The sequence below is a fragment of the Geoglobus acetivorans genome, from assembly GCF_000789255.1.
GTDB classification, from domain to species: domain Archaea; phylum Halobacteriota; class Archaeoglobi; order Archaeoglobales; family Archaeoglobaceae; genus Geoglobus; species Geoglobus acetivorans_B.
Genome location: NZ_CP009552.1, coordinates 720,142 through 769,014 on the forward strand (window position 1 = coordinate 720,142; position 48,873 = coordinate 769,014).

Annotated in this window: 91 protein-coding genes and 1 tRNA gene (2 of these 92 cut by a window edge); 25 read left to right on the top strand and 67 right to left on the bottom strand. The window is 48.0% G+C overall.

Annotated elements, in window-relative coordinates:
• The 4 genes in view from GACE_RS04125 to GACE_RS04140 are tightly spaced (at most 36 nt apart) and all read right to left on the bottom strand, a layout consistent with a single transcriptional unit that may run on beyond the window.
• Positions 1-188: the beginning of a hypothetical protein gene (locus GACE_RS04125; RefSeq protein ID WP_048091422.1), read on the bottom strand. 679 nt of this gene lie to the left of the window's left edge; the window shows 188 of its 867 coding nt (coding positions 1-188); its start codon is at positions 186-188; the stop codon falls past the left edge of the window.
• Complete coding sequence (locus GACE_RS04130) at positions 181-468, bottom strand: hypothetical protein (protein WP_148305916.1); 288 nt, start codon at positions 466-468, stop codon at positions 181-183. Before GACE_RS04130 ends, GACE_RS04125 begins: the two co-directional genes overlap by 8 nt.
• A gap of 1 nt (position 469) precedes the next feature.
• Positions 470-988 (bottom strand): phage baseplate protein, encoded by a 519-nt coding sequence (locus GACE_RS04135; RefSeq protein ID WP_048091425.1) that lies wholly within the window; start codon positions 986-988, stop codon positions 470-472.
• Between the two features lie 36 nt (positions 989-1,024).
• Positions 1,025-2,569 carry a phage tail tape measure protein gene (locus tag GACE_RS04140; protein WP_048091426.1) on the bottom strand — a complete coding sequence of 515 codons (1,545 nt, stop codon included), beginning with the start codon at positions 2,567-2,569 and terminating at the stop codon, positions 1,025-1,027.
• Between the two features lie 218 nt (positions 2,570-2,787).
• On the opposite strand from GACE_RS04140, the gene GACE_RS04145 reads away from it, so the two are divergent.
• Positions 2,788-3,708: a hypothetical protein gene (locus GACE_RS04145; RefSeq protein WP_048091428.1), complete on the top strand. Its 921-nt coding sequence runs from the start codon at positions 2,788-2,790 to the stop codon at positions 3,706-3,708.
• 164 nt (positions 3,709-3,872) lie between these two features.
• Here the strand turns inward: GACE_RS04145 and GACE_RS11635 are convergent, their stop codons facing one another.
• The 3 genes from GACE_RS11635 to GACE_RS11400 all read right to left on the bottom strand — a co-directional run bounded on the left by GACE_RS11635 (position 3,873) and on the right by GACE_RS11400 (position 4,780).
• Positions 3,873-4,076, bottom strand: coding sequence for a hypothetical protein (locus tag GACE_RS11635; RefSeq protein WP_048091430.1), 204 nt, complete (start codon positions 4,074-4,076; stop codon positions 3,873-3,875).
• An 89-nt stretch (positions 4,077-4,165) separates the two neighbouring features.
• On the bottom strand, positions 4,166-4,567 hold the full coding sequence (locus GACE_RS04155; protein WP_048091431.1) for a hypothetical protein: 402 nt from the start codon (positions 4,565-4,567) through the stop codon (positions 4,166-4,168).
• 39 nt (positions 4,568-4,606) lie between these two features.
• A complete protein-coding gene (locus tag GACE_RS11400; protein WP_084063663.1) occupies positions 4,607-4,780 on the bottom strand; it encodes a DUF2080 family transposase-associated protein in 174 nt (57 codons plus the stop codon).
• Here GACE_RS11400 and GACE_RS04160 point away from each other — a divergent pair.
• Positions 4,771-5,160, top strand: a complete 390-nt coding sequence (locus GACE_RS04160; protein ID WP_048091432.1) for a hypothetical protein — start codon at positions 4,771-4,773, stop codon at positions 5,158-5,160. The genes GACE_RS11400 and GACE_RS04160 overlap by 10 nt on opposite strands.
• 78 nt (positions 5,161-5,238) lie before the next feature.
• Here GACE_RS04160 and GACE_RS04165 read toward each other — a convergent pair whose 3' ends face one another.
• The 18 genes from GACE_RS04165 to GACE_RS04240 form a co-directional block, all read right to left on the bottom strand.
• Entirely contained in the window at positions 5,239-6,315 is a 1,077-nt protein-coding gene (locus tag GACE_RS04165) for a DUF3383 family protein (protein ID WP_048091433.1), read from the bottom strand.
• Between the two features lie 64 nt (positions 6,316-6,379).
• Positions 6,380-6,453, bottom strand: a tRNA-Gln gene (locus GACE_RS04170).
• Positions 6,452-6,973 (bottom strand): hypothetical protein, encoded by a 522-nt coding sequence (locus GACE_RS04175; protein WP_048091434.1) that lies wholly within the window; start codon positions 6,971-6,973, stop codon positions 6,452-6,454. The genes GACE_RS04170 and GACE_RS04175 overlap by 2 nt, the downstream gene beginning before the upstream one ends.
• Positions 6,966-7,394: a phage virion morphogenesis protein gene (locus GACE_RS11195; protein ID WP_052400219.1), complete on the bottom strand. Its 429-nt coding sequence runs from the start codon at positions 7,392-7,394 to the stop codon at positions 6,966-6,968. The genes GACE_RS04175 and GACE_RS11195 overlap by 8 nt, the downstream gene beginning before the upstream one ends.
• The gene (locus GACE_RS04185; RefSeq protein ID WP_048091435.1) at positions 7,391-7,702 is read right to left on the bottom strand and encodes a hypothetical protein; all 312 of its coding nucleotides are present in this window, start codon (positions 7,700-7,702) and stop codon (positions 7,391-7,393) included. The genes GACE_RS11195 and GACE_RS04185 overlap by 4 nt, the downstream gene beginning before the upstream one ends.
• On the bottom strand, positions 7,674-7,991 hold the full coding sequence (locus GACE_RS04190; protein WP_048091437.1) for a hypothetical protein: 318 nt from the start codon (positions 7,989-7,991) through the stop codon (positions 7,674-7,676). Before GACE_RS04190 ends, GACE_RS04185 begins: the two co-directional genes overlap by 29 nt.
• Positions 7,988-8,161, bottom strand: a complete 174-nt coding sequence (locus GACE_RS11640; RefSeq protein ID WP_158413801.1) for a hypothetical protein — start codon at positions 8,159-8,161, stop codon at positions 7,988-7,990. The genes GACE_RS04190 and GACE_RS11640 overlap by 4 nt, the downstream gene beginning before the upstream one ends.
• A 213-nt stretch (positions 8,162-8,374) precedes the next feature.
• Positions 8,375-8,866: a MarR family transcriptional regulator gene (locus GACE_RS04195; protein ID WP_148305917.1), complete on the bottom strand. Its 492-nt coding sequence runs from the start codon at positions 8,864-8,866 to the stop codon at positions 8,375-8,377.
• Positions 8,829-8,975 (bottom strand): hypothetical protein, encoded by a 147-nt coding sequence (locus GACE_RS11645; protein ID WP_158413802.1) that lies wholly within the window; start codon positions 8,973-8,975, stop codon positions 8,829-8,831. The genes GACE_RS04195 and GACE_RS11645 overlap by 38 nt, the downstream gene beginning before the upstream one ends.
• A gap of 34 nt (positions 8,976-9,009) precedes the next feature.
• A complete protein-coding gene (locus GACE_RS04200; protein WP_048091441.1) occupies positions 9,010-9,390 on the bottom strand; it encodes a hypothetical protein in 381 nt (126 codons plus the stop codon).
• Positions 9,387-9,593, bottom strand: coding sequence for a DUF7444 family protein (locus tag GACE_RS04205; protein ID WP_048091443.1), 207 nt, complete (start codon positions 9,591-9,593; stop codon positions 9,387-9,389). Before GACE_RS04205 ends, GACE_RS04200 begins: the two co-directional genes overlap by 4 nt.
• Before the next feature lie 30 nt (positions 9,594-9,623).
• On the bottom strand, positions 9,624-9,857 hold the full coding sequence (locus GACE_RS04210) for a hypothetical protein (protein WP_048091445.1): 234 nt from the start codon (positions 9,855-9,857) through the stop codon (positions 9,624-9,626).
• 30 nt (positions 9,858-9,887) lie between these two features.
• Positions 9,888-10,685, bottom strand: a complete 798-nt coding sequence (locus tag GACE_RS04215; protein WP_048091447.1) for an encapsulin — start codon at positions 10,683-10,685, stop codon at positions 9,888-9,890.
• 4 nt (positions 10,686-10,689) lie between these two features.
• The gene (locus GACE_RS04220; protein WP_048091449.1) at positions 10,690-11,091 is read right to left on the bottom strand and encodes a DUF2190 family protein; all 402 of its coding nucleotides are present in this window, start codon (positions 11,089-11,091) and stop codon (positions 10,690-10,692) included.
• Positions 11,092-11,095: 4 nt separating this feature from the next.
• Positions 11,096-12,412, bottom strand: coding sequence for an HK97 family phage prohead protease (locus tag GACE_RS04225; protein WP_048091451.1), 1,317 nt, complete (start codon positions 12,410-12,412; stop codon positions 11,096-11,098).
• Positions 12,413-12,442: 30 nt separating this feature from the next.
• Entirely contained in the window at positions 12,443-12,766 is a 324-nt protein-coding gene (locus GACE_RS04230; RefSeq protein ID WP_148305918.1) for a hypothetical protein, read from the bottom strand.
• Positions 12,767-12,791: 25 nt separating this feature from the next.
• Complete coding sequence (locus tag GACE_RS04235) at positions 12,792-14,330, bottom strand: phage head morphogenesis protein (protein ID WP_048091455.1); 1,539 nt, start codon at positions 14,328-14,330, stop codon at positions 12,792-12,794.
• The gene (locus GACE_RS04240) at positions 14,327-15,475 is read right to left on the bottom strand and encodes a phage portal protein (RefSeq protein ID WP_048091457.1); all 1,149 of its coding nucleotides are present in this window, start codon (positions 15,473-15,475) and stop codon (positions 14,327-14,329) included. The genes GACE_RS04235 and GACE_RS04240 overlap by 4 nt, the downstream gene beginning before the upstream one ends.
• A gap of 51 nt (positions 15,476-15,526) precedes the next feature.
• Between GACE_RS04240 and GACE_RS04245 the strand changes: the two genes are divergently transcribed.
• Entirely contained in the window at positions 15,527-15,919 is a 393-nt protein-coding gene (locus tag GACE_RS04245) for a hypothetical protein (protein ID WP_048091459.1), read from the top strand.
• On the opposite strand, the gene GACE_RS04250 is transcribed toward GACE_RS04245, so the two are convergent.
• The 5 genes from GACE_RS04250 to GACE_RS04270 form a co-directional block, all read right to left on the bottom strand.
• Positions 15,904-17,223: a terminase large subunit domain-containing protein gene (locus tag GACE_RS04250; protein ID WP_048091461.1), complete on the bottom strand. Its 1,320-nt coding sequence runs from the start codon at positions 17,221-17,223 to the stop codon at positions 15,904-15,906. The genes GACE_RS04245 and GACE_RS04250 overlap by 16 nt on opposite strands.
• Positions 17,216-17,665, bottom strand: coding sequence for a hypothetical protein (locus tag GACE_RS04255; protein ID WP_048091464.1), 450 nt, complete (start codon positions 17,663-17,665; stop codon positions 17,216-17,218). Before GACE_RS04255 ends, GACE_RS04250 begins: the two co-directional genes overlap by 8 nt.
• 76 nt (positions 17,666-17,741) lie before the next feature.
• Complete coding sequence (locus GACE_RS04260) at positions 17,742-18,155, bottom strand: hypothetical protein (protein WP_048091466.1); 414 nt, start codon at positions 18,153-18,155, stop codon at positions 17,742-17,744.
• Between the two features lie 18 nt (positions 18,156-18,173).
• On the bottom strand, positions 18,174-18,425 hold the full coding sequence (locus GACE_RS04265) for a hypothetical protein (protein ID WP_048091469.1): 252 nt from the start codon (positions 18,423-18,425) through the stop codon (positions 18,174-18,176).
• A 20-nt stretch (positions 18,426-18,445) separates the two neighbouring features.
• The gene (locus GACE_RS04270; protein ID WP_048091471.1) at positions 18,446-18,634 is read right to left on the bottom strand and encodes a hypothetical protein; all 189 of its coding nucleotides are present in this window, start codon (positions 18,632-18,634) and stop codon (positions 18,446-18,448) included.
• 88 nt (positions 18,635-18,722) lie between these two features.
• Between GACE_RS04270 and GACE_RS04275 the strand changes: the two genes are divergently transcribed.
• From GACE_RS04275 to GACE_RS04285, 3 genes are read left to right on the top strand one after another with little or no spacing between them, the layout of a single operon-like run.
• Positions 18,723-18,878 carry an AbrB/MazE/SpoVT family DNA-binding domain-containing protein gene (locus GACE_RS04275; protein ID WP_048091472.1) on the top strand — a complete coding sequence of 52 codons (156 nt, stop codon included), beginning with the start codon at positions 18,723-18,725 and terminating at the stop codon, positions 18,876-18,878.
• A 12-nt stretch (positions 18,879-18,890) separates the two neighbouring features.
• Positions 18,891-19,157 carry a DUF4258 domain-containing protein gene (locus GACE_RS04280; protein ID WP_048091473.1) on the top strand — a complete coding sequence of 89 codons (267 nt, stop codon included), beginning with the start codon at positions 18,891-18,893 and terminating at the stop codon, positions 19,155-19,157.
• Complete coding sequence (locus GACE_RS04285; RefSeq protein ID WP_048091475.1) at positions 19,154-19,363, top strand: DUF2283 domain-containing protein; 210 nt, start codon at positions 19,154-19,156, stop codon at positions 19,361-19,363. Before GACE_RS04280 ends, GACE_RS04285 begins: the two co-directional genes overlap by 4 nt.
• A gap of 2 nt (positions 19,364-19,365) precedes the next feature.
• On the opposite strand, the gene GACE_RS04290 is transcribed toward GACE_RS04285, so the two are convergent.
• From GACE_RS04290 to GACE_RS04365, 18 genes are all read right to left on the bottom strand, one after another.
• Positions 19,366-19,902, bottom strand: coding sequence for a Clp protease/crotonase-like domain-containing protein (locus GACE_RS04290; RefSeq protein ID WP_048091477.1), 537 nt, complete (start codon positions 19,900-19,902; stop codon positions 19,366-19,368).
• A gap of 226 nt (positions 19,903-20,128) precedes the next feature.
• The gene (locus GACE_RS04295; RefSeq protein WP_048091479.1) at positions 20,129-20,371 is read right to left on the bottom strand and encodes a hypothetical protein; all 243 of its coding nucleotides are present in this window, start codon (positions 20,369-20,371) and stop codon (positions 20,129-20,131) included.
• The gene (locus GACE_RS11200; RefSeq protein WP_052400220.1) at positions 20,364-20,675 is read right to left on the bottom strand and encodes a nucleotide modification associated domain-containing protein; all 312 of its coding nucleotides are present in this window, start codon (positions 20,673-20,675) and stop codon (positions 20,364-20,366) included. The genes GACE_RS04295 and GACE_RS11200 overlap by 8 nt, the downstream gene beginning before the upstream one ends.
• On the bottom strand, positions 20,675-20,851 hold the full coding sequence (locus GACE_RS11650) for a hypothetical protein (RefSeq protein ID WP_158413803.1): 177 nt from the start codon (positions 20,849-20,851) through the stop codon (positions 20,675-20,677). The genes GACE_RS11200 and GACE_RS11650 overlap by 1 nt, the downstream gene beginning before the upstream one ends.
• A gap of 140 nt (positions 20,852-20,991) precedes the next feature.
• Positions 20,992-21,207, bottom strand: coding sequence for a hypothetical protein (locus GACE_RS04305; RefSeq protein WP_048091481.1), 216 nt, complete (start codon positions 21,205-21,207; stop codon positions 20,992-20,994).
• Positions 21,207-21,467 carry a hypothetical protein gene (locus GACE_RS04310; RefSeq protein ID WP_048091482.1) on the bottom strand — a complete coding sequence of 87 codons (261 nt, stop codon included), beginning with the start codon at positions 21,465-21,467 and terminating at the stop codon, positions 21,207-21,209. Before GACE_RS04310 ends, GACE_RS04305 begins: the two co-directional genes overlap by 1 nt.
• Positions 21,467-22,060: a hypothetical protein gene (locus tag GACE_RS04315; RefSeq protein ID WP_048091485.1), complete on the bottom strand. Its 594-nt coding sequence runs from the start codon at positions 22,058-22,060 to the stop codon at positions 21,467-21,469. The genes GACE_RS04310 and GACE_RS04315 overlap by 1 nt, the downstream gene beginning before the upstream one ends.
• Positions 22,057-22,317 (bottom strand): hypothetical protein, encoded by a 261-nt coding sequence (locus tag GACE_RS04320; RefSeq protein WP_048091487.1) that lies wholly within the window; start codon positions 22,315-22,317, stop codon positions 22,057-22,059. The genes GACE_RS04315 and GACE_RS04320 overlap by 4 nt, the downstream gene beginning before the upstream one ends.
• The gene (locus GACE_RS04325) at positions 22,317-23,057 is read right to left on the bottom strand and encodes a DNA polymerase sliding clamp (RefSeq protein ID WP_318249295.1); all 741 of its coding nucleotides are present in this window, start codon (positions 23,055-23,057) and stop codon (positions 22,317-22,319) included. The genes GACE_RS04320 and GACE_RS04325 overlap by 1 nt, the downstream gene beginning before the upstream one ends.
• Position 23,058: 1 nt before the next feature.
• Entirely contained in the window at positions 23,059-23,265 is a 207-nt protein-coding gene (locus tag GACE_RS04330) for a hypothetical protein (RefSeq protein ID WP_048091488.1), read from the bottom strand.
• 4 nt (positions 23,266-23,269) lie between these two features.
• Positions 23,270-23,839, bottom strand: a complete 570-nt coding sequence (locus tag GACE_RS04335) for a hypothetical protein (RefSeq protein ID WP_048091489.1) — start codon at positions 23,837-23,839, stop codon at positions 23,270-23,272.
• On the bottom strand, positions 23,836-24,081 hold the full coding sequence (locus GACE_RS04340) for a hypothetical protein (protein WP_048091490.1): 246 nt from the start codon (positions 24,079-24,081) through the stop codon (positions 23,836-23,838). The genes GACE_RS04335 and GACE_RS04340 overlap by 4 nt, the downstream gene beginning before the upstream one ends.
• Entirely contained in the window at positions 24,068-24,190 is a 123-nt protein-coding gene (locus GACE_RS11890) for a hypothetical protein (RefSeq protein WP_318249297.1), read from the bottom strand. Before GACE_RS11890 ends, GACE_RS04340 begins: the two co-directional genes overlap by 14 nt.
• Positions 24,171-24,365, bottom strand: coding sequence for a hypothetical protein (locus tag GACE_RS04345; protein ID WP_048091492.1), 195 nt, complete (start codon positions 24,363-24,365; stop codon positions 24,171-24,173). The genes GACE_RS11890 and GACE_RS04345 overlap by 20 nt, the downstream gene beginning before the upstream one ends.
• Positions 24,365-24,664, bottom strand: coding sequence for a hypothetical protein (locus GACE_RS04350; protein ID WP_048091495.1), 300 nt, complete (start codon positions 24,662-24,664; stop codon positions 24,365-24,367). The genes GACE_RS04345 and GACE_RS04350 overlap by 1 nt, the downstream gene beginning before the upstream one ends.
• Positions 24,664-24,861, bottom strand: a complete 198-nt coding sequence (locus GACE_RS04355) for a hypothetical protein (protein WP_048091497.1) — start codon at positions 24,859-24,861, stop codon at positions 24,664-24,666. The genes GACE_RS04350 and GACE_RS04355 overlap by 1 nt, the downstream gene beginning before the upstream one ends.
• A complete protein-coding gene (locus GACE_RS04360; protein ID WP_048091499.1) occupies positions 24,854-25,069 on the bottom strand; it encodes a ribbon-helix-helix domain-containing protein in 216 nt (71 codons plus the stop codon). The genes GACE_RS04355 and GACE_RS04360 overlap by 8 nt, the downstream gene beginning before the upstream one ends.
• A complete protein-coding gene (locus tag GACE_RS04365) occupies positions 25,053-25,256 on the bottom strand; it encodes a ribbon-helix-helix domain-containing protein (protein ID WP_148305919.1) in 204 nt (67 codons plus the stop codon). The genes GACE_RS04360 and GACE_RS04365 overlap by 17 nt, the downstream gene beginning before the upstream one ends.
• Positions 25,257-25,520: 264 nt before the next feature.
• Between GACE_RS04365 and GACE_RS04370 the strand changes: the two genes are divergently transcribed.
• Positions 25,521-25,730, top strand: coding sequence for a ribbon-helix-helix domain-containing protein (locus tag GACE_RS04370; RefSeq protein WP_148305920.1), 210 nt, complete (start codon positions 25,521-25,523; stop codon positions 25,728-25,730).
• A 2-nt stretch (positions 25,731-25,732) separates the two neighbouring features.
• On the opposite strand, the gene GACE_RS04375 is transcribed toward GACE_RS04370, so the two are convergent.
• Positions 25,733-25,927 (bottom strand): hypothetical protein, encoded by a 195-nt coding sequence (locus GACE_RS04375; RefSeq protein WP_048091506.1) that lies wholly within the window; start codon positions 25,925-25,927, stop codon positions 25,733-25,735.
• 47 nt (positions 25,928-25,974) lie between these two features.
• Here GACE_RS04375 and GACE_RS04380 point away from each other — a divergent pair, with 47 nt between their 5' ends.
• The 5 genes from GACE_RS04380 to GACE_RS04395 all read left to right on the top strand — a co-directional run bounded on the left by GACE_RS04380 (position 25,975) and on the right by GACE_RS04395 (position 27,493).
• Positions 25,975-26,283 carry a hypothetical protein gene (locus GACE_RS04380; RefSeq protein ID WP_048091508.1) on the top strand — a complete coding sequence of 103 codons (309 nt, stop codon included), beginning with the start codon at positions 25,975-25,977 and terminating at the stop codon, positions 26,281-26,283.
• 160 nt (positions 26,284-26,443) lie between these two features.
• A complete protein-coding gene (locus tag GACE_RS04385) occupies positions 26,444-26,797 on the top strand; it encodes a hypothetical protein (protein ID WP_148305921.1) in 354 nt (117 codons plus the stop codon).
• Complete coding sequence (locus GACE_RS04390) at positions 26,798-27,079, top strand: MarR family transcriptional regulator (protein WP_048091512.1); 282 nt, start codon at positions 26,798-26,800, stop codon at positions 27,077-27,079.
• Positions 27,060-27,230 carry a hypothetical protein gene (locus GACE_RS11655; RefSeq protein WP_158413804.1) on the top strand — a complete coding sequence of 57 codons (171 nt, stop codon included), beginning with the start codon at positions 27,060-27,062 and terminating at the stop codon, positions 27,228-27,230. Before GACE_RS04390 ends, GACE_RS11655 begins: the two co-directional genes overlap by 20 nt.
• Before the next feature lie 56 nt (positions 27,231-27,286).
• Positions 27,287-27,493: a hypothetical protein gene (locus GACE_RS04395; protein WP_148305922.1), complete on the top strand. Its 207-nt coding sequence runs from the start codon at positions 27,287-27,289 to the stop codon at positions 27,491-27,493.
• Here the strand turns inward: GACE_RS04395 and GACE_RS11660 are convergent.
• Positions 27,490-27,648, bottom strand: a complete 159-nt coding sequence (locus GACE_RS11660) for a hypothetical protein (protein WP_158413805.1) — start codon at positions 27,646-27,648, stop codon at positions 27,490-27,492. The two genes, GACE_RS04395 and GACE_RS11660, sit on opposite strands and share 4 nt — an antisense overlap.
• A gap of 44 nt (positions 27,649-27,692) precedes the next feature.
• On the opposite strand from GACE_RS11660, the gene GACE_RS04400 reads away from it, so the two are divergent.
• A complete protein-coding gene (locus GACE_RS04400; protein ID WP_048091516.1) occupies positions 27,693-27,947 on the top strand; it encodes a hypothetical protein in 255 nt (84 codons plus the stop codon).
• Positions 27,948-28,014: 67 nt separating this feature from the next.
• Here GACE_RS04400 and GACE_RS04405 read toward each other — a convergent pair whose 3' ends face one another.
• Positions 28,015-28,434: a hypothetical protein gene (locus GACE_RS04405; protein WP_048091518.1), complete on the bottom strand. Its 420-nt coding sequence runs from the start codon at positions 28,432-28,434 to the stop codon at positions 28,015-28,017.
• A gap of 265 nt (positions 28,435-28,699) precedes the next feature.
• On the opposite strand from GACE_RS04405, the gene GACE_RS11525 reads away from it, so the two are divergent.
• Both GACE_RS11525 and GACE_RS04415 read left to right on the top strand, forming a co-directional pair.
• Positions 28,700-28,879, top strand: a complete 180-nt coding sequence (locus GACE_RS11525) for a hypothetical protein (RefSeq protein WP_148305923.1) — start codon at positions 28,700-28,702, stop codon at positions 28,877-28,879.
• A 10-nt stretch (positions 28,880-28,889) separates the two neighbouring features.
• Complete coding sequence (locus tag GACE_RS04415; protein WP_148305924.1) at positions 28,890-29,120, top strand: hypothetical protein; 231 nt, start codon at positions 28,890-28,892, stop codon at positions 29,118-29,120.
• 79 nt (positions 29,121-29,199) lie between these two features.
• Here the strand turns inward: GACE_RS04415 and GACE_RS04420 are convergent, their stop codons facing one another.
• The gene (locus GACE_RS04420) at positions 29,200-29,649 is read right to left on the bottom strand and encodes a hypothetical protein (RefSeq protein ID WP_048091524.1); all 450 of its coding nucleotides are present in this window, start codon (positions 29,647-29,649) and stop codon (positions 29,200-29,202) included.
• 36 nt (positions 29,650-29,685) lie between these two features.
• Between GACE_RS04420 and GACE_RS04425 the strand changes: the two genes are divergently transcribed.
• Together GACE_RS04425 and GACE_RS04430 are read left to right on the top strand one after the other, a co-directional pair.
• Entirely contained in the window at positions 29,686-30,210 is a 525-nt protein-coding gene (locus GACE_RS04425; RefSeq protein WP_048091527.1) for a hypothetical protein, read from the top strand.
• A 96-nt stretch (positions 30,211-30,306) separates the two neighbouring features.
• Positions 30,307-30,570: a type II toxin-antitoxin system CcdA family antitoxin gene (locus tag GACE_RS04430; RefSeq protein ID WP_048091529.1), complete on the top strand. Its 264-nt coding sequence runs from the start codon at positions 30,307-30,309 to the stop codon at positions 30,568-30,570.
• Here the strand turns inward: GACE_RS04430 and GACE_RS04435 are convergent.
• Complete coding sequence (locus GACE_RS04435) at positions 30,556-31,173, bottom strand: class I SAM-dependent methyltransferase (protein ID WP_048093641.1); 618 nt, start codon at positions 31,171-31,173, stop codon at positions 30,556-30,558. The genes GACE_RS04430 and GACE_RS04435 overlap by 15 nt on opposite strands.
• Positions 31,174-31,485: 312 nt before the next feature.
• Here GACE_RS04435 and GACE_RS11530 point away from each other — a divergent pair, with 312 nt between their 5' ends.
• Positions 31,486-31,665, top strand: a complete 180-nt coding sequence (locus tag GACE_RS11530; protein ID WP_148305925.1) for a hypothetical protein — start codon at positions 31,486-31,488, stop codon at positions 31,663-31,665.
• Here GACE_RS11530 and GACE_RS04445 read toward each other — a convergent pair whose 3' ends face one another.
• Entirely contained in the window at positions 31,666-33,270 is a 1,605-nt protein-coding gene (locus tag GACE_RS04445; RefSeq protein ID WP_048093644.1) for an amino acid permease, read from the bottom strand.
• Between the two features lie 82 nt (positions 33,271-33,352).
• Between GACE_RS04445 and GACE_RS04450 the strand changes: the two genes are divergently transcribed.
• Positions 33,353-33,904 (top strand): TATA-box-binding protein, encoded by a 552-nt coding sequence (locus tag GACE_RS04450; protein ID WP_048091533.1) that lies wholly within the window; start codon positions 33,353-33,355, stop codon positions 33,902-33,904.
• Here GACE_RS04450 and GACE_RS04455 read toward each other — a convergent pair.
• The 9 genes from GACE_RS04455 to GACE_RS04495 form a co-directional block, all read right to left on the bottom strand.
• Positions 33,890-35,260, bottom strand: a complete 1,371-nt coding sequence (locus tag GACE_RS04455; protein ID WP_048091535.1) for a flippase activity-associated protein Agl23 — start codon at positions 35,258-35,260, stop codon at positions 33,890-33,892. The two genes, GACE_RS04450 and GACE_RS04455, sit on opposite strands and share 15 nt — an antisense overlap.
• A 30-nt stretch (positions 35,261-35,290) precedes the next feature.
• Complete coding sequence (locus GACE_RS04460) at positions 35,291-35,878, bottom strand: Kae1-associated kinase Bud32 (RefSeq protein ID WP_048093646.1); 588 nt, start codon at positions 35,876-35,878, stop codon at positions 35,291-35,293.
• Entirely contained in the window at positions 35,875-36,843 is a 969-nt protein-coding gene (locus GACE_RS04465; protein WP_048091537.1) for a bifunctional N(6)-L-threonylcarbamoyladenine synthase/serine/threonine protein kinase, read from the bottom strand. The genes GACE_RS04460 and GACE_RS04465 overlap by 4 nt, the downstream gene beginning before the upstream one ends.
• Positions 36,840-37,019, bottom strand: a complete 180-nt coding sequence (locus GACE_RS04470; protein WP_048093648.1) for a 30S ribosomal protein S27ae — start codon at positions 37,017-37,019, stop codon at positions 36,840-36,842. The genes GACE_RS04465 and GACE_RS04470 overlap by 4 nt, the downstream gene beginning before the upstream one ends.
• Before the next feature lie 2 nt (positions 37,020-37,021).
• A complete protein-coding gene (locus GACE_RS04475; RefSeq protein WP_048091538.1) occupies positions 37,022-37,321 on the bottom strand; it encodes a 30S ribosomal protein S24e in 300 nt (99 codons plus the stop codon).
• Complete coding sequence (locus GACE_RS04480; protein WP_048091539.1) at positions 37,322-37,888, bottom strand: GTP-dependent dephospho-CoA kinase family protein; 567 nt, start codon at positions 37,886-37,888, stop codon at positions 37,322-37,324.
• A 1-nt stretch (position 37,889) separates the two neighbouring features.
• Positions 37,890-38,078 (bottom strand): transcription elongation factor subunit Spt4, encoded by a 189-nt coding sequence (gene spt4, locus GACE_RS04485; protein WP_048091540.1) that lies wholly within the window; start codon positions 38,076-38,078, stop codon positions 37,890-37,892.
• On the bottom strand, positions 38,078-38,644 hold the full coding sequence (gene rpoE / locus GACE_RS04490; RefSeq protein ID WP_048093650.1) for a DNA-directed RNA polymerase: 567 nt from the start codon (positions 38,642-38,644) through the stop codon (positions 38,078-38,080). Before rpoE ends, spt4 begins: the two co-directional genes overlap by 1 nt.
• Positions 38,645-38,710: 66 nt before the next feature.
• Positions 38,711-40,087, bottom strand: a complete 1,377-nt coding sequence (locus GACE_RS04495; RefSeq protein ID WP_048093652.1) for a B12-binding domain-containing radical SAM protein — start codon at positions 40,085-40,087, stop codon at positions 38,711-38,713.
• Between the two features lie 311 nt (positions 40,088-40,398).
• Between GACE_RS04495 and GACE_RS04500 the strand changes: the two genes are divergently transcribed.
• Together GACE_RS04500 and GACE_RS04505 are read left to right on the top strand one after the other, a co-directional pair.
• Positions 40,399-41,790 carry an aspartate kinase gene (locus GACE_RS04500; protein WP_048091541.1) on the top strand — a complete coding sequence of 464 codons (1,392 nt, stop codon included), beginning with the start codon at positions 40,399-40,401 and terminating at the stop codon, positions 41,788-41,790.
• A 50-nt stretch (positions 41,791-41,840) separates the two neighbouring features.
• Positions 41,841-42,347, top strand: a complete 507-nt coding sequence (locus tag GACE_RS04505; protein WP_048091543.1) for a PD-(D/E)XK nuclease family protein — start codon at positions 41,841-41,843, stop codon at positions 42,345-42,347.
• On the opposite strand, the gene GACE_RS04510 is transcribed toward GACE_RS04505, so the two are convergent.
• Together GACE_RS04510 and GACE_RS04515 are read right to left on the bottom strand one after the other, a co-directional pair.
• On the bottom strand, positions 42,318-42,671 hold the full coding sequence (locus GACE_RS04510) for a ferredoxin-thioredoxin reductase catalytic domain-containing protein (RefSeq protein ID WP_048091545.1): 354 nt from the start codon (positions 42,669-42,671) through the stop codon (positions 42,318-42,320). The two genes, GACE_RS04505 and GACE_RS04510, sit on opposite strands and share 30 nt — an antisense overlap.
• Entirely contained in the window at positions 42,661-42,918 is a 258-nt protein-coding gene (locus tag GACE_RS04515) for a glutaredoxin domain-containing protein (RefSeq protein ID WP_048093653.1), read from the bottom strand. The genes GACE_RS04510 and GACE_RS04515 overlap by 11 nt, the downstream gene beginning before the upstream one ends.
• A 173-nt stretch (positions 42,919-43,091) precedes the next feature.
• Here GACE_RS04515 and acs point away from each other — a divergent pair, with 173 nt between their 5' ends.
• From acs to GACE_RS04530, 3 genes are all read left to right on the top strand, one after another.
• Positions 43,092-44,987, top strand: a complete 1,896-nt coding sequence (acs, locus tag GACE_RS04520) for an acetate--CoA ligase (RefSeq protein ID WP_048093655.1) — start codon at positions 43,092-43,094, stop codon at positions 44,985-44,987.
• Positions 44,988-45,019: 32 nt separating this feature from the next.
• Positions 45,020-46,279, top strand: coding sequence for a 3-isopropylmalate dehydratase large subunit (locus GACE_RS04525; protein WP_048091547.1), 1,260 nt, complete (start codon positions 45,020-45,022; stop codon positions 46,277-46,279).
• Positions 46,280-46,352: 73 nt separating this feature from the next.
• Positions 46,353-47,417, top strand: a complete 1,065-nt coding sequence (locus GACE_RS04530) for an OBG GTPase family GTP-binding protein (RefSeq protein WP_048091549.1) — start codon at positions 46,353-46,355, stop codon at positions 47,415-47,417.
• Positions 47,418-47,425: 8 nt separating this feature from the next.
• On the opposite strand, the gene GACE_RS04535 is transcribed toward GACE_RS04530, so the two are convergent.
• Both GACE_RS04535 and GACE_RS04540 read right to left on the bottom strand, forming a co-directional pair.
• Positions 47,426-47,857: an Hsp20/alpha crystallin family protein gene (locus GACE_RS04535; RefSeq protein ID WP_048091551.1), complete on the bottom strand. Its 432-nt coding sequence runs from the start codon at positions 47,855-47,857 to the stop codon at positions 47,426-47,428.
• 169 nt (positions 47,858-48,026) lie between these two features.
• Complete coding sequence (locus GACE_RS04540) at positions 48,027-48,506, bottom strand: gamma carbonic anhydrase family protein (RefSeq protein ID WP_048091553.1); 480 nt, start codon at positions 48,504-48,506, stop codon at positions 48,027-48,029.
• A 71-nt stretch (positions 48,507-48,577) separates the two neighbouring features.
• Between GACE_RS04540 and GACE_RS04545 the strand changes: the two genes are divergently transcribed.
• Positions 48,578-48,873, top strand: partial view of a DUF1152 domain-containing protein gene (locus tag GACE_RS04545; RefSeq protein WP_318249300.1) — the 5' end (the start) only. The gene runs 637 nt beyond the window's last position; 296 of the gene's 933 nt are visible here — the first part of the coding sequence; it begins with the start codon at positions 48,578-48,580; its stop codon lies beyond the right edge, outside the window.

Sequence of the window (48,873 nt, forward strand, 5' to 3'; positions counted from 1 at the left end):
TTGAGCTGGACGACCTCATCTTTCTTGAATGCCTGCTTTGACTTGCCGAGGTTGTAAACCGTTATTTCAGCCTGTCCCGCCGTCGCCTCGGTGTCGTTCTCAATGCTGAATTCGATGTCGAACTCGTCAAGAGTCATGACTGTTGAGCCGACCTGGAGCTCGACGTAGCGGTCGAAGACCTCAGGCAAACACCCACACCTCCGCAACGGACTCGTCAACCTTCCACGGCAGGATCGTGAACAGCGTATCGTAAGTCGTCGGATCCTTGACCTCCATCGGGTTCTTCATCGTGAGCTTTCCTTCAAAAACAGCCGTGTCGTCCTCAACCCTGCGGATCCTCAGCACCGCGAAATTGCCCTCGTAATTCCAGCGGTAAAAAAGCATGTACGCCTTGCCGTTGACGTTCACGAGTTGTTTCTGTGGGTATCCGAGCTTTTCGTCAAACGGGAGCACGTTCACAGCTGGCAACTCAACCACCCCACAATCCGCCGAACCAGTCGAAAATCGAATCCAGCCAGCTCTTGTTTTCCTGCTTTGTCGGAGCGTCCGGCACGTCTTTCTCTAATGGGGACGTTGCTGTCGCACCTCCTGATGCCTCGCTTTCGTCAGCGGTCAGTCCGAGGTCTGAGAGCGGAACCTCGGCGGTCTTTGCCCTTGCCTTGAGTATTTGCCTGACCCTGATAACTGCCCTGAACGTGTTCCTGCTTCCGCCCTGCGTCATATTCAGCTCCTGAATCACCACATCCTCGAAGACCCCGAACCTGCAGATTAATGTCGTCGGCTGCTTGGACTCGTAAAGTTGCTTCAGCGTCTCAACTTCTTCCTCAAGCAGGGTGATCGTGAGCTGGAACTCCGCAGGCTGAAAGAAAATGTTGTCTGCTATCGGATAGCCATCTTCGACCCTGTGCTCTGGGATAACTACGGATTCCGATAGATCGACAATCTCTATGGCAGTAAATCTGACATCCCCGAGTAGAATGTCTTCCATAATTGAGGGGTAAGTGGAGACTTAAAAAAGAGACATTTATACCCCTATCGCGTTAAACCTTCTTTCAAGCCTTCGTTCTACAAGCTCCGCAACTTTTTCCGGATCTTTCACACCTTCAATCTTGATCGAGATTGGAGCGTTGATTTGCTTGTGCTCAACCTTGCTCTGAACAGTCGAGATCATCTGAGCTGGTTTGGGCACGATCTCGCTCAGCGAAGGTAAGCGATGTTCGGTTATCATCGTGGTCGTCGCTTTTAATCCAATTCCAGCAGGAGTCAGGTTAAGCAAACCTTGAACGGCTTTGAAGACAGGACTTTCTGTGAGAGTTTTCCAAGCGTTCTGGATCCAAGTTATGAGGTTCTTGATTGAACTTGTAACCCAGTTGAAGACCCGTTTTAACAAGTTGAAGGCATTCCCTACTGCCTCGGCAACTGACTTTAGGAATGGTAGCTTCTCGAGGAGCCAGCCGACGAATTTTCCAAGGTAGCTTTTGTCCCATCCCTTGACGAGGACATCTTGGAGGAGCAGAATTGCTGCTACAACTGCGCCGATCATGGCCACTATAGGTAAGAGCGGGACGATTGCAGCCCACACTGAACTGGCAAATCCGAGCATCATCACCCTTAAACCAGCAAGAAGACTCGTCGTTCCAGTAAGTTGGATTATCTGGACTTTTAGAAGAGCCAATGCAGCAGCCTGCATCAGTAATGGCCCTACAACCGCAGAAACACCAGTTGCAAGGACCCCAAATGTTCCTATAACTGCTTTAACTGGTTTGGGTAAATCTCTGAGCCATGCAGTCAGTCCCTCTAAACCTTCCGTGAACGCTTTAATTGTCGGTAATGCGCCTTCAGCCAATGCTTTCTTAAATTCCTGCCATGCAACTCTTGATTTCATTAGCTGTTCGTTAAGTGTCTCTTGGGAAAGATCCACTTTCCTCACAAGTTTCTCTCCGGCTTCCATCACTGCGTTGAGAAAAGCCTGCCGTTTTTCAGCTTCCGTAAGCTGATCGGCAGTTTTACCGAGTTGTTTAGCGTATTTCTCGTATGCTGCTTCAGCATCCACGATAATCCCCAAGTTGTCCAGTATTAGCTTAGATTGACGAGCTGAACCAACTGCTATCGACTCGAACATGTACTGCACATCTGTTCCCATCGCTCTCGCTGCAGCTCTGGCTATTCTCATCATCCTCGGCAAGTATTCCGGATCGATGCCCATGACGATTGCTCTGTTAGCATTTAAGATCATTTGAGTGCTGTCGATAGTTCCTTCAGCCGCTTCTTCCATCGCTTTCAGAATTGCATCTGCATTTTCCCCAGCATAGGCCCTGAACACCCTCATTGCATCCTGAAAATTGGCGAGTTCCTTGGTTGCGTCGCTGAAGAACCTGAAACCACCATACGCAAAAGCAGACAGTGCGGCTCCAGCCCCCACAACGGCCCATTTGTATTGCTCAATAGTCTCCGTCAGATTTTTGACACCCGATTTTACGCTATCAACTGCATGATTAACTCGTCTGAGCTGATCGGTTATCTGATCTTTGAGCTGAATGACGACATAGAGACTTCTGAGAGCTTCCATCGGTAGAGTTAAATTTTGCAGACTTTAAAAGAGAGAATATGCTCGGTGGTAAATGGGGTAAAGATAAATTTGAATGCCCATTTATAGGTGTCACTGCACCTTGTCGTCAAGAAAAATGCATGTTATGGAATAGTGAAGAGCAAGACTGCAACTTTAATGTTCTTGTAAAAGAGCTGAAGAAGATAAATTAATATCAACAATTTGGCTTTAGGTAGAGTATGGCTCAAAGTGAGTATAATGTCATAGTGGAAGCAGTGACAAGCATTTTAGTGGAGTCAAATCTTGGAAATACTATAGTGGTTTCGTTTCTCACGATATTGATTCTACTATTCAGTCATTATATCGGTAATTGGTTTGAAAAACGGAAAGAAAACGAGCGGAGAAAAATATGGCTTAGATTTCTGAAGTCATATAATAACCCCATAGATGCATGCCTCAAAGACTTTGTGAGTTATCGATCACCGGATTTCTGGCCAGGACTTGTAGGTGGTATATCAGGCATATTTCTTTCTGTTGTTCTCTGGGTTATTCTATTGTATGCTTTGGGGGATGTCACATCCGCTTTAGTTTATTCTACATTCATTAACGCCATCCCATTCTTAATGTCATCCTTGATAAGAAGGTACATTTCCAAATCTAAACTACATACTGAAAAGCTACTGAACAACAACGAGAATGAAGATAATGTAGGGGAATGGCTACATAAATCAAAACGAATTGTAAACGCCACTGATCTCCTCCAAATGTTTGCCGTTGGGACACTTTGGTGGATTGTTTTCGTAGTTTCAATCGTTTATGGGGGTAAAAACGTACAAATTTCAGAAAATATGCGCTATGTACTCGTGTTTTCGGGGTACATGGGGTTTATGGCTTTCATAGCTTCTATCTCAAATCATAGAAATATGCGTGGGCTCTTGAAATTGTTATTAAATGTAAAATATCTCGATAAATATCCTTATGTCCAAATTAAAACTGAATTCGGGAACTTGGAAGGATACATTGCAGATCTATTCGACGAAAGACTGATTGTTTTAAGAAAAGACGACAAAATAAGTGTTGCAGAGTGGAATTCCATAGTGACTGTTGAGTTGATTAAGAAGGATCGACAGCATGACAAAAAACTACCTGAAAACAAATAAGTGCTTTCCCGGACTTTCTGGTGACTTTACAGCTTTATTCATCTCTTCAGACATCACTTTCAGAGCAATCGACCACCTGAGAATCTTCTCAGCTGGCCAACTCTTGACTTCGTCGATATCAACATTCAGCTCTTTCGCAAGAACATAGAGCCCGATCTCCTCCCTTACTTCACGCTCGATTGAATCAATGTCTGCAATTTTTTTAGGTCATCTGCTATGAGTTCATTCACTTTCGCTGAGAGTGTGAAGAAACTCTCGGCATCCATTTTCTCAACATCTTCTGCAGCCAGCTCAGGCTCTCTGACACACACGAGAATCAGATCCCTCATCAGGTCAGCTGCATCTTTGCCTTCATCAACAACTTTCAAAAGCCTGTATCCGCTTGGCTTTTCCAGAATGAATTTTTTACTACCGATATTTACCTCCAGATTACCACCTCCTCAAAAATGGTTTGAAATTATTCGATCCTGAAGTTCGTTCCGATGAACCTGAATTCGGCATTTGCTTCTTCAGCACTTGGCTTGAATTCTGGATAGAAGAAGATACAATCATCGGCAGTTATCTTGCTGAAGTTCAGCGCATCTCTGTTCTCAGCTGCGATCACGATCTGAACCTGCTTTTTGCTTGCTGCAAGCTGAATGAGCTGGGGAACGTTTTTGCTCGAGGCCTGGATTGTTATGGATCCTTCGCAATCGGTATCGTCCTTAATTGAGTAGCCTATCGTCTTTCCGCTCCAGTCCTTGATGGGCTTTACAGCGTCCTGATCACCCTTCGGCGAGATACCTATTTCTATCAATCCCTCTATCTCTCTCCCGTCGACAAACACTTTTATGTCCTTAATACTGTACTGAAAAACCATGAAGAGTCAATGAATGCAGACTTTAAAAATGGTAGATCCTCAATCACTAAGCGGTTCAAGCAAAATTATCTTGACTTTCTTTCCAACCCAAGCTTTTGGAACGTAAACCCTGCCTGAATTTCCACCATCTTTGACAACTTTCTCAATAACTTCATACAGAGGATCAGGAAAGAATTGTTCTGGCAATGTTGATGCATGATTTTGTGTCCACATCGAAACATCAGAGCAAGATTTACTGTGATGTGGAGATCAAAGACGAGAGAGTTAGATGGCTATGCAAAAACCACCATGAAAACTTCGATGATCCAGAACTTGAAATCATACAGAAATACGATAGATGGGCAGCTGCAGTTGAGAGGAGAATCAGGTTCAAAACTTTTAGCAGATACAACCTTACGGCAAAATCAAAGATTGATTTCGAAAAATTGAAAAAAGAAATTGAATCTCGCCAATACTCTGCTTATGCTCTGTACTCTTTCGTGTATAACTCGAAAGAGCTGGAGGTGATAGCTGAGGATATGGATTATGGATTTACAAGCCTCAGAAGGCATTTGTTGGTGATGGTGAATCTGTATCTCAGCTCACCTGCGTGAAAGCGGCTTGCCGATGTGGGTCCAATGCCTGAGGCAAGTCGGATGCTGTGCAGGGAGCTATAAAGATTATAAAAATGCTCACAGCGTTATTACAAGATCGAGCGTTATCCTGCTGACGGCCCCGCTCAGGTAGGCAGTAACTCTGACATTCCTGAGGATTCTCGCGGATTTGTCTGCGTCACTGATTGAATCGAAATCCGGCACCTGTACCTCGTAGCCCTTAACCAGATTTCCGTCAGAATCCACGTAGTCCTCTCTCAGAGCTCCAAGGTTTTGAGCTACTCTCAAAACCTGCTCGATCGTTGCTTTGACTGTCTGGATTCCAGCCGGAGAATACGGAATCTTCGAACCCATGTTGGCGAGCCTGAGCTTTAGAGAAATCAGGGCGTTCCTTATTTCGGTTGCGAGGTAAGCCTTGGTCCTCGGAATGTCAATCCACGAGCCATCGAGGCTCTTGGCGGTCGAGATGACAGCTTTCCCCACATCGACAATGGTTGCAATGTTGTTCTGCTCGAGGGAGTCAACCTCTGAGGACTTGTAGCCTGCCGCATTAACTCCCTGCACATTGTACCACTCAGGCGGAATCCACGGCTGGAGCTTTGAAAGCACTCCTGCCACAGCACCGCCAAGTTCTCCGGCAGACAAATTCACGTCATCGTGAGCGACGGCAAAGACGTACTCGTTGGCAGTCAGAGCTGCAAATGCGGTTTGTGCACTTGTAGCATCACCTATGAACGGAAGAACGAGAACCTTGTGATAAGTTCCAGCGTGGTCCACAACGGTCTGAGCGTTTGCGTCGCTTGCATCGATCGTCACGACCATTATGTCGTAATCCACCTTCTTGTCCTCCAGATCTGCGAGAACAGTCACATAATCTGCGACAGCGTTTCCGGTCCCGTCGTCCTTCATCACGTTGACAGCCTTAACCCTCAGTACTCCCTGAGCGAACACTTTTGCCGTCGCAAGAGAAATGGGCGAGGAAGTTCCGAAATCTGCCTCGACTTCCGACTGGCTGTAGTATGTTTTGACCTGATTGAAGAACGTCAGTTTGCTGGGATCTTCTCCGACAACAATGACCTCTCCGTATGTCTCCGCTGGAGCTGCGGCTGTTGCATCTTGGAGGTTGATTGTTACTGCTGACTCAGCCGTCGGCATTCTTCATCACCTCTTCTGATTTTCTCATAGGGGTTCGCAGAGCTTTAGACTTTAAAAAACGGAATAGCCCGGCCCGGATTCGAACCGGGGTCGAGGGGTCCAAAGCCCCCCATGATTGTCCAGCTACACCACCGGGCTATTGAACCTGAACACCTGTTTCGACATCCTCAATTGTCTTGTAAATCTCCTCATAGCTAACAACGAACTTGCAGACGACCTCGACAAGCCTTCTGTAGATGTAGCCTTCCTCGGTAAAATCAAGAATTCTGGGCGGGTTTACCTGGAAGACTGTTACACCGGTCAAATTCATCGTCTTACACAGCAAAAACAGCTGTTCTTGCAGTTCGGCAATTCTGCGGAGGTCGTTATCGTACAGATTGAGGTTAATTGATTGCTTAACAACAACACCCTTCTCGTAGCGATAATCCTGCAAACCGTCGCTTGCGGGAATGAGATCAATGCTTAGGATTTCGTTGATCGGAGTGTTTCTGCTGTCGAGTGACGCATCTCCGTAATCTATGAAAATCGCAGGAAACTGCACATCATCCACCACTTGCTTTGCCCTCAAAATCTTGACACTCACAGGCAGGCCCTGATAACTCCAGCTGTGATTTGCAAGCAGGCTGTAAAGCTCCGAGTGTACCCTGCTTTCAAGCATGGAACGTGAACCTCCTCAGGACTTTTTCAATCTCAGCGTCAATTAGCTTTTCAATCTCGTCCTTCTGCTCGTCGAATGTTTTTCTCAAAAATGACCTCTCGGGGATGTTCTTTCTTGGGGATCCAAACTCGTGAACTGCTGCGTATATCACCACGTCCCTTGCAAAAATCCCGATAAGTGCTTTGTCACCTTCAACCTTGTGAGTGATGGAATCTCTAAGCCTTCCAGTATCTATGAGCGGTTTTGACGACTTCTTCCGCCTGATAGTTTCCGGTTTCAGTGGTGGCCAGTCTGGATCGCCCTGAGTTATCTTCTCCTTAACTTTCCCCTCGAGAAAAGATCCAGCTGCTATCAAAATCCCCTCCTTCTCTTTTGGTATCGAGTTCAGCAGCTCTGGGATGTTGTTGATGTCTTTGATCATTCCATCGCCTCCAGAATCGCTTTTTTATAAGTTCCGTAGTTCTCGTAAGCCCTTATAGTGTATCTCTTCCCGTCAACCTCCACCTGCCACCCAGTTTTCAGATCCACATCAGTGTAAGCTTTCATCTCGGCTTTTGAAATTCCAATTTCTTGCCAGAACTGTCTTTCCTCAGATTTAAGTGGGAGAATTATCATTTTCGCCTGGACGACAGTTTCCTGAACTTCGAGATAACCTTGATTGTCAACTTTGCTTATTTGGATTAGATTTACGAGTGTTCCCTTATTCTCGAGTATTTTTTCGAAGCTCATGGTCCCACCTGCCCATCAGAATCCACAGCACAATCAGAAATACTGCAAAAAGAATCATGCCGGCGCATCCGAGCATCTTCGCGAGCAGGAGCATCAGCATAACCCCGAAACTGAACTCGAACACGTCTCCAAGGAAGTTCACCTCTCTTTCCGCTCCCTTGAGATATATGTGCTCTACAAACTCGTATGCAAAGAAAATCACGAACATCGTCGGGAAAATGTATGTCAGACCTCCAGCTGCAACGTGGAAAACTGTACCCCTCCTGTCATCAAAAACATTAAGCATCATCGTCTCTCCCCCATCTTCGAGCCAAAGTAGAACCCAAGCACGAACATCACGAGTTCCTTGTCCACGGCTCTGTTGATCACGATGTATCCAATGACGATCGCAAGCGCGATTATCGCCCTGACACTCCCCTGAGGCATCCAGAGTGGCTGGTTTTCATTCAGCCGGACCATAACAGCAGGGCAGAAGCAGACTTTATTAAACAAAAACTTCAGATGATCCACTTTACTCATTTGGCTACAGCAAGATTCCATATCGGAAGGTGATCGAGGGGCAAGTTCTCTCGATGAAGCGGGAAGTTCCGTCCGTAAGGGCGGAGCAGTTCACAAAACGGTCAAGTTCAGCTGAGTTTTAGGCTACCCAAGAGACTCAGTTTAATGCTGATGTCAGCATTGAAAATTACTGTAGAGCTTTTCGTAGTACTGGTTGGCTATGTCATTCAGTGTGTCGGGGGTGAAGTAGAGCGTTACCGTTCCAGTGTGCCACTCGATTATCATGTTCTTTTCGAGGAGTGACTTGAGGTACTTGCCGAAGGTTCTGTCGTCCCATCCGAGGGCCGTTCTCAGCTGCCACTTGGTCATTATCTTCTTCTTTTTGAGGACGCTCAAGAGCTTCTGCTCCATGAATGCGTTGATCCTGATTGACCCTGCAGGTCTTCCACGTGATTCAAATTCGAGCAGATCTGGATCTGCTATAAAGAAAGTCTCGCTCCCAATTCTCAGTCTGTAGATCAGCTTTTTGTTTTCAAGACTTCTCAAACGCTGAGGGAGCCAGGAAGAGCCAGACTTGCCTATCCCAAAATACTCTTTCAGATCCCTGAAGCTTATCACGCCATGATTGTCAAGAATAGCCTGCAGAACCTCTTCCTGAGTCGCCATTTTTGACCCTTATGAGGATAGAATCCCTCGAGTACTCAACCTCGAGCTCGGGGAAGTGGTCCTCTATTAAATATTTCAGCTGCCGTATCAGCTTTCTTCCCCTGTCCACGGAAAAGAGTTGGCGGCACTACGCTTATCACTTTCTAAAGCCGGACGGCTCTGTAACCTCTCGTCTTGATGAAGTACGTGTTGAGAGCGAGCTCAGCGGATTCATTGAAAGTCTCAAACCACGTGAGTTTCAGCTTGACATTCTGACTCTTGCTTTCCCTGAGATCTCCTATGCTGTACTCGAGAACGTCTGCAGAGTCAACACCGAGCAGGTCATTAGCGAGAACATCGCAGCAGACCTTGCTCAGCAGCCACCTCTTAAGGAGGCTCTGATAAGGTGCCGAAGCTGGATCTGTGCCTATAAGCTCCTGCAGCTCCTCTTTTCTTCGATCGATGAAGTTCTGTATTGTTGTGTCGTCAGGTTTGGTCGAGTAAGCATCCCCGAGCAGGGTTCTGACGTCTGCGACGGTTATCATGGCTCACTCTTCTTTTTCTGTGCTTTCTTCTCCCTCTTCTTCTCCTCAGTTTTCTCTTCAACAATCTCAAGCTCTCCATTCTCGATGAGAGCCTTGACACCTGACATCATCATTTCATCCTTGCTGAGCTCTGCTGTTCTGCCCGGCTCGATAGTCTTGTCGGCTACATACACAACAGAGTTCGACACATTTCTGACTTTCATGTGAATGGCTGAAAAAACGGACTTTATAAATCAGGATTTGAAGAAGGAGACTATCGCTCCGAGAACAGCAACGATGATTGACACGACAAAACCGACGACTCTGAAATACGTGCTGTGCCGCTCGATCACCCTGTCGTGGTTATCGAGCCTATCTTCGTGATCTTTCTGCTTATCGCTGATTTTCTGGAGTTCGCACAGTATTCTGTCAACTTTACCGTTAAGCTCTCCAAGTAACTGCACCGCATCTCTGTCAAACGCTGTCATTTCAGGCCCCCTGACAAAAAATTAAGGGGGTTAGATTCCCGTCAGCTTGCAGACCGCGTCCGGATATCTCACGACCGGAACGATCCTCTCGAAGACGTTGACGAGATACGACTGGTTCTCCTGCCTGTATTCTGGTCCCTCGATCGTTATGTCTTCAGCAATCACGAGCACACCAGCCCTTCTTGTGTCGAGGAGCAGGCCCGTGCCGGTCGAGAGCTTCGGGGTAGCAATGACCTTCAGCCCGAGCCCCTCGATGAGCTGGGCGTATGTCATCTTCGCGTCAACATCGATTCTCCTGAGGTCAGCGGCCTCGTAGGGGTGCAGCACGAGCACGTCGGGCTTCACGTTGACCTCCTCGAGCTTTGCGAGAGCTGCAGACACATCGTCGTACGGATCTCCAGTCGAACTCCATGCCGCAGCTGCAGCCTGAGTCTTTCCAGCGTTGTTAACGAGCTCGCTGATGATCATCTCGTCCTCCTTGAGGGCCACGACCTCCGCGGCATCTCTCGCAAGCTGTCCGATGCTGTGAATCTTGTTTCCGAGGTACTCCTCCCTTGTTATGTAAAACCCCTTACCGATCTTCTTGATCGATGCGGTTGCCTCGGTGTACTGCACACCCTCAAGCGGGAACTCAGCACCCTCGGGGATCTCCTGGACATCGCTGAATCCCGTGAACTTCCTGTACTTGTAGACCTGCGTTCCCCTGTCGACTTTCTCAGTCTGCACCAGGTTCCTTCCAACCCTCGTGGCCCTGGCCTGCACAACAACGACATCGCTTATCGCCTGCAGAAGCTCGGCCGGCAGAATATCCGAAGTTATGACCGCCATCCCATCACACCTCCAGCTTTATCTTTACCTTATCCCCCGCAGCTGCCGCGGAGGTTATCGCCCTCCCGACAACCATCGTGACATCATCTACAGAGACAGTGTTTCCTCCCGAGTCCGTGTAGGTCTTCGTCGCGGAGAACACTTCCACCTGACCGTTCGCAGCACTCTGAACGAGATCCCCAGCACTTATCGCTCCAGCGGCCGTGACTTCCACGACTCCCTCGGTGATCACGGTCACCTGCTCTCCCGCAGCAGCATCTTTCATCGCAACTCCGAGAACCTTGCTCGAGGCCCCAGAGGTCGGAGCTACGGTCTCGTCGCCAGTGAGTTCGACAAGCTGTCCTGCGGTTATCGCAGCTCCTGCAGTTGCCTTGATGGACCTCCCCTCAACATACACCAGAACCATCTACTCACACCTCCCCCTCAATTCCGAGCATCTTCCTCAGCTCCGCAACCTTGCGAGCATCAGCCCTGCCCCACTTTGTTTCAATGAAACCCTCAGAATTGTCGACAGGAGTCTTGACCTTCTCGGCGGTCTTGTGAGAGATGACTCTGTCAGCGAGATCAGCGTAAACGAGCTTGAGTTCGATGACATTCGCCTTCTTCAACTCCTCCTCATTTACTTCGGCTTTGGTGATGGCCGCAACCCTCTTGATCTTCTCGATGATCGATGCCTTCTCTTTTTCCTCGTACTCTGCGAGTCTCTTCCTGAGTTCCTCGTTCTCTGCCTTGAGTCGCTCGATCTCTGTGGTCAGTTCTTCCACTTTCTTCTCTATCTCTTCACTCATGTTCGCCGCTTTTGAATCCAGACTTTTTAAAGCAGGCTGCTCGATTTCGATGAATTCCTTCAGCTTGGTCACGAATTCATCAAGGAAGTGGAACTCGGGTGGCTCGTTGCCGAATTCCCTGTAGTGTCTGGCAAGGTGATCGTACACCTTCTTCCTGTCCTCACTCGGGATGTCCACCCCACCTCTCGCACCCATCAGAGCCGCCATCGCCGCAACAACACCCCTCCACACAACAGCGTGAGTTTTAGGGTCGTGGTGGGGAAGCTTGAGGTCCGTGAACTTCTCTGGAGGATTCTTAGGGGACCACGCAAAGTGGCCAGCGATGCTTCTTTTTTCAAAATCGCTCAGCTCGTCCCAGCTCTTGTCCGTGAAGTCGCTGAGAGCTGGCTTGCTCCACCCGGATTCTGCATCCCTGCCGTACTTCCAGGGATGTCCAGGGATAACGCCCTTGACGAGAATGTCGTCCTCAGAAGGCCTGAACATCTTCTCGTAAACTGTGTCTACAACAGCTTCAGGATTGGCAGGAATGCCAACGAGGCTCACCTCGAGAATCTTCAGCCTCTTGATCTTGTTCCCAGCTCTCTCAAGGGCCTTGAAGCCTATCGAAAACGCGTCGAGGAAACCGTCCTTGAGGGACCTGTAAACGGTTTCGAACATCGGATGGGCTTTGTTGAGCACGACCTTGATCCAGAGCTTCCTGACTCCTTCGACCGTCCTGACCGCAGCATCTACAATCTTTCCGATCGGGATGTCGTCGTACTTGTGGTTGACGAAGACCTTGTTGTACGGCTCCTGCTTCAGCTCCTCAGCTGCAGTTTTCAGTGCTTCCTCCGTTATTATCTCATCATCAAGGTCTTTGACCGCTGCTGAAGCGTAGCCCTCAACATAGACATTCTTATCGCTGTCGCTGACCTGGAGGCTCTTTACTATCAGTTGCATGCAAAATAGGGGTTGAGCGGACTTTAAAAATCAGATAATCAGCAATTCCCCATCCTCTTCTTCTGGAATGACTATCTCAGGCAGGTTCGACTCGTACTTCCATCCCGGATCCTCATCTGCGATTCTTCCAGCGTGATAGGCATAGGCGTAGAGATCCTTATCCGAGAACGCAGGGATTATAACCGGAACCCCCTTCCTGACTCCTTCGAGGATCTTTTCAAGAGTCTTCTTACCAAACGGTCCCCTGGAAGTAGTGATTATGTCGGCTGGCCTGTGTGGGTCTTCACCAATCCCCACGATTTCAACCCTGTCAATCCCGTTCTCGTGCTTCAGCACGATTTTCCATTCCATCATCCTACTTCAGCCTCCATCCCTTATATCACTTTCCCCTCAGCAAAGACAGAATGAAACCGAACAGCTCCCTGTCCTTCTCCCACAGCTCTTTCATCAGCTCCTCCTTCGTGAAGTATTCCATTCCAACACTTAACAGCTCGGTATGAAAGTTGTTCCTTATGTCAGGGTCTATTTCAATGAGTTTGGGATTATCGACGAGTTTCCTGAGTCTTTTGTAATGTTCATCCACATACGTTCCGAGGTAGATTCTACCAGCATACGGGTCTATGTGGTCGAATCCGTCGAAGTGGAAAATGTCGAAACCGAGGTGGCTGTACTGCTCGTGCTTTCTCAGCATTTCGAGCCTGTATCCGTGCTTTTTTACCCTCGCAATAAAGAACTTCCTTGTTTCCTCGAGATAGAGCGTGTGATCGAGGTGGTGCCCGTACTCGTGCATGAACGTCCTCTCCTTCTCGCCATAATGCTTGCTGATCTGGATCTCTCTTCTGGAGTGGTAATACCGGCCCTTGTACGTCCTCCCCGCGGTTGTTCTTATCTTCACCTTACCAGCTCTCTCAACAACTTTACTGTTAATCCTGTACGGCAGGACATTCTGGATGTAACTCCTGACATCTTCCGGACCACCCTTACCGAAGAACCTGATGTACTCTTTACCTCTCTTTTCAGCCTCGGAAACGCTGATAGGCTCTCTGTGAATGAACCGGTTTAGAGCCCTGCTAAAGCTACCTTCCTCTCTGAGGAGGTTTTCGTAATCTGAGAGTGCCCTCGATATCCTCTCATCAAGCTCTTTATCACCCGTGATCTCTACAATTTCTGGTTCTGGCTTCTTTTCTCTGCTCTTCGGGAGATAGGGGACTATCGTGCACCTGCAGTTCGGGTGCGATCCGTGTGGGGGAAGCTGTGTTTTGTCGCTGATGATTCTTCCGTGCCTGCTGCTGCAGACCGGGCAGACTCTCTCGTCAAGAGCCGTCAGCCACCTCCATCTCTTTATACCTGCCCTCTCATATCGATCTGCAGCGGCAAGGTTGAAGGTTCTCGCGGTTTCAGTCCTTACGATTCTCTCAATCTTCCATTTCGTTTCTTCGACAACTTCAAGAGCGTCCTTGGTTATTTCTCTCACTGACTTACCTGCAAGCAGTCCCTCCCTTATCTTTAAAGCGAGCTTTTTCTTCTGCTCATCCGTGAGAGACTTGACAAGATCGAGCTGCAAATTCTTTAACTGGTCGAGAGTCTCCTGATCGAGAATGCTGAACATGCTGCTCGGGATCCTCACCTCTATTCCGTATTTTTTCAGCATCCTCCCTGCAAAAGCTGCCCCTCTCTCCCAGAAGATAGGTAAATAGCGTTCGATGAATCTTCTTGCCCTCTCGTGTCCAAGCTCCTGCTCAAGAACACTTTGAATTTCGGAGATCAGACTATCATCAATTCTGTGTGCCGCTTTGAGCATAAGCTCAATCCTCTGCTTCGCTGACCTGCTGAGCTTCTTCAGCTCTCTTGCGAATTCAGCCTGCAGGGTTTTCGGTATTGGTGAGGTTGCTGGCTGAGAAATTCTGTCGCCCTTCATTGCTCTTCAAGCGGAGAGAACCCAATCAGCTTCCTTGCCTCGTCCGTGTCGATAATTCCGGCCTGGTAGAGCTGGGTTGCAAGCTCACCCCAGATCATCTCGTCCTCGATTACAATCTCCTCGAATTCTATTTCAACATCGAGGCCGAGAAGCGGGAACAGCTTTGCCTCAAGCTCCTCCTTGATTGCAGACCTGAGCGACTGCAGGAACAGACTGAATGTCTTGAGCTGATTGTATGAAGTCGCTCTGTTGCTACCTTCAGGCTCGCCATAGAAAACACGAGGTACTTTCAATGCCTTGTCTATCTGCCCTTGCAAGTACTGTATCATTTCCACGAGACCCTTCAGGTCGAGCTGGCTGCTGATTGCGTTCAAATCGACAGCATCGTCGGTGACGATCTGGTTGACTATCGCTATCTGATCCTCAACGTTCGTCGCATCATAGTTCGTCTGAACCCTGTTCTGCAGGACCTTCTCGACCTCTGGAATCATCGCAGGGTTCTTCACCTTGGCGTGGAGGAGCGGGTGTCCCATCTTGTAGGCGAGAATTGCGGCCATCAGCTCGAGCTTCTGCTTAAGCTTGAGAAGGTTGTAAACCTGATGTACCAGGCTGTAGCCATAGGGTGAGTTGCCAATTCTGCCGTATGCGAAGTGAAGGACCCTCTCGGGCTGCAGATCGTTTTCCTCTCCGGCCACGGAATAGACATAGGCGACGACATCACCGTACTCGTCTATCCTGACCTTGACATTCTTCGGATTGAGAAACTGCATCTCGATTCCTATCTCGCTGTCAGCAAGGTATTCGTAGGCGTTGCCATAGATCAGCATCGTTCTGATGTCGTTTATCAGTCTCGTTCGCAGTTTCATTTCCCTTGCGAACATCTCAGCTTTTTTAACATCCTGCTCGGAGCCGGAAAACTGGAACTCTGTAACTGCAAAATGAGCAATCAGATCAATCGCTGTAGAAATGTCAACGCTCGTGAAGTACGCTTCCTCGTAGTTCTGGTAGTTGCCGATGACGGCTGTGCTGAATGCAAGGTTATTGCTGAGGTTTGCGAACGGGAAGATTTGGATCCTCTCTGACCGATAGTCGGCTGATTTGGTTTTGAAGGAAGAGAAGATTTTCTGACGTATCGTTTTAAGCATGGGGTTGTCTGGCAGAGCAGACTTTAAAAGAAGTGATTTGTTAAATGAAATATGGACAAGTATCTGACAAGATTGGCAGTTTTGAGTGCTATTTTTGGAAGTGTCATAAAAATTTTAGATATTGTTTATGGCAACAAACTTGGGTTTGATCTTGAAATCCTATACCTACCTATCTTCTTTGTAATACTTGTAGCGGCTGTCAATTACATAAACAGGAATGATAGGCTAAAAGCAGTCATTTCTGAGTTTTTATCAAATATTATTGCTGGTATAGCAGGAGGTATCGTCATCCTCATCTTCAATGAATTTCCTTCTAACTCTGCAGGCAAGTCCGTAGATATACTGGTAGACGTGCTGGTAATGTTTGGGAAATATTTTGCTGTGATATCCCTATTCATACTTCTCTTCGCAATATCCAAAGACCTCACTCAAAACCGAGAATAACCAACGCTGATATACCCTCCACTGTACTGCTCGGCTGCCCAGACAGCGAGAGCTAAAGCTATCACGCAGTCGTCGTGGAAGCCCTGTCTCGCCTCCATCTTCACCCCCTGCCTCGTCAGCTGATACTCGAAGAACTGCAGCTCCCTGACAAGCTCCTCGATGTATGGATACTTCACCTCGCCGTTCTCGATCACCGCCTGCAACCTCTGGATGAGCTGGACCTTGGACTTGGACGTGAAGACGTAGCCCTCAGCCCCAATGTCCTGCAGGTCCTCAAGCACGGGATCACCAACTCCCGACGAGTCGATCAGCACCCTCGGTGAGTTGAACCTCCTGTACAGTTCCTTCAGCCTCATGATCGTCTCTGCGTAAGGTCGGCGGTTGAAACGCTGGAAGTGGACGAGCCTGAACGGCTTTTCAGTCACATCCAGCACGACGATGACCGTGTAGTCCTGATACTTCGCAAGATCACAGCCGATGACATATCTCCTCGCAGGATGTCCTCTGTCAAGCAGTTCGATGCTCGCCACGTTCTTCTGGATGTCCTCCCACCTGAACACAGCATTCTGGTCCTCGACGAACTCTGCAAGGTATTCAGTTCTGAAGATGATGGAGTTCTCTCCGTACTCTCGCTTCTTCTTCTCGATGAACTCGTGGCTTATGTGGGGGTTGGCTGTAGAGGGGAAGCGGTAGCTCGAGTAATCCGGGAATTCTTCAGACTGGCCCTTGAGGTAGGTGTCGTAGAAGTGGTTCTTGCCGAATGGCGTTCCGATCTTGATCCACGAACCGTTGTAGTCTGCGAGCATCGGCTCGACAACCTGGCTGACGACATCATCCGGAATGTAAGCGGCTTCGTCGAGGATTACACGATGAGCCTTGTGACCCCTGAGGTATTCCGGTTTTGTTGTTGATCTTGCGTGAATCTCGCTGCCGTTTTTGAAGATTATTCGGCTGAACGGTGTCTTGTAAACCCTCTCGACCAGATGGACGAGGATAGACTTAGACAGCAGGCTCGTGATCTCCCAGAACATGATGTTTGCCTGGTTGTAGCTGGGGGCGAGGATGAACTGGATAGAACCTGGGTGGGTCACGGCGTAGTGGATTGCAGAGAATGCCATCGCCTTCGTCTTGCCAAAACGTCTGCCTGCAACAACTGTTAAGAACTGGCATCTGTCACGTAGGATTTGCTCCTGAGCCGGATGGGGCTTGTGGTAGAGGAAGAACTGAGTGAACAGAACAGGATCCTTGATGGCCTGCTTTATTTTCTTCCTGTCTTTTGAGAGTTCGGAGATAAGATCATTCATCCTCCTTCAGTGCCTCCTCGAAGAGTGCGAGAAGTCTCGAGGTTGGATCCTCTATGTTGCCGGCTATTTCGTGCTTGAGTTTGATGGCCCTGAGCATTGTGTTGGCACAAACTTCGAGACTACGGGGTTTCTTTTCAGGGTCGATCGTGAGGACATACTCTTGCATTCTTGCAATGGTGGCATCAAGGGCTTTAAGCTCATCTACAACTCTCTCTGCCCCCTCTTCAAGCTGCTGCTTCAATCTCTCGTATTTCTCCACCCCAGCCCTGACAAAATTGAAGTGATTCTTGTGTCTTGTCAGATTCGTCTTGTTGAGGTTGAGATCTGAGAATTTAGCAATGATTTCCGAATAAGGGCGACCTTCGATGAGCATCTGATTTATTTCTTCGAGGTGTTCGGATTTACAGATCTTGCAGCGGGGATCCGTTATACCGTTACGCATGGTTTCGTTTGTTGCGGATGACTTTAAAAGAGTGGGTCGAAAGTTAGCGAATGAATTGAGAAAACAAAATTAAATCCTAATACTCATGCACTACTCGGTAGTGGTCTGGCCGTGGGCAATAGATTTCTCCCATCTCTCTCAATTTTAGAAGCGAATTCTCCACTTCTGCTTGTGAAATCCCCACCATTTTGGCCTCATCCAATATTGCCTCTTTTGGTACTCCCTTCTCATATTGTTTCTCGAGCTTGCTTATTATTTCTCTCAAAATTGCTTTTGGTGATTTTTTGAGATCTTCATTGGACGATTTGAGTTCTTCGATATACAATCCCCCTTCGAACTCAATGAAGTACTCTTTCCCTTCATTTTCCACAGTAATCCAGATTTTGTTGAAATTCAGTGCTTTCTCATCTATTCTTAACACAACATCTGCTTCCTTAATTCTCCCTCCAACCAATTTTTTAATCAGATCTATGCTATCTTTCCAGTTCATATCCATCCCACCACTTCATCATAAATTAAATTTCTTCCTGAACTTCTGAACCTTCACTGGTGCCAAAAGCAACATATCGTCCAGCTTGCTCTGAATGTATGATTCGATAGACTCTGTGATTGCTTCGCCAATGAACTTGTCCGTCTCGTCTTCTTCATAGCCTACCCACTTCCCATATTCTCTCAAGAACTCAACAAACCTCTTAGGCAGAGGTATTGACACCCTGACGAACTCCTCTCCTTCTATTATCACAGTCTGCTCTTCTTCCATCTCAATCACCTCTTAAAATTTTAGGAAAAAGCCTCAAGGAGTGTTTGCTTTATCACAACCCTCTCCATTCCACCCTCAAAAACCAGCCAGCCCTTCTTAACCGGGAAGCTCTTTGAGAAGTCTACGTTACGCAGTTCCCCACCACACAGCGGGCACAGACCATTGCTCCCACAACCCTCATACCCACATCGGACACATTTCACGGGCATTTTGGACACCTCTTTAATTTCTTTATTTTCTTTACATTCTTTACTATGAAACGTAAAGTATTTAAAATTTTCGTTACTTACTTTACTTATGGAAAGCGATGAAAGAATCCTTGACGTTGCCACATTGAGTTCGAAATATCAGATAACCATAACAAAAACGATTCGAGAGAAGCTGGGGCTTACAGCAGGAGATAGGGTTGTATTTGTCGAGAAAAATGGGGAAATCGTGATAAGAAAAGCTTAGCAAGTTGAGATCATGAAGTTTACAGAGCATGCCAAAATCAGAATGGAAGAGTACAATATTTCAGAGGAAGATGTTGCCAACTGCATAACCTCTCCAGATCACCTATATTTGGATATCTTGACTGGAAGGATCGTCGCAGTCAAAAAAATTGTAGAAAACAAATACCTCATTACAGTCTATGAAAGCAATGACGAAATCACCGTCGTTACATTGTTCCCCACCAGCAAAATTAATAAGATTGAGAAGAGAGTTAAAAGTGGAAGGTGGTTGGAGTTATGAATGTTAAGTATGACAGAAAAGCAGACATCCTGTACCTGAAGTTTTCAGATTCAAAACCAGTTGATTCTGACATGCTGAATGACGATGTTGTTGTATCTTTCGATAAAGATGGTGAAATAGTGAGCATGGAGATCTGGAGAGCCAAGGAGCTTATTCTCCCGGTGTTTCTCGAGTATCTCAAGGCAGTTAAGGAAGTCAAATTGTGATTCTATATCTTGTTTTTCAGCAGTTCTTCAGTATCAGGAAATGCCTTAAAGAAAAGATTGCGAGCTTCGGGATAGTTTAATCCGTTCTCTAATGCGAAATTGGTCAGCCTAACCTTGATAAACCTCACAACCTCATGTTTCTCGTATTCGCTTGTGCCGTTGTTCAGTTTCTTTCTGAGAGCATTAATATCATCAAACACATCATTTTTCAGAATTTCAATTAACCGTGAGTTGTTATGGGTCTCCGTATGATTTTTCATATCTTCAAACTTCTTTTTCATCTCCCGAATTTCTGCCTCGAGCTCATTTATGATGGCTATCTGTTTTTTCAACTCTATAAGCTTCTTCTCAAGTTCGACTATCTTGAAGAAATCATCTGATACATTCTTTGCATTGAAATTCATGTTTCCTGTCAAATAAAGACCTTCAAGGATTGCGACTATATTTTTACTCAGCTCTTTGTTTTCACTCCATTTCTCGAGGATAGCGATTAATTGAGTTTTGTCCTCAGAAACGCTAAATGAGAATATTCTTGCCAACAAAAACACCTCCGAGGAGATTATTAACCTTATTAACTTCGCTTAATAATCTGGATAACTCAGGATTGATTTCGTGAAAATAGATACCTACTGCTGTCCTATGAATTATGAAGCGGTTAATTAATATAATTATTAACCCCCCTTATTAATATTAACTTCATAACCAAGACTTTCGTTACTTCACTTGATGCACTTGAAACAGAAGAAATAGGTGGTGGTAAGTACGTCATTTCTGTGCACCCTTGATGGACATGAAGACTTCATAAAGCCCATCGTACTCCTCAGAATTCAGTCCGAAGCTGCAGACTCTCTGCCTGTATTCTCTTCCATGTATGACCCTGAACTTGATGTCTCCGAAGATGTTTGCCCTCGACATTCTGAGCCTTCCCGGATTTCCGCATTTCGGGCAGATTACTTCTATCGATTTTCGCTTGTTCTGGAGTTCGGTCACTCTTATGACCTCAATCATTGTTCTCCCTCGTTGTCCTGAGATATGCTATCAGAATCGCAGAGTAGTTTATCAGGTCCTTCAGCGTGTCCTCTATCGACTCATCCCTGACATCGGCTTCCTTCTTGAGCAGGTTGGCAATTCTCGACATCTTGTCAGTCATCCTTACCAGTATTCCCTCCTCGAGGCTGCAGATTCCAAGTCTTTCACAGAGTTCAAAATTGTGGAAGGGAGAGCGATTACCGGCGTAATCCCTGTTCTTCTTTCTCGCAATTTCGAGACATTCTGTAAAGATCTGTCCAAGCTCTGAGATCAGCTTAGTCATCAGGCATCACCATCAAAATTCAGAAATCCTCTCTCTGCCAGGTTTTTGACCTCACATACGAGTTCACGCATGCATTTTGGACAAAGCGGATAGTCTCCATTGATGTGCCAGTGCGTCTTTCCACCGCAACCTCTGCAGTTTCCAGGAACCCCAAAAGAATCGTAAATGACTGTCATGGCTCAGACCTCCTCAGGTTTGGCACAATCCAGGCAAAATGACTCTTTCTTTTCGTTAGCATAGTAAAACTCGTATTTCTTGATCTTAGCACCGCATTTAATGCAAAGAATTCCTGAAAAGTTATGCATTATTAGGTCCATCAGCCCTCGACCTCCTCTTCACTCATCAATTCATCGATTCTATCGAGAGCTTCATCTACGAACTTGTCGAGTGACTTTAATCCTGTCAAGGGTTCCCATTCTGCGTTAGATGAACCAATGAGACAGCTTTTCGGAGTTGGAGGAACATCCTCTGGATAGACAACAATACAAGGTTTTCCATCACAGTTTTCAGTGCAGTAATATGCAGCGTACATTAGACATCGACCTCCGGCCTCCCCATACAGTAGTAAACAAGGCAGTCATGATCCGGGCAAGAGTCCCCCAAGCAACCCCTCTCCTCCATCTCTTTTTCCAGCTCCTCGATGAGCTGATCCACTAACCTTCTGAGCTGAATTGCCCATCCACGTGCTACCGCAATTCTGCCACCTCCGAGTGCCCTGTTTATTGCGTTGAGTCTGAGTATTATCTCGTAGTCGAGCAAGCCAGTGACCTTGTCACATTCGACTGCTGTCATCACTCATCAACCTCCGTGTCCTCTCCATCCACAACCCCGATCACGCTCTTTTCAAGCTCGAGCATGCTCCTGAGATCATTTGTGTCCTGCGGATTTAGCTTCACGAGCCTTGTTCTGTTGCCTCTCCCCCTCCCTCCAGGGATCAGCTCGGCATCGAAGTCCACGTAGCGTGAGAAGAAGTGCATGAGTGCATACGCATCGGACCTCATGATCTTCAGCCCGACTTTAGCCGCGGCAGCGAGAAGATCCTCGTAAGTGGACTCCTCTGGAAGGGAATCGTACAGCTTCCTGACCTTCTCGTAGTCGAACTGTCTTGTTTTCTTCGCGATTCTGATCTTCAGAACGTTGTCCTTCACGAGATATTTGAAGAAACCAGCGTTGACGAATTCGGACGTGTCCTCGTCTTTTCTGTCTTCCTCCTCTCTTCTTTCCTCTACCTCCTCGAGGTTCTTATCACTGTTAGCCGATGGCTTAACAATCGCTGACGGTTCTTCTTCGTCATCCTCTCTCAGTACCCTCACGAGCTTTCCGAACAGCACGACATCGTTCTCGCTGAGAATTTCGAACTCCAGATCGCCAAGCCTGACTATCACGCCTCATCACCCCGATCATCTTCAAAAATTGGAAAATCGTCGAGCGTCTTGTCATCCATCGAGCCGATCGGCTCGAGCCTCAGCTCGAAAACTGCACCCCTCTTCAGCGTTTTGAGGACTTCCTTGACGTGCTCCTTCTTCTCGGCCTGAATGGTAATTGTGATCTTCGCTGAGCCATCGCCCTCGAGCTTGGCCCTGATCTTCCTTCCGCTCAGCGTGTCCTCCGCCAGAACCGACTTGAGGGTAACGTAGGTCATCAGTACACCCCCTGCTCGAGCCTCGGAGCGAGTATGTACTCCACCCTGCAGGAGTCGCTGACGAAGCTGAACTTCCCAGGGTAGTCTGTCCCGAGGTGGATGTGGAGCTCGTCGTCTTTGTTGGCGACCTTGGTGAACATCTGTATGTACTCAACACCGAACATGCTCCGCGCGTTACCGCCCTCGAGGCTGATCAAACTGCCATCGTCGAAGCTCACCCTGATCGTCTCGAGGCTCTCTTTCGCAGAGATCACGAACTCGCCGTCCTTGACCTCGAGGACGACGTGCTCGGAGATCTTCCCGGCGAGCTCTATCGCCCTCTTGAACTCAGCCGGATCCACAACAACCTCGGCCTTGGTGTCCAGACTCGGCACCTTCGGGGACTTCCTTATCGCAGCAGGATCTATCAATGCGACACTGTACTCGAGCTTCCCGAACCCTATTTTGAGTGTGGCCACTTCTGCCGACAGAGAGGCACTATCACCCTTGGGGATCTTCTTCGTGATTTCATTCACTCTGTTGATGTCTACCCCTATCACGACCTCCTCGTCCGAGATGCTGTAGACGTCAAAGCTGTCTGCAGGAATGGACGCGATGATCATCGCAACGTTCGCGGGATCGACTGCGACAACCTTCAGGCCGAACTCGTTGAAGTGCCACCTCGCCTCGGACACGAGGAGGCTCAGGCCCTTGACGAGCTTTTTCAGAGCATCGCCATTCAGCCCAGCTTCAATCATCATACTATCTGCCCCCGGATTTTCCCATCCTATCCTCCAGAAACACCCACACAAAAAACGGAAGCCACAAAAAAACCGAAATCAGAAAAACCTCGAGATAGTCTTTGACTCTCAGCTTTGGGATGTACACCGTCCTCCTAATGTCGTTGATGATCAGCGTCCCAACGAAAATGCCGATCGTGAAGTAAATCGTGGTTAAAAGCTCAAGCATTGTCTCACCTCCAGACCTCCGCGTCTGCGAGCCTCCTCATGTCCCTGAGTTTGGCGAGGGGGATTGCATAAGCAGGAGCCTTCATGTTCTTCGTCCAGATCTTGCAGCTGCGAATGTCCTCCGCGTGAATCCAGCCGATAAGGGCGATCTGCGTGACTTCCCTGTTAACCCCCGCAAAAACTACCAGGTAATCATGGTCCTCCTGAGCCTTGTACTGGTCGCGGTTGTAGAACAGCACGAGCTTGCCGTCGGGGTTCAGCGGGTTGTTTAGAGTTGCAGTCTTGACCTCCACCCTGAAGTCGTGGCCGAGGAGGCTGATCACGAAGTCGTCCATGCTGTTGAGTTCTGAGTAGTCGTTCCTGAACGGTGTGTGCTTCACCGCAATCTGGTTTTCGAGACAGAAGCGGAAGAACGCCGTCTCCCCAATTTTGCCGAGGAGGTGCTTGAAGAGTCCACCGTTCCCAAAGCGTGGCTTCATTGCGTTATCGAACGAGCACGTTACGGTTTTGAACGCGTAATAGCACGCGTCCGTGATGAACTTCTCATCTATGGGGACGCTGACCGGCTGGATCATCTTTTTACCCTCACCGAGTCGTAGATCTTCCTGACCTCGTCGTAAATCGGCCCGTCAAAGAAAGAGAGTGGACAGTAGCCTTCCTCGTGCTCCACCCTGAACTTCGGTCCGTGGCTGTTGTAGCCATTCCGCGTTAGCCTGCCGACCCTGCCGCACTTGGGGCAGGTGAGGACTATCGTCTCTGTGCTGCCGGCCCTTATGACCTTGTAGCTCAGCGGGACTGGCAGCTCACTCAAACTCATCACAGACCATCACTCCTGTGGTTGGATAGCTGTGCTTCACGCAGTAGCTCCCCTTGAAGTAGGTGCAGGCGGCGCAGCAGTTCGCGGGCTTAAAGTTTGGAGGGATCATCGCCGCCACCCCTGGTGAAGTACATGAGCGAGCCCTCGAAGTGCGAGAAGCGGTAGCCGATGCCCGCGAGCGCGTCGATGATCTCTTTTGCCTCGTCCATTGTCAGTCTCGACTTCTTGACAGTTATTACTTCGAATCCCTCCGTGTATTCATTGCAGTGAATGAGCATTGACATCACCCCAGAATTGCCTCGACCTCCAGAATCTCTCGTTCGACACTCTCAAGAAATTCCTCGATCAGGTCGTCGCTCTCTCTGAAAACATAGGTGACGTACCCATCTTTGATCGTTATGCACAAATGGAGTTCTTCAAGAAGGTTTGCGAGCTTCTTTCTGTAGTTTCTGCACTTCCTGAAGTAGTACTCTCCATCCCGCTCTTCCACGAGTTTAAGCTGTTTGAGCTTCTCCAGAATGTGCGGTTTTGCCTCGACCCTGATGATCGCCAGCCCATTCTTGAGAACCGGTGCGAATGGCATCACTCTCCCCCTCCGAGAAAAGCCTCTCTCAGCTTCTCATCAGCCTCTTTGATCTTCTGCAGAACTTCCTCGATGTCCGTGCCGTTGTAGCTGATCTCCCAGCCGTAATCCCCTCTGGTCCCTCTCTTCAGCGTCACTTTCAGCTCCTGCTCCCTGAAGTTGTAGTGCTCGTGCCTGACAATCTGCTCGTCAGACATTGCTGTTCACCTCCAGCTCGGAATGGAGTTCGGGGTAGTACTGCCTCAGCAGATCCTCTATCGCCGTTACAATCGCATGAGACCTGCTCTTGAACTCTCCAGACTTGACAAGCTTGTCCAGCAGGTAAAGCCTGTCGAGTCTCATCTGGAAGCTGACCATGGTCTTCTCCTGACTAAGCCACCTGAAGAGCTCACTGCTGTCGGGCATCTGTGGTCACCTCCTCCTCATTCTCCAGAACCTTATACTTCGAAACAAGCTCTCTGATTGCTGTTCTGACTGCATCGCTGACGTTCATGAACAGCCCCCTGTCAACGAGCTCCTTCAGCGCCTCCGCATCAGCCCTTGCTACCCTCACATTCAGATACTCTCCATCCACAACTTTTGCCCGACTCACGGTTTAATCACCTCAATTACTTTACTATTGCTATATTAGCGAGCGCCTATATTTATACTTTACGATTACTTTACTTTTGTTACATGATATCTGGAATAAGCACACAAAGAGATTACAATTGTAAAACTATTCCAAAAATATTATGAATAGCCTAACCGACTCACAACACCGAAACACTCATTAATTATTTATACGTAGAGATGGTAAAACAATAGTATGGTAAAACAAAGAGCGGTAACGGACCAAGACCGAAAATCTGTTCAAATGAATATTACAGTCTCTCCAATCCTCAAACGAGAGCTCGAAGAGCTGGTCGAGAGAGGTTATTTCTCTAATGTTTCGGATGCAGTGAGATATGCAATCCACGAGATGCTTGCAAGATTCAGAGCTGAGGGGAGACTTCCACCAGACTCAGCAGAGGAGAGAATCAGACACGCTCGACTGATAGAAGAAAGAGAAGGTGAGCTGGAATGAGTTCACTTGGCGTCCAACTGCATCTTGGCAGTTATAACAGCCTCAAACACAACCCGTGCATTCTGAACATTCCTCTCATCGCTGAAATCCCTGTCCAGCACTTCATCAAGAATCGCTTTGAGCCTTCTGTATGTCTCTTCAAGCTTTTCATTGTCGGCTTCAATTCGAACCCCAAAAATCTCGGAAAGCTTCTCCATGGGCTGAGGTCTTCAATGGACTTTAAAAATCTGGGTCGGGTGATGTTATGACCAATTATCTCATGTTGCTGATCCTGTATAAAAAAGAGGGGCGATCAGAGGAGCTTGCAGATAAGTTAAAACTTGATGGAATCAAGCTTAAAGAGCTGTATAGGGTTTTAAGCCATGAAAAATTGCCTAATTCGCATCTCGGTCGTAGAGTGGATTGTATAGCCATACTGGAAGTGGAAGAGAGAGCGATTAGGAATCAGGCACTTGTGAATCTTCTCAAAACCCTTGAGAAATACTGGGATGTCGATTGGCACATCCCAGTTCAGAAGGTGTACGATGAAGAACGCACTGAAGAATTTGTTTAGAGGTGTTGTAAGTGAATAGTGGTGACTGTCAATCTCAGAATCAGCAGAGGAGAGAATCAGACACGCTCGACTGATAGAAGAAAGAGAAGGTGAGCTGGAATAGGTTTGAGGGGGTGGTAGGCTGGAAAAATCTGCTGCTAATCTGAGTAAGGAGGATTTTTTGAAGATGCTCGAGGGATTCAGAGAAGAAATAGACGGGATGGCTAAGATGCTCGAAGGTGCGGCCAAGCTGAGGGAATTCGAGGAGAAGACAGGTTACAGAGTTTTGACAGGAACGCTACCAAAAGAGATTGCAAGGATGATCGAAGATGGGGCTTTAGACGAGGTGCTAAGAGGAGTCAATGTAGGTGAAGTTCTAAAGCTCTTTGACTCGCTTATGAGAATCCTTGACCTTCTGAACGAAATACAGGAGACTGACGTGGAGTCTGTGGATTTGAAAGAACTTGAGGAAATCAAAAATTCTGCTGAAGCGATCAGGAAGACAATAAACGAGTTCGTGACACAGGTGAGTTAGATGGCAGAAGTTATCCCCATGTACAGGATGGTGCATCCAGAATTTAAATTAAAAAGTCTCTCAGAGATCATATCCAGCATGCTCAATAGAGAGAAAGAGGTTGTTTATCTCAGAACGATCCCTGTTGGTGAAGCAAAAAAGCTCGTTCTTGATTACATCGAGAGACATCCGGGCTGCTGGACAGAGGAGATATTCATGAATCTTCGCCTTGACCCGCTGCTTGTTTCTAAAGTGCTCAGAGAGCTTGAGAAGGAGGGTCTGATTGAAGGGAGAATCGAATGACATTATCTACTTCGAATCTGCACTCATAATTGCGAGGGAAATAAAGCTCGAGAAAAAGCCTGTGCATACTACGAGCAGACATAAAGCGATGATTGCCAAAGCCAAAAATGGGTACATCGATATCAGAAAAAGATGGTACAAGAGAGTTTGAAAATGGCGGCAAAACAAAGACAAAAATATGAGATCAGGGGAGACAGGGCACAATTGGTGCTTGATGGATACACAAGAGCAATTCTCGAAGAACTCATGTCCACCGGCGACTTCAAGTCCACCTCCCAGCTTTTGCAGATTGCAGTGATCAACCTGTACAAGGACTACGAAGCGAAGGGTAAGCTGAGAAAACCACCAGACTCAGCAGAGGAGAGAATCAGACACGCTCGACTGATAGAAGAAAGAGAAGGGGAGGTAGATTAGGAGGTTGATTCAATGTCCATCAGCCTCTTCGTTCTAACAAGAATCTTGAATAACATCTCTGCTCTACGAATGTTCTTCGGCTCGGTAAAATCAGCATCAAAACAATCCAGTAAGCCCTGCTTAGTTCTCTCGAAAATCTCCTTCAATTCGTCCATGAGAAGCTTGGCTTTACGGGACTTTATAAATCTGAGGTGAGACCGTGATAGTTGGAGTTGCCCTTCTATGGGAGAAGGACGAGCATTTTATGACTCCAGATAAGTTAGGGGTGGAGGGAATAAAATTGCTTAGAGTGTACAATATAGACGACGATTCAGGGTTGCAATACATTGTAGTTTTTGCTGTCGAACTGGAAAAATATCCTCAATGTCTTGTCGAATATGTTGAATTTTTGGATGAATTTTGGAAAACTGATTGGTACTATCCCGTAAAAGCTACAGAGTTTGAATGGAGGTGATGTATGTCGGGAGATAAGGAAAAGAAATGGGAATCCAGACCCATGTATGTTGAGGTTGAGAAGGCAGCTAAAGAAAAATCAAAGAAAACAGTAGACTTATGATGGAGAATAGAAACGTCCAGATTGATATCTTCAGGAATCTGGCAGATCTGGATATGTTGTGCAAATTGAACTCCTCGCAATCTCCGAGCGTTGCAACGATGGTGCGCTTTAGTTCGTCAACGTCTTCTGACTTCTTTACTTCATTGAGAACCTTGTTTATCATCAACCGTCTGTATTTCCGCACGGTTAAGGTGAGGGTTGCAAAGAGAGCTGAGACAGATGCAATAATTACGGGTAATAAGTATCCAGCGTTGCTACTTAAACCGGCGAGTATTCCAGCCGACGCCAAAATCACACTTGCTTTCTGTTCGATCTCCCGTTTATCATCCATACTTTCTTCAAATACTCTCCACGAAACATCAAGCATTACATCTTCGACGCTCATAGATTTAGAATCAATCCATGACTTTAAAAACCCAATTCGTAAACCACCAGAATCAGCAGAAGAGAGAATCAGACACGCTCAACTTATTGAAGAAAGAGAAGGTGAGCTGGAATAGGTTTGAGGGGGTGATAGGCTGGCAGATAACACCCGTGTTGGGTTTGTATTATTCCTTAAACCAAAAACGGATGACGCCATTGAAGAGCTTAAAAAGATAATTGGGGAATTCTTCCCCGTTGCAGATGGACATTCCAAGATAAGATGTACTGTGAACCTGAACATGGTCCTAAACGCAGCAAAAGTCTTCTACGATGGAAAAATTCTTATCATAGTCAGCGGATACCATCTGGACCTATCAAACATCCGATCATTCATTGACAGACTCTCTGAAATTGCTGAAATTGAAGTAACTATCACTAAGGACTCTTTCGAGTTTCACGAGGAATAGGGGATGTCATATGAATTATCTCACCAGCGATATGTCGTGCAAGAAGCTGGTTTTTGAAAATATCGATTTCTATAAACTCTTCCACAGGATACTCATGGTAGTCATCTCTTACCACCCTACAAACAATCTTAACTGGTTCAATCTCGACATTGAGGCTCATACTTCTCGGACTTGGTTTAGACTTTATAAATGCCACATGAACGCTCAGATGGTTGAGGAGAAGGAGGGTGAGGTTGAGTAGGGGGCATGCTATGGGTGGTGATAAGAAAGAAGAATCTGCTAATGTTGGTAGAATGTCTCAGGCTGTAAAAAAGATGTTCTCAAGTGAGGATAAAGACAAAAAACGAGACGGCCAGTAATATGACACCAATAACAAATGAATATATACCATACTGGAGCAACCCTGCAGACCTATTTATTTGTTTAGTGTTGAATGATTCATTATCTGCAAGATCTTCAAACAGCTCTCTTTTAAAAGCTTCAATAGTATCCTGCTCATCAAAAAACTTCAATGCTCTCTTTGGCTTTAGAGTGTGGTACTCTCTGATCTTCAATGACAATGTACAGAGTAAAATGGATGCCAGAAGGAATAAAATCGCCAAGAGTGTAAGAGGAATCCACAACACCGAATATCCATTAACAACTAACCCAAGTATAACACCATTGGCTGCCAGAATAAAGCTTGCTTTCGTCTCTATTTCACGTTTGTCTTCCATACTTTCTTCATGTCTTCTCCATGCAATTTCGAGTAAAATATCATCCCATTCCATACAACATCATGGATGGCTGACTTTAAAAGTTAGGGGATGATAATCGTGTTCCTCCCCATCCCCCTCACAAAACCCCGCAAGTGGATGAACATCAAGGTCAGATACCTTGAACATAGATGGTTCGATGACTTTGGGGAATTTTACACCTATCTATTGAAGAACGCAGTTATCGAGGAGATCGTGGACGAGGAAGAGCTCGTGTGGAGGATCACGAGAGACCTCATCAGGGAGGAAATCTCTCCAGTCGACGCCCTTGCCATCAGGGAGTTCATTTCGAGTGTTTACGGGATCGCCGAGGAGTACATCGACCTAATCCTCGAGAAGGTGAGGCACGAACTTATTCTCTACGAATCCGAGCTCAAGAAGATGGACGAGGAGTTCGAAGAGGAGGAGCTTGACATCGAAACGATAAGGGAGATAATGTTCGAGGTTCAGAGAATGTACCTCGAGATGAACATGGATAGAGGGACTGTAGTCAAGGAAATCTCCCTCACCTACGGCCTCTCAGAAGAGAAAGCAAGTGAAGTTGTGGGGTGGGTTGAGAGCTACATCTTCAGCTGAGGTGGTTTGAATGCGGAAATTCGTTCTCATCACTGTTCTGGCTTGCGATTGTTTGCTACAATTTGTTTTATATAAATAATTTCGTGGTGTTAAAAAATGAAGAAGAGAACTTCGCTTTACATCGACGCTGAACTTCTCGAAAAAGCTAAACGAAAATTCAATCTGTCTCAGTTACTGGAATGGGCTATAATCAAGGCGTTAAATGGGGAACTGGAAGAATTGAGTCCGGCCTTAAGACCCTGTCCCGAAGGGGTCCGCGGGTTCAAATCCCGCCCCCCGCATAGCTTTTCTGTACTGGAGCTGTTTGATGAGTTTGTGAAGCATTCCAGATTTGCAAGTCAGCACTCATTTCTCACCTGAGGCCACAAATATGCTGATCTCAGCATTCTCCCCACAGCATGATTGGGCACAGCAGTTCTCACCCGCACACTCCACACTCACGTTTCTGAGTCCTGCCTCCCTGAACCACCTTTCGATGTCCGCCCTCCTGAAGCCCATCCACCTGTCGTGATGCACCTCTCTCAGAAACTCATAGCTGTGCTCGTCCAAGTCCGTAACCACCAGCTTACCTCCCGGCTTGAGAATCCGCACCATCTCCTTTATCGCTTCAGGTGGTGACTCTACGTGATGGAGGCACATGTTGGCGAAAACGTAGTCAACGGATCCATCCCGGATGGGAAGCTTTTCTGCATCTCCGACACAGCAATCCACCTCGAAATGCTCGAACTTTTTCTTCATCTCCGCCAGCATCACTTTTGACCTGTCAACCGCGATAACTCGCAGACCTCTGCGAACCAGCCCTTCCGTAATAAAGCCCGTGCCAGCTCCAATGTCAGCGGCAATCCTGCCCTTCTCTACGCTGGCTGCTGACAGAGCCTTTTCCCTGACCTCATCTGAAAAGAAGCTCTTACGCATCTCATCCCACTGACGGGCCACTCTATCAAAATAATGCCCGTTATCCACACCAACCACCACTTTTTGGCTCGTGACACATGATACGCTGGAAATATGTAAGGTTTGCGGAGTGGCAGCAGTTCTACAGAATCTACAGCGTCATTCCATTCACTCACGTCTTCTCGCAGATCACACGCATGTGCTCGGTTTTCACAGTAAATGAGAAAACGAATTGCATTCCTGATGCTGGATAATCCCTGCTTATCTCGACGAAGAAGAGGGGGGAGTGTTGAATGGTTGCTTGACCAATTCACAAGAAAAAGTCCCGGAAAGCTGAACTACTCCGGAAGTTTCTTATTTTCCCGGAGCATACAGGATACTGTGAACCGGGAAAAACGGGATAAGGCAGAGGGTAAGGATGTCCCGGACGAATTCGATGAGCTTCTCGACAGAATGGCAGAAAACCAGCTCAGGGCAAATTACAGGAAGAGTCTCGGAAGAGAATACGCCAGAAGGAGCTGGGATATAGAAATAGGAAAAATATTCAGGAAAAAGGAGTAGTCACCTCTTCACATCCATCCTTCTGCATTTCCCTGCTCGCCTGAGGGCCTCCTCCTTCTCTTCAGCGCTGACAAAGTGTATGTGCAGCGGATGCTGTCTGCTGAGTTCTTTTCTGACATCCTCCTCGATTCTCCTCCTCTCCTCAGCATCGGGAACCCTGCTCGTTATGACAAGCAGGTCAACATCGCAGGCCCTGTGCAGTTCTCCTCTCGCCACACTGCCAACCAGATAGACCTCCGCATCTTCAAATTTCTGGACAATGCCGCCCACCGCCCGGTCTATCCACGATTCCCAGTTTCGTATATTCTCCTCCCACCTTTTGAAGAGGACATCAACGTAATGTCCCAGCGTCCTGCCGGTAACAGACCTGTAGCCAGCTTCAATCATGAACGAGCCGGCAATCAGCGCTGCAAGGACCTCAAGGTTCTGGGGGGAATAGGCCGCCATCCGGTAAAGCAGAACAGCAAGGGCCACCGAGGTGAGCAAAACTCCGGCAATAGCAATGGCGGGATGTGCCCCGGTCTCCCTCCTCAGCCTGTACGCTGCAAGGTTAACTGCCAGAAAAATTATCAGGAATCCTCCGCTTCCCGCAATGGATATTGACTCCAGACTTGCGGTGTTCGCGAGAACTGCAGAAAGCAGCCCCACCAGGATCAGTCCCTCAAAAGCCTCTTTCCATACCTTCCTCTCCATCGCCTCCGGTAGCTGCCCGTATTTTGCAACCATGTAACTCGCCCTTGCAGTCCCGTAGAGGGTGGCGTTTATTGCCGAGCCTGTCGAGGCGAGGGCGGCAAACGTAACGAGCCAGAAACCCAGGCTCCCGAGGGCTGGTTCCGCAACAGCGGACAGCGCATAGTCCCTTTCCCTCACTATGGTCTCCAGAGGCAGCGTTCCAACAGTAACGAGTGCTATCATGAAATAGACAAAAATCACAACCAGGACAGCAGAAAAGAACACCTTTGGCAGTATTTTCGGATTCTCGACGTCCTGGGCTGTGTTGGCTATCAGCTCAAATCCCTCGTATGCGAGAAAGATTATCATTCCTCCGGCAACAACCGTGATTCCGTCCGGCCACTCTGCAGGTGAAAGCCTCTGCCAGTCCATGAACATCAGTCCGGAGCCTGCAACAAGGAGCAGAACTGCAAGCTTGAACCCAACGAGCAGATCCTCCGCTTCACCACTCACGACCGCACCGTAGGCGTTGATCAGCACAAAGGCGGCTATTACAGCAGTTATGAAGATGTGCTTTAAAACCACGCTTTCCGAGAATATGCTGGATGCGTAGCTGCCGAAAGCGTAGGCGTAAAGGGAGATCATGACAACATAGCTCGAAAGAAGGAGAACGTTCAGTCCGCCTGAGAGCACGCCCGTGCCGTAGGCCTTTACCAGGTATTCGATCGTGCCACCTCTGCTCGGATACCTGACCGAGAGCTTCGCATAGGAGTATGCCGTCGTCAGTGCCACGATACCTGCAAGAAGAAACGCGAGCGGGGCGGCACCCCTGGATAGCTCAACGCTCAGACCCAGAACTGCGAATATCCCTCCCCCTATCATCCCTCCAACACCTATGCTGAAGGCCTCCCTGAACCCTATCCTGTCCTTCATCTCACTCTCACCCTCGGCATACAATCGACCCTATCCTGACTTCATGCAAACTTATATATATGGTTTATAAACCTCTTTAAATATGGTCGATTATAAAATCAAAATCGAGAACGTTGTTGCTTCTACCCAGATTGGGGAGAATATTGATCTTAACAAAATAGCAAGAGAAGTGAAAGATGCCGAATACAAACCAAAGCAGTTTCCGGGGCTTGTTTTGAGGATAAAGGAGCCAAAAGCCGCGGCTCTCGTTTTCAGGAGCGGCAAGGTGGTATGCACTGGGAGCAAGAGTGTTGAGGATGCGAGAAGGGCGGTAAAGCAGGTCGTGAAAATAATAGGAAGTTTCGGAATTCCCGTGTTCGAGGACCCGGACGTCAAGGTTCAGAATATCGTCGCCTCGGCAGACCTTGGTGTCGATCTAAACCTCAACGCCATCGCAATCGGTCTGGGACTTGAAAATATCGAATACGAGCCTGAGCAGTTTCCGGGGCTTGTTTACAGGCTGAGAGACCCGCGTGTCGTCGTCCTCATATTCGGTTCAGGAAAAATGGTTGTTACCGGGGGGAAAAACCCCGAAGATGCAAGAAAGGCAGTTGAGAGGATTGCCGAGGAGCTTACCAGCTTAGGACTGATGTAGCTCGAACCAGTAAACGTCATGTCCCGGCCGGATGGTGTACTTCCCATCCCTCACATACCCTTTTTCTTTAAGGAATTCCGTGTAATCCCCGGTTGAGATGACCACCTCATACCCGCTGTAGTAGCTTGGAGAGAATCCAGCACCATAATGTCTCAGATACCATGGCAGCGGCCAGTAATCATTTCCCGGTACGAAAATCAGGGTCTTCTTACCCTCGCTGACTATTCTCTCAGCCAGTTTTTCCACGTCGGGCTGTGCCTGAATGTATATCAGGTCGTGCTTCGTATTCACATTGTCAACGTATGTGAGGTATCCCGACACCGCAACCGTGGCAATCAGAGCCGCGACGAAAACCGCCCTTCCCGCTTTTCTGTTCAGATAATGAGCATAGATTGCACCGAAAAATGCCATTGGAGCCGTGAGATGAACAAGGAGCCATGGCACCTTGTGACTCAGGACGTGGTAGATTACAAAGGCCGTTACCAGCCAGTAGAAGGCAAACAGCTCTATTTCAGTCGTCTGGCGTTCCCTGAACCTGCGTACAAACACGGGAATACCGGCAAGAGCCATACCCAGTGGCAGAAACTCATACTCAAAGATGAGCTTGGAGTAGTACCAGATTGGTTTCCAGTGGTCGTTTGTCTTGTGCATCTTGAACCAGTGGGCGAACGAATCTATCGTCGCCCTTTTCAGCCCTTCAGGATCGGAAAAGCCTGCAGAATACAGTGCCGAGAAGATGAAACCTGCAATTACAAGAGAAACGGCAAAGTGCTTCAGGAACCTTTTACTCACTGAAAAATCCCTTCTGTAAATTCTGTAAAATATTACAAAGGACACGAACGTGCCGAGGTACAGATAACCGTTTTCCTTTGCGCATACCATCACTGCTGAGAATATGGTGGCCAGGTAGATGTAAACCGGTTTTTGGGAATTTCTGTAGCTGAAGTAGCTGTAAACTGCAATTATAAAGCTCGAAAGCACTATCAGGTCATTCCTCGTGTACCGCGAGTAGTAGAGAATCGACGGAGAGAAGAGAAGGATGAGAGCGAATACGTACGAGTTTCTGAAGAAGTTCTCAAATCTGAGTGCCACGAAAACAGCAATTATCGAAAACAGCACCGGAACGAGTCTGGCCGTGAACTTGGAATCGCCCAGCAGTCCAAAAATTCCAGCAGTTGTGAAATACAGGAAAGGCCCGTGATATGCCGGATCATAGCTGTACGTGTGATCCTTCAGCAGAACGTAGCTCAGATACGCGTGAATGCTCTCATCATGATCCATCGGCCTCGCATCAAGAGCGTAGAACCTCGTAACCACGGCGAGGATCAGCAGGACAATGACCACTTCTTTCCTCATTGGATGTAAATCTGGCCGAGGAATAATAAATTATTCGGCTTCGTCCTTCTCAACATACCTTCCCCTGAGCTGAATCTCCTCGAACCTTTCAAGAACGAGATCAAACTTTTCATAATCTCTGTAGCCTTCAAGAAAAGCTTCCCACAGCGTCTTCCACTCGTCAAATTCCGCCTTTAAGGCCTCGTAAAAGACGTGAATGTCCACGCCCTTCGCCTCAAGCCTTTCATCGTAGAAAGAGAGGCCAAAGTCGATGAAATAAACCCTCTCTCCCTTCAGAATCAGGTTCATTGGAGTTAAATCGCCATGAATGATCCCTGCAGAGTGAAGCCTGGCAACGCATTTTCCGATCAACCTGCACAGACCCTCATTCATCGCAAACTTTGCAGGCATACCGTCAATTTTCTCCATGACAATCCTGTTACCTTCAACGTCCAGAATTATCGGCGTTGGCACCCCCGCCTTTCTTGCAGAGGAGATTATCCTTGCCTCTGAAATGGTTCTCCTCTTCCTTATGCTCTCGTCCAGCTCCCTGACCCTGTACCTCTTGGGCACCCTGACCTTCTCGACGCGATCATCATAAATGCGAACCTCTGCTTCCCCACCCCGGTAAACCTTCACCACAGAATCTCGACCTCCTCGATTCTGAAGTCAGGATTTATCGTCGTTTCTTCAATCCTGTGCGTTATCCCGTGAGCAAACATTAGAAGGCCCGTGTAGGCAATCATGGCTCCGTTGTCGCCAGCATATTTTTTGGGGGGCGTGTAAAAGCTCGCTCCCCGGTCCTCGCACATAACAGAAAGCATCTCCCTGAGTCTCTCGTTTGCTGCAACACCGCCAACAAGGAGGCACTCATCTTTCTCGAGGTACGCCATCGCCCTTTCGGTAACCTCAACGAGCATGGCAAATGCGGTTTCCTGAAAGCTGTATGCGACGTCGTCCACAGCATGTCCGCTGCCGGCAAGCTTCATCGCCTGGGTAACGAGACCGCTGAAAGAAAAGTCCATGCCCTTTACCGAATACGGCATCTCAATGTATCTTTTCCCTTTCCGGGCAAGCTTCTCAATTTCCGGCCCTCCGGGGTGTGGAAGGCCAATGTATCTGGCAAATTTGTCTATCGCATTCCCTATGCCTATGTCAAGCGTTTCACCGAACACCCTGTACCTGTTGCCTTTCTTTGCGATGACCTGGCTGTTTCCACCGCTCACATAGAGCGTTACCGGATCACTGGCTTCTGTCTTCCACCTGCCTATTTCAACATGGGCGAGGCAGTGGTTCACCCCAACAAGAGGTTTTTCAAGTCTTAAAGCCAGGGCCCTCGCGACCGTGGCACCGATTCTTAAACAAGGCCCCATTCCGGGGCCCTGAGAAAAAGAAACAACGTCTATGTCGCCAGGCGGAACTTTCTCAAACACTTTCTCAAGAACCCTGCCTGCTACCTCCGAATGGTGCTGCGCAGCCTCCCTCGGATGAATTCCGCCCTCCTTGGGGCGGTAAGCGTCGCTTTCCAGAGCGATTACGTCGTTTTCATCGACAATTCCGATGCTGAAATTCCAGGCTGTGCTTTCTATCCCGAGGGAGATCATTTCTTGAATTCAGTATATCCACACTTACCGCATGTCCTTCTGTCCTTGTGCTCCGCCAGGAAAACTCCCTCTCCGCACCTCGGACAGAACTTTCTCGTCCTGACAACCTTGTCTCCCTTGACCTCATAGAATTTTGACACCAGAACCTCTCCCTTATTGGATCCACCTTTTGCCATCCTCATTCACCCTCCTCAGGCTCACCAAAGTTCCTCTTCAGAATGTAATCCTCCTCAATCGCCTTCATGTCATCTGGCGATTCGTAAATCAGGGCGTAGCCTTCCGCCTCCATCTTCCCGAACTCGGGCTTCATCCACCTAACGATGAGGCTGTCGAGGTTTGCGTTGAGCAAACCTGAGAGTTTTTCCCTCACCTCTTTCCTCGAGGGAGTGACCTTCGTATCCTCATACTTCACCCTGAAATACACTTCCTTTCTCTTAAGCAAAGGATTGTTCCTCTGCTTTTCAATAACGAGCTCCATTCATCTCACCTCCAGCAGCATTTTCTTAACCCTGTCATTTCCAACTTCTTCCATCTCTTCAACCATCTTTGATATTAGAATTTTATCCTCGCCGCTCACAACATACGCCGCTATACCCCTGGACGGGACACCGTAGATGATCACGCTGTTCTCGGGGAGAAGTACTGATAGCGGGAGAGCGGCCATATCCTCTTCCCCATCAACAATTATGCACGTCCTTCCCTTCTCTATCCCGTGTTTCAGAGCCTCAACGAGCTCCTCACTGATGTGTCCCTGAGGGTTTGTTACCTCCAGAACTTCGTAGCCCTCTTTTTGCATGAAACCCATAATCTCTGCAGTTACCACATCTTCAAGCTCCTTTCTCTCGGTTTTGAAGTCCACCACCGCCAGATCAGGCAGAAAACCGGCCTGAAATGAGAAAAGAGTTACGAGATCACCTATTGCGGCAAAAAACCTGGCATCTTTAATCTCCTGGATTTCTCTGACCAGCTCAGGTCCTCTACCGGTGTAGAGCTTCCCTCTTGGAACTGAGAGTAGCTTTCTGTGCTCTTCGGTAATTCTCAGCATTTCAGCTCACTATAAGGGCGTATTTTCCCGCATACTTTACTCCGAGCTTCTTTGCAATTTCACTCCTCTCCGGATCCACGACGACCACAAAGCCGTGCCAGTCCTTTGAGAAGTCCCTGCTGCCGCAGACCTTGCAGAGTGTTGCATCCTCGGTTATGTACCTGCACTTCTTGCATGCATATTCAACCATCACTCACCACTCTCCTGAAGCTTTTTCTTCTCATCGGCAATCCACTTGAGTGCTCCAAGCCATGGCTGCCTCATCGTCAGACCAATTTTGCTCTTTTCAGGTTCTTTTTCCTTGAGCGAGAGGGCAACAATCCTCGCCCTCACCACGTCGCCCTCCTCAAGCGTTTTCTTTGACTCCCTTGACACCAGCCTTTTGTTTTTCTCGTCAAAGTTCAGGTATTCATCGGTAATCTGGCTCATGTGCAGGAGAGCGTCCATGGGACCCAGGGAAACGAAAGCTCCGAACTCAACAATCTCGTTAACAACTCCCTCTACAACCTCCTGCATTACTGGCTTGAATGTGATTGCCGTGAAAACAACATCGAAGTAAACTCCACCGTCTCCGGCAATTATCCTGCCCTCTCCGACCTCTTCTAAATCCTCAATTCCTACGATTACACCGTATTCCTTGTCAAGCCTGCCCTCAAAGTTCTCCCAGAGGAGTTCGCTGATTACTTCCTCGATGTTCTCTCCGAGCTTTGAAGGAGGAACTCTAACGGTATCCCTAACCTTTATTCTTGCATACATGAGCATCACCAGAATCTGTTTCCCAATTTCAGCTTAAGCATATAAATTTAATCCCCTCGACAATTCTCAACCCACTCGCTGGTGTTTTAAAATATTCTTCAGTGCAGTCCTGACGAAGCTCAGGGCGACACTCGCGTTACCCTCAAGAACCTTCCTTATCAGGTATGAAGGCCTCAGGTAAAACCTGCGGTATGCGTAGCTCAGAATGCTCTTCAGCTCATCCGGAGAGATGTGGAAATTCTTCAAAACCGGTTTTGCAGCGGTATATCTGTCAAAATCCTTTGTCAGGATCCATCCACTCTTTTCTGCCATATCGTAAAGTTCGGTTCCGGGGTAGGGCGTGAGGAGAGAGAACTGGGCATAATCAGGGTCGAGCTTTACGGCATAGTTTATTGTCCTCATGCAATCCTCCCGGGTTTCCATGGGCGCCCCCAGAATGAACGACGCCACAACAGCTATCCCTGCCCTTTTTGTCACATCCACCGCCCTCTTTATCCCGGACAGGTCGATCCTTTTTCTGTAAAACCTCAGAATGTTCTCGTTGGCGGATTCAACCCCGTAATAGATCAGATCACACCCCGATTTCCTCATCACCTCAAGAATTTCCCTGTTGACTGTGTCCACTCTGGACGAGCAGCTCCAGTTTATGTCCAGTCCGCGCTCTCTAATCCCCCTGCAGATTTCCTGTACCCTCTTCCGGTTGAGTGTGAACGTATCATCGCTGATTGCGATGTTCCTCGCTCCAAACTTATCGCCCAGCCATTCCAGCTCGTCGAGGACATACTGGGCACTTTTATTTCTGAACCTGCCACCCATAAATGCTGATGTCGCGCAGTATATGCATCCAAAGGGACACCCTCTCGATGTTACAACCGGAAAATGCTCAAGCTTCATTCCAACAACAGAATACCTCTCCATCGGAAGCAGATCGTATGCCGGAAACGGAATTTCATCCAGGTTCTCGCTGAACTGCCTCTTTCCACAGAAAACAATTCTCGAGCCCTCCCGGTAATAAAGACCCCTCACTCCATCAAGGCTTTTGGATTTTTCAATCCTCTCCGCAACCTCGACCATCGTCATCTCGCCCTCTCCAACGCACACGGCATCAACATTTCCGCTCTTCAGGGTATTCACCGGCATAAACGAGGCATGCACCCCACCGAGAACGACAAATACCTCAGGTATCGCCTTCTTTATAACCTCCGCATATTTCAGTGCGGATTTGAACGTGGGAGTTGTGGAGGTTATTCCAACGATGAGCGAGTCCCTGAGCCTTCCGATAAGCTCCTCAAAGCCGAGGTTTTCCACCATGTTGTCGATGATATTCACCCTGAAGCCAGCTTCCCTCAAACTCGAAGCAAGATAAGCAAGACCGAGAGGTGGCGTGGAAAACTGGATTTTCCTGGTTTCGACATCAGATGATGGATTTATGAGTGTTATCATAAATTCCACCTGAATGATTATAATATACTGAACAAATTTAACAGCCTTAAAGTTTTCTGTGAACAGGGAGGGAGAAAAATACGGATTCAAAAAAGATGTCAGGCGTTCTCAGGGAAACATATTCCGCCGTTCATAATGTGGCAACCGCAAAGCAGGCCATTGCATAATTGATCGGGAATCATGTGTTTATACTTCCAGCACCAGATGGATCTCATCGTAATGTAAAACCCGAAGAACCAATAAATACTTTGTTATTCACATTCTCGATAAAATATAAAATATTATAAACTCATCTCCATTGATTCAGCCAGATGAGAATCGTAATGAAGTTCGGCGGTGCAAGCGTAAAGGACGGGAAAAACATACTCCATTGCGCTAATCTCGTTAAAAAATTCGCCAGGGGTAACGAAATAGTTGTGGTCACATCGGCAATGTATGGTGTTACAGATTCACTGCTTCACGCTGCCAAAAAATGCTGTAACGACCCGTCACCCGGGTTCATAAAACTCTTCATAGCAGAAATGACCAAAAAACACTACGATGCGGTGAATGAAGCAGTCAAAAACGAAGAAATCAAATCAAAAGTCCTCTCAAGAATCGACAAACTTCTCGACGAGCTTGAAAAGGTTCTGCTCGGTATCAACTACCTGGGGGAGCTGACTCCGAGAAGGCTCGATTACATCCTGTCTTTCGGGGAGAGGCTAACAGCTCCGATCCTCTCAGCTTCGCTCCTCTCAACAGGTGTGGACTCCCTCTCGCTTGAGGGTGGTGATGCAGGGATAATCACCGATGATAACTACGGAAGAGGAAAGCCCCTGCCCGACACATACGGGACGATAAAGAGCCGCATAGAGCCACTTCTCACGATCAAAAAAACAATACCGGTCGTGACGGGATTCATAGGTGTAACCAAGCATGGCACAATCACAACCCTCGGACGGGGTGGCAGTGACCTGTCTGCCACGCTAATAGCCGCTGCACTGAACGCTGACGAGGTGTGGCTGTGGAAGGAAGTTGACGGGGTCATGACCACCGATCCAAAGATAGTGCCGGAGGCGAGGCTCATCCCAGAGATCAGCTACCAGGAAGCGATGGAGCTGTCCCACTTCGGAGCGAAGATCCTCCATCCAAGAGCCCTTGAGCCGGTGATGAAGAAGAGAATCCCCGTGAGAATAAAGAATACATTCAATCCGGATGCTGAGGGGACCGTTATCAAGGAGAGAGTCTCATCGACGAAGGACATAGTAAAGGCCCTCAGCCTTATTGAGAAGGTTGGGATCGTGAACATAAGCGGTGCCGGTTTCGATTTCGCAGATGTCATGGCTGATGTCTTCAAAAGGCTGTCGGAGGAGAGAGTTAACGTCATAATGGTGTCCCAGAGTTCTTCAGAACTGAACCTGTCAATAGTTGTTGACGAGGCAGACATAGACCGGGCGATAAAGGCTCTCGGAGACCTCGTGAACGGTATCAGCAGCGTATCCAAGATAGAGAACATTGCAGTAATAAGTGCTGTGGGGGCGGGGATGGCAGGTACGCCCGGAGTGGCGGGAAGAATTTTCTCGGCTCTCGGTAAAAACAGGATAAACGTGATCATGATCAGCCAGAGCTGCAGCGAGTTCAACGTCAGCTTTGCGGTTACTCAGGAGGACGGGAAGAGGGCAGTAAAGATACTCCATGACGAATTCGGACTGGCAAGAAGATAACTTTCGCACCACGGACAACAGTTATTTATCCCTTTCAGCTCAATCAGCATGTGAAATATCCCGCATCGTGGGTATTCAGATGCCCTTTCCAGATATACCTGGCGGGAAAGTATCCGGAATACAGCCGAATCGAGGCTGAGGCTATCGAAAGGGGACGAAAAGCTGAGGTCGAATTTGAGCGGATGCTGAAGATCCTCAGAACTCCTTACAGGAAGCAGAAACCTCTGAACTACCGGACAAAATACTACACGATATACGGGAGGGCAGATTTTGTAACTCACACAGAGGTTTACGAGGTCAAGAGTGTGAGGACATTCCGCAAGCCCACAAAAAACTGGGTCGGACAGCTGAACCTCTACCTCGCAATGTCCGGAAGAAAAAAAGGGTTCCTCGTGGAGTACAATGGTGAGAAATTCAGGAAATACGAGATAAATTACAGCGACAGGCTCTTTCGTGAGAGCATTGAGTTCTTCAACTACCTGCATTCCGGGAAATACTACAGAGACACATCGTACTGCCAGTGGTGTTCATACTCGTTTATCTGCGAGGAACTTTAGCAGCTCTTCTGCATGTCTGTCCGGTATTACTGCAGGCATTTCCCCTGCACTGCTGTAAACTTCCCGGGTCACGTAAAGCCCGCAGAAACACCTCCCGTATTCGGATATGTCCTGCCCGGCATAAACACATGGGCAGATTATCTTCCTGTCAAGCTCCTCATTTCCAGCCACAACCCTGCACGGACAGTAACTCTTCCCGTACCTCCTCCTGTTTTCCAGCAGGCCTTTCACCAGCTCAAGAACAAGCTCTTTGTCGGGGTTCAGTTCCCACCCCTTACTCTGAGCGATCCTTCTGGCTGTTTGCACATACTCCTCAGGACTCACCCTTTATCATCTCCACGAGCTTTTCGAGCTTCCCCTTATCAAAGCCCGCAATCACCACATCTCCGTAAACCACGACCGGCACGGCGTACATGCCAGCATAGCTGTAGGCCTCCCTCATGGCCATTTCCTTTTTCTCCATGTCGAGCAGGTCAATGAATACCACATCAGCCTCAATGCCGTTCTCCTCAAGAAACTTCAGAGTCTTTTTGCAGTAGGGACAGGTTGAAAGGGCATAGACCCTCAGCATAAAATCAGAGGTAAAAAGATCAAGATAAGTTTTTCCATTCTCGAAACCCGCGATACAGAATTCGTCCATTTCAGACACGCAGGCACAGGACAAACGATACTGAAAGATACCGGAATCTATCAAAAATAGCAACTTTTAAAAACAAATTTCAGCCATTATTAATAGTGATAAAAATGAAAGGGATATATCCATCCAAGGAATTCGTCCTGAGTGCCAACGTCAGAGACCCTGCAATCTACTCACGCGCCTCGGAGAACTGGGTTGAGTTCTGGGAGGACTTTGCAAGAGAGCTTGAGTGGTTTGAACCGTGGTACAGCTTTCTGGACGATTCCAGAGCGCCATTCTACAGATTCTTTGTTGGAGGGAAGATAAACGCATGTTACAACTGCGTTGACAGGCATGCCGAGAAGAAGAACAAGGCCGCAATAATATGGGAGGGTGAAAACGGTGAAAGCAGAATCATCACATATTATCAGCTTTACAAAGAAGTCAATGCTTTTTCATCCGCTCTGAAGGAGCTTGGAGTTAAACAGGGGTCGAAAGTTGCACTGTACATGCCAAATCTGGCAGAGGCAGTCATAGCTATGCTCGCATGCGCGAGGATAGGTGCGACACACATATACATTTTCGAGGGTTTCAGCGCCAAATCCGCTGCATACAGGCTCAGGGACAGCAGAGCCGAGTATTTAATAACTGCAGACGGATATTTCAGGCGGGGCAGGCTCATTAACCTGAAGGAGAAGGCTGACGAGGCATGTGACGAATACGGGAAAATAAAAAAGGTCATTGTGGTCAGAAGGGCGAAAAATGAGGTCAGCATGGTCGAAGAAAGAGACCACTGGTATCATGACCTCCTGATCAAGAAGGACGCCTCTCCCGAAGTTCTCGATTCAAATCATCCACTCTTCATAATGTACACGAGCGGATCAACAGCAGAACCAAAGGGTATAGTCCACTCCACAGGCGGATACCTCGTCCACGTTTACGCCACATCCAAAATGGTTCTCGACCTCAAGCCAGACGACATAATATGGACAACCGCAAGCCTTGGATGGATTACCGGGCACAGCTACGGCGTTTACGGACCTCTGGCTGTTGGGGCCACGACGCTCCTGTATGAGGGTGCCCCGGATTATCCGGACATTTGCCGGATTTTCGACATAATTGAAAAGTACGGTGTTACGGTGTTTTACACAGTTCCCACGCTCGCCAGAATGATCAACGGGTGTGATATCAGCGGATACGACCTGAGTTCTCTCAGGTTAATAGGCTCGGTCGGCGAGCCGATAGACCCGGAAACCTGGAGCTGGCTGTACGGTGAGCTCGGGAGGAAGAAGATTCCCCTCGTCAACACGTGGTGGCAGACCGAGACAGGAGGGCATGTCCTGTCCCAGATACCGGCTCTTACCCCAATGAAACCGGCCTCTGTGGGAAAGGCCCTGCCGGGTATTGAGGTGGACATAATAGACGATGGTGGAAAAAAGGTCAAACCCTTCGAAATCGGGAATCTCGTAATCAAAAAACCATTTCCCGGGATTATGCTTGAAATAAACGGCGATACATCAAGCTACATAAAATTCTACTGGACCAAATACGGAAAGAGAGTTTACTTTACCGGGGACTCGGCATACATGGATGACGAGGGCCACATCTGGATCGTTGGAAGGGTTGATGACGTTATCAACATAAGCGGCCACAGGGTTTCACTGATCGAGCTTGAACATGCGGTCATGGAGATTCAGGACATCAGGGAGGTCGCGGCGGTTGGTCTGCCGGACAGAGTTAAGGGAAGCGCCATAGCACTTTTCGTCGTTTCCAGCAATCCCGGAAAAGAGGTGGCAGAAAAAATCACGGAAAAAATCGAAAGGGATATTGGAAAGATTGCACACCCCGCACTGATAGTCTTCACTCCGGAACTGCCGAGGGCGGGCGGAAAGATACTCAGGAGGGCTATTTACGAGGCCGTCGTCAACAAGAAGATTTCATCCGTGGTCAGCAACCCCGATTCCGTTGAGAAGCTCATGAAGCTGAAGCCAAGTGATAGGGGTGTGATTGTTATTCAGCAGTAAACCTTTAAATACCCTATTTTTCCTCGTCAAGCATGGGCAAAACCATTGCCGAGAAAATCTTCTCAGAGAAAAGCGGTGAAGACGCTTACGCAGGAGACATCGTCATAGCCAGAGTCGACCAGATTGCTCTGCAGGATGGTACCGCTCCTCTCGCAATAAGACAGATACAGGCTCTGGGAATAGATGAGAAAAACATCAAAGGTGCTGAAATCACCCACTTCTTCGTGGATCACGCTGCACCTTCGCCGAGAAAAGAGCTGAGCAATGACCACAGGTTCATATGCGAATTTGCAAGGAAGTCCGGTGCCGATTTCAGCAAACCCGGAAATGGAATAATCCACCAGATAATGGTCGAGAGATACGTGAACCCCGGAGACCTTGTTGTGGGAGCAGACAGTCACACATGCACCTACGGCGCACTTGGGGCTTTTTCAACCGGTATGGGGTCAACCGACGTTGCGATTGCCGTTGCCCTCGGTAAAAACTGGTTCAGGGTTCCGGAAACGTTCAGAGTTGAAGTGAATGGAAAAATGCCTGAAGGGGTGTATCCAAAGGACCTGATGCTCACGATAATCGGAGAGCTCGGGGTTGATGGTGCAACGTACAAGGCTCTGGAGTTCCACGGAGACACAATAGACGGCATGCACATCGACGGCAGACTGACGATGGCCAACATGGCAATCGAGTGCGGGGCAAAAGCCGGACTGTTCAAGAGCGACGGGGAAACAAAAAGGTATCTGACTGAAAGAGGCAGGGCCGACAGGTTCAGGGAGATCAGGCCCGACAGCGATGCAGAATACGAGAGGGAACTGTATTTCGATGCCGGAGATCTCGAACCGGTGGTCTCGAAACCCCACAATGTGGACAATGTCGCTCCTGTTTCAGAGGTTGAGGGAACTCCAGTCGACCAGGTGTTCGTGGGGACATGCACGAACGGGAGGCTGAGCGACATAGAGATCGTGGCCAGAATGCTCAAGGGGAAGAAGGTCTCAGAGAACGTGAGGCTGATCGTTGGGCCGGCAAGCAGGGAGATATACATTCAGGCCGACGAGAGAGGATACCTGAAAACCATTGTCGAGGCGGGCGGAATCGTGATCCCTCCGGGATGCGGTCCCTGCGTCGGAATACACATGGGCATACTCGCCGACGGTGAGGTGTGCGTCTCAACACAGAACAGAAACTTCAAGGGTAGAATGGGCAACCCGGAGGCCGAGATCTACCTCGCATCCCCGGCGACTGCAGCAGCAACGGCCATCGAGGGCAGAATCACGGACCCGAGAAAATACCTCTAATTTCCATTTTATTGCACAAACTTCATTTCGGAAATCAGTATCTTTTTATTAAGCAGGTAACCATTCCCATCCAATGGACATTCATCAGGAAATAAAGAGGCTTGAAGAGGAGATACGGAAAACACCGTACAACAAAGCCACCGAGCACCACATAGGCAGGCTGAAGGCCAAGCTCGCCAGGCTTAAAGAGGAGGCAGAGAAGCAGAGAAAGAAGACCGGCGGAGAACAGTACGCAATTAAAAAGGAAGGAGATGCTACGGCCGTTCTTGTTGGCTATCCCTCAGTAGGCAAGTCCACGATACTCAACGCCCTGACGGGGGCAAAAAGCGAGGTTGGGGATTACGATTTCACTACCCTCAAACCCGTTCCGGGAATGCTTGAATACAACGGTGCAAAGATTCAGATTGTCGATGTTCCCGGACTGATTGAAGGGGCATCCAGAGGGAGAGGCAGGGGCAGGGAGATTCTCGCAGCCGTCAGAAATGCGGACATCATAATAATCGTCGTTGACGTTTTCACCCTCGAAAATATAGATGTATTGAAAAATGAGCTTTACGAGGGCGGTATTAGGCTTGATGAAAAACCTCCAGATGTTGTTATAAAAAAGAAGGCCACGGGTGGGCTTAGCATAAAATCCACAGTGGATCTATCCATCGACGAGCAGACAATACGGAGCATTCTCAGGGAATACAAGATACACAACGGCGAGATCCTGATAAGAGAGGACATAACGATCGACAGGTTGATCGATGCGATTCTCGGAAACAGAGCGTACATACCCTCAATAACAGTTGTCAACAAGATAGACCTGTATCCTGACGCCCAAATTCCAGAAAACGCCATAGCAGTGTCTGCAGAGAAAAAGATTAACCTTGATAAGCTTGTAGAAGAAATCTACCGCAAACTGGACTTCATAAGGGTTTACCTCAAACCTCCCGGCGGAAAGATGGAAGAGGAGCCAATGATTCTCAGAAGGGGGGCGAGGGTCGAGGATGTCTGCAGAAAAATCCACAGAGACCTTCTTGAAAACTTCAAGTACGCCAGAGTGTGGGGCAGGAGCGTGAAATTTGAGGGGCAGAAGGTCGGACTGGAGCACGAGCTTGAAGACGGAGACGTAATAACAGTATATGCAAGATAAAAATAGGATTATTCAATCCTGATTATTTTCCTATCGCTCTTGGTCTTTGGAGCCTCGATTTCAAGAACACCGTTGTTGTACCTTGCTTTTATCCTGTCCTCCTGAACGTCGGCAGGCAGGCTGATCCTCCTGTACACCTCGCCAAAACTTCTCTCTCTTCTGAGGAAGTTTCTGTCCTTCTCCTCTTTTTCTTCCTTTCGGACTGCCCTTATGACGAGGTCGCCGTCTTCAATGTAGATCTCGATGTCGTTCTTGTCGAAACCGGGAAGGTCTGCCACGATCCTGAATTTGTCTCCCTCATCTATCACGTCAACCGGCATTCCAAGCCTCTCAATCAGTTTCTCAGCTGCCGGAGCTGCAAACCTGTCAAACTCGTCAAGCAGCCTCACCATCCTCTCCTGAAGCCGCCTCACCTCATCAAACGGGTCAAATGTTCTCATTCACATCACCTCCTTAACTTGTGTTTCCTAACTTTTAGTTAGTATATCCCATATTTAAAATTTTCTCAGCATGGAGTGGAGACAGAGGCTCCGGAGAGATGAGAGGGGAGAAAGAGACGGTGAATTTGCTCAGAGCTTCAAAAATTTTAATCAGGTCTGGTCGATAATTTCATTCCATGCCAAGATACCTGTTCTTGAGCCGTATGTAGTTCTTCCAGCTTCTCTCTATGAACTCAAGCTCGGAATCGGTGAGCTCTCTAACAACCTTTCCCGGAACGCCCAGTATGAGCGAGTGCTCCGGATACTTCTTACCGGTAAGAACAGAACCTGCCCCTACGATCGTGTATTCACCAACCTCCGCCCCGTTCAGAACAATCGCACCCATGCCTATGAGAACATTGTCGGCTATCCTGCATGCATGAACAACAGCAGAGTGGCCAACCGTAACCCTGCTCCCGATTTCACACGGCTCACCCTCATCCACATGGACGACGACATTGTCCTGAATGTTCGTCTCGCTGCCTATCCTTATGTAATCCACGTCTCCCCTGACCACAGCATTGTACCAGATGCTTGAATCGTCTCCAATCTCCACGTCCCCTCTGACAACTGCAGTTTCTGCGATGAATACACCGTTTCCAACTTTCATGGAGAACCGTGCATCACCATCAAATATGATTTTTTCGAAAATAATATGTTCTCACCTTTCCAGCTTAAGCTGTGAAGATATTGGACATCGCGATGAATGCTGAAAGGGCACTTCTGATAGGCATAGGTGGAGGAGGGGACATCATAAGCACGATTTACGTGAAAAACTTCCTCGAAAAATTTGGAGTGGAGTGCATATGCGGCGGAGTCGTGTGGGAAAGGTACAGAAGGGACAGGAAGGTTGGCCCAAGGAGTCTGGATGAAATAGAGGGAGTTGAGAGAATATCCAGAACGCTCGGGTACGTTTCGGGCGGTGAAAGGCTGGGCAGCATAACGCCAATTGTCTCCCAGGTCGCAGACTTTCTGAA

Bases quoted from the DNA above. Each gene is read 5' to 3' on its own strand.
- rpoE (WP_048093650.1), bottom strand. From the start codon at position 38,644: ATGTATGCAAGAATAAAGGTTAGGGATACCGTTAGAGTTCCTCCTTCA.
- GACE_RS04540 (WP_048091553.1), bottom strand. From the start codon at position 48,506: ATGAAAGTTGGAAACGGTGTATTCATCGCAGAAACTGCAGTTGTCAGA.
- GACE_RS04495 (WP_048093652.1), bottom strand. From the start codon at position 40,087: ATGATAACACTCATAAATCCATCATCTGATGTCGAAACCAGGAAAATC.
- GACE_RS04260 (WP_048091466.1), bottom strand. From the start codon at position 18,155: ATGAACTGGAAAGATAGCATAGATCTGATTAAAAAATTGGTTGGAGGG.
- GACE_RS04325 (WP_318249295.1), bottom strand. From the start codon at position 23,057: ATGATGATTGAAGCTGGGCTGAATGGCGATGCTCTGAAAAAGCTCGTC.
- GACE_RS04475 (WP_048091538.1), bottom strand. From the start codon at position 37,321: ATGGAGCTCGTTATTGAAAAGCAGAGGAACAATCCTTTGCTTAAGAGA.
- GACE_RS04500 (WP_048091541.1), top strand. From the start codon at position 40,399: ATGAGAATCGTAATGAAGTTCGGCGGTGCAAGCGTAAAGGACGGGAAA.
- GACE_RS04190 (WP_048091437.1), bottom strand. From the start codon at position 7,991: ATGATGCTTAATGTTTTTGATGACAGGAGGGGTACAGTTTTCCACGTT.
- GACE_RS04390 (WP_048091512.1), top strand. From the start codon at position 26,798: ATGGCAGAAGTTATCCCCATGTACAGGATGGTGCATCCAGAATTTAAA.
- GACE_RS04310 (WP_048091482.1), bottom strand. From the start codon at position 21,467: ATGACAGCAGTCGAATGTGACAAGGTCACTGGCTTGCTCGACTACGAG.
- GACE_RS04135 (WP_048091425.1), bottom strand. From the start codon at position 988: ATGGAAGACATTCTACTCGGGGATGTCAGATTTACTGCCATAGAGATT.
- GACE_RS04225 (WP_048091451.1), bottom strand. From the start codon at position 12,412: ATGCAACTGATAGTAAAGAGCCTCCAGGTCAGCGACAGCGATAAGAAT.
- GACE_RS04420 (WP_048091524.1), bottom strand. From the start codon at position 29,649: ATGGAATGGGATGATATTTTACTCGAAATTGCATGGAGAAGACATGAA.
- GACE_RS04415 (WP_148305924.1), top strand. From the start codon at position 28,890: ATGAATTATCTCACCAGCGATATGTCGTGCAAGAAGCTGGTTTTTGAA.
- GACE_RS04245 (WP_048091459.1), top strand. From the start codon at position 15,527: ATGGACAAGTATCTGACAAGATTGGCAGTTTTGAGTGCTATTTTTGGA.
- GACE_RS04515 (WP_048093653.1), bottom strand. From the start codon at position 42,918: ATGCTGAGGGTCTATGCCCTTTCAACCTGTCCCTACTGCAAAAAGACT.
- GACE_RS04450 (WP_048091533.1), top strand. From the start codon at position 33,353: ATGGTCGATTATAAAATCAAAATCGAGAACGTTGTTGCTTCTACCCAG.
- GACE_RS04405 (WP_048091518.1), bottom strand. From the start codon at position 28,434: ATGAGCGTCGAAGATGTAATGCTTGATGTTTCGTGGAGAGTATTTGAA.
- GACE_RS04210 (WP_048091445.1), bottom strand. From the start codon at position 9,857: ATGACAGCGTTTGACAGAGATGCGGTGCAGTTACTTGGAGAGCTTAAC.
- GACE_RS04320 (WP_048091487.1), bottom strand. From the start codon at position 22,317: ATGACCTACGTTACCCTCAAGTCGGTTCTGGCGGAGGACACGCTGAGC.
- GACE_RS04465 (WP_048091537.1), bottom strand. From the start codon at position 36,843: ATGATCTCCCTCGGGATAGAAAGCACAGCCTGGAATTTCAGCATCGGA.
- GACE_RS04305 (WP_048091481.1), bottom strand. From the start codon at position 21,207: ATGTACGCTGCATATTACTGCACTGAAAACTGTGATGGAAAACCTTGT.
- GACE_RS04530 (WP_048091549.1), top strand. From the start codon at position 46,353: ATGGACATTCATCAGGAAATAAAGAGGCTTGAAGAGGAGATACGGAAA.
- GACE_RS04195 (WP_148305917.1), bottom strand. From the start codon at position 8,866: ATGGCGACTCAGGAAGAGGTTCTGCAGGCTATTCTTGACAATCATGGC.
- GACE_RS04430 (WP_048091529.1), top strand. From the start codon at position 30,307: ATGAAGAAGAGAACTTCGCTTTACATCGACGCTGAACTTCTCGAAAAA.
- GACE_RS04480 (WP_048091539.1), bottom strand. From the start codon at position 37,888: ATGCTGAGAATTACCGAAGAGCACAGAAAGCTACTCTCAGTTCCAAGA.
- GACE_RS04535 (WP_048091551.1), bottom strand. From the start codon at position 47,857: ATGAGAACATTTGACCCGTTTGATGAGGTGAGGCGGCTTCAGGAGAGG.
- GACE_RS04285 (WP_048091475.1), top strand. From the start codon at position 19,154: ATGAATGTTAAGTATGACAGAAAAGCAGACATCCTGTACCTGAAGTTT.
- GACE_RS04360 (WP_048091499.1), bottom strand. From the start codon at position 25,069: ATGCCCGACAGCAGTGAGCTCTTCAGGTGGCTTAGTCAGGAGAAGACC.
- GACE_RS04455 (WP_048091535.1), bottom strand. From the start codon at position 35,260: ATGAGGAAAGAAGTGGTCATTGTCCTGCTGATCCTCGCCGTGGTTACG.
- GACE_RS04235 (WP_048091455.1), bottom strand. From the start codon at position 14,330: ATGAAGGGCGACAGAATTTCTCAGCCAGCAACCTCACCAATACCGAAA.
- GACE_RS04255 (WP_048091464.1), bottom strand. From the start codon at position 17,665: ATGCGTAACGGTATAACGGATCCCCGCTGCAAGATCTGTAAATCCGAA.
- GACE_RS04270 (WP_048091471.1), bottom strand. From the start codon at position 18,634: ATGCCCGTGAAATGTGTCCGATGTGGGTATGAGGGTTGTGGGAGCAAT.
- acs (WP_048093655.1), top strand. From the start codon at position 43,092: ATGAAAGGGATATATCCATCCAAGGAATTCGTCCTGAGTGCCAACGTC.
- GACE_RS04380 (WP_048091508.1), top strand. From the start codon at position 25,975: ATGACCAATTATCTCATGTTGCTGATCCTGTATAAAAAAGAGGGGCGA.
- GACE_RS04205 (WP_048091443.1), bottom strand. From the start codon at position 9,593: ATGAAAGTCAGAAATGTGTCGAACTCTGTTGTGTATGTAGCCGACAAG.
- GACE_RS04275 (WP_048091472.1), top strand. From the start codon at position 18,723: ATGGAAAGCGATGAAAGAATCCTTGACGTTGCCACATTGAGTTCGAAA.
- GACE_RS04145 (WP_048091428.1), top strand. From the start codon at position 2,788: ATGGCTCAAAGTGAGTATAATGTCATAGTGGAAGCAGTGACAAGCATT.
- GACE_RS04165 (WP_048091433.1), bottom strand. From the start codon at position 6,315: ATGCCGACGGCTGAGTCAGCAGTAACAATCAACCTCCAAGATGCAACA.
- GACE_RS04175 (WP_048091434.1), bottom strand. From the start codon at position 6,973: ATGCTTGAAAGCAGGGTACACTCGGAGCTTTACAGCCTGCTTGCAAAT.
- GACE_RS04155 (WP_048091431.1), bottom strand. From the start codon at position 4,567: ATGGTTTTTCAGTACAGTATTAAGGACATAAAAGTGTTTGTCGACGGG.
- GACE_RS11195 (WP_052400219.1), bottom strand. From the start codon at position 7,394: ATGATCAAAGACATCAACAACATCCCAGAGCTGCTGAACTCGATACCA.
- GACE_RS11200 (WP_052400220.1), bottom strand. From the start codon at position 20,675: ATGACTAAGCTGATCTCAGAGCTTGGACAGATCTTTACAGAATGTCTC.
- GACE_RS04355 (WP_048091497.1), bottom strand. From the start codon at position 24,861: ATGTCTGACGAGCAGATTGTCAGGCACGAGCACTACAACTTCAGGGAG.
- GACE_RS04200 (WP_048091441.1), bottom strand. From the start codon at position 9,390: ATGATAACCGTCGCAGACGTCAGAACCCTGCTCGGGGATGCTTACTCG.
- GACE_RS04375 (WP_048091506.1), bottom strand. From the start codon at position 25,927: ATGGAGAAGCTTTCCGAGATTTTTGGGGTTCGAATTGAAGCCGACAAT.
- GACE_RS04250 (WP_048091461.1), bottom strand. From the start codon at position 17,223: ATGAATGATCTTATCTCCGAACTCTCAAAAGACAGGAAGAAAATAAAG.
- GACE_RS04230 (WP_148305918.1), bottom strand. From the start codon at position 12,766: ATGATGGAATGGAAAATCGTGCTGAAGCACGAGAACGGGATTGACAGG.
- GACE_RS04345 (WP_048091492.1), bottom strand. From the start codon at position 24,365: ATGTCAATGCTCATTCACTGCAATGAATACACGGAGGGATTCGAAGTA.
- spt4 (WP_048091540.1), bottom strand. From the start codon at position 38,078: ATGGTTGAATATGCATGCAAGAAGTGCAGGTACATAACCGAGGATGCA.
- GACE_RS04370 (WP_148305920.1), top strand. From the start codon at position 25,521: ATGAATATTACAGTCTCTCCAATCCTCAAACGAGAGCTCGAAGAGCTG.
- GACE_RS04335 (WP_048091489.1), bottom strand. From the start codon at position 23,839: ATGATCCAGCCGGTCAGCGTCCCCATAGATGAGAAGTTCATCACGGAC.
- GACE_RS04350 (WP_048091495.1), bottom strand. From the start codon at position 24,664: ATGCCATTCGCACCGGTTCTCAAGAATGGGCTGGCGATCATCAGGGTC.
- GACE_RS04425 (WP_048091527.1), top strand. From the start codon at position 29,686: ATGATAATCGTGTTCCTCCCCATCCCCCTCACAAAACCCCGCAAGTGG.
- GACE_RS04280 (WP_048091473.1), top strand. From the start codon at position 18,891: ATGAAGTTTACAGAGCATGCCAAAATCAGAATGGAAGAGTACAATATT.
- GACE_RS11890 (WP_318249297.1), bottom strand. From the start codon at position 24,190: ATGATCCCTCCAAACTTTAAGCCCGCGAACTGCTGCGCCGCCTGCACC.
- GACE_RS04525 (WP_048091547.1), top strand. From the start codon at position 45,020: ATGGGCAAAACCATTGCCGAGAAAATCTTCTCAGAGAAAAGCGGTGAA.
- GACE_RS04295 (WP_048091479.1), bottom strand. From the start codon at position 20,371: ATGATTGAGGTCATAAGAGTGACCGAACTCCAGAACAAGCGAAAATCG.
- GACE_RS04265 (WP_048091469.1), bottom strand. From the start codon at position 18,425: ATGGAAGAAGAGCAGACTGTGATAATAGAAGGAGAGGAGTTCGTCAGG.
- GACE_RS11400 (WP_084063663.1), bottom strand. From the start codon at position 4,780: ATGTGGACACAAAATCATGCATCAACATTGCCAGAACAATTCTTTCCT.
- GACE_RS04240 (WP_048091457.1), bottom strand. From the start codon at position 15,475: ATGCTTAAAACGATACGTCAGAAAATCTTCTCTTCCTTCAAAACCAAA.
- GACE_RS04220 (WP_048091449.1), bottom strand. From the start codon at position 11,091: ATGGTTCTGGTGTATGTTGAGGGGAGGTCCATCAAGGCAACTGCAGGA.
- GACE_RS04340 (WP_048091490.1), bottom strand. From the start codon at position 24,081: ATGAGTTTGAGTGAGCTGCCAGTCCCGCTGAGCTACAAGGTCATAAGG.
- GACE_RS04470 (WP_048093648.1), bottom strand. From the start codon at position 37,019: ATGGCAAAAGGTGGATCCAATAAGGGAGAGGTTCTGGTGTCAAAATTC.
- GACE_RS11650 (WP_158413803.1), bottom strand. From the start codon at position 20,851: ATGACAGTCATTTACGATTCTTTTGGGGTTCCTGGAAACTGCAGAGGT.
- GACE_RS04330 (WP_048091488.1), bottom strand. From the start codon at position 23,265: ATGCTTGAGCTTTTAACCACGATTTACTTCACGATCGGCATTTTCGTT.
- GACE_RS04445 (WP_048093644.1), bottom strand. From the start codon at position 33,270: ATGAAGGACAGGATAGGGTTCAGGGAGGCCTTCAGCATAGGTGTTGGA.
- GACE_RS04215 (WP_048091447.1), bottom strand. From the start codon at position 10,685: ATGGCGGTCATAACTTCGGATATTCTGCCGGCCGAGCTTCTGCAGGCG.
- GACE_RS04140 (WP_048091426.1), bottom strand. From the start codon at position 2,569: ATGGAAGCTCTCAGAAGTCTCTATGTCGTCATTCAGCTCAAAGATCAG.
- GACE_RS04185 (WP_048091435.1), bottom strand. From the start codon at position 7,702: ATGAGCTTCGAAAAAATACTCGAGAATAAGGGAACACTCGTAAATCTA.
- GACE_RS11660 (WP_158413805.1), bottom strand. From the start codon at position 27,648: ATGGACGAATTGAAGGAGATTTTCGAGAGAACTAAGCAGGGCTTACTG.
- GACE_RS11640 (WP_158413801.1), bottom strand. From the start codon at position 8,161: ATGGTCCGGCTGAATGAAAACCAGCCACTCTGGATGCCTCAGGGGAGT.